Source organism: Longimicrobium sp., assembly GCF_036399255.1.
GTDB lineage: Bacteria > Gemmatimonadota > Gemmatimonadetes > Longimicrobiales > Longimicrobiaceae > Longimicrobium.
This window is the reverse complement of the sequence record NZ_DASWNM010000103.1, coordinates 1-57,671: the sequence shown is the minus strand read 5'-3', so window position 1 is coordinate 57,671 and position 57,671 is coordinate 1. Positions and strand designations below refer to the sequence as shown.

46 protein-coding genes (1 of these 46 running past the window's edge) are annotated in these 57,671 nt (G+C 71.3%); 34 read left to right on the top strand and 12 right to left on the bottom strand.

Annotated elements, in window-relative coordinates:
• The 4 genes from VGC13_RS19175 to VGC13_RS19160 form a co-directional block, all read left to right on the top strand.
• Window positions 1-181, top strand: partial view of a bifunctional 3,4-dihydroxy-2-butanone-4-phosphate synthase/GTP cyclohydrolase II gene (locus VGC13_RS19175; RefSeq protein ID WP_331126893.1) — the 3' end only. 1,025 nt of this gene lie to the left of the window's left edge; only the last 181 of its 1,206 coding nucleotides appear in the window; its start codon lies beyond the left edge, outside the window; its stop codon occupies window positions 179-181.
• 116 nt (window positions 182-297) lie between these two features.
• A complete protein-coding gene (ribH, locus tag VGC13_RS19170; RefSeq protein ID WP_331126892.1) occupies window positions 298-777 on the top strand; it encodes a 6,7-dimethyl-8-ribityllumazine synthase in 480 nt (159 codons plus the stop codon).
• Window positions 774-1,208: a transcription antitermination factor NusB gene (gene nusB / locus VGC13_RS19165; protein WP_331126891.1), complete on the top strand. Its 435-nt coding sequence runs from the start codon at window positions 774-776 to the stop codon at window positions 1,206-1,208. Before ribH ends, nusB begins: the two co-directional genes overlap by 4 nt.
• Window positions 1,205-2,317 carry a glycosyltransferase family 4 protein gene (locus tag VGC13_RS19160; RefSeq protein WP_331126890.1) on the top strand — a complete coding sequence of 371 codons (1,113 nt, stop codon included), beginning with the start codon at window positions 1,205-1,207 and terminating at the stop codon, window positions 2,315-2,317. Before nusB ends, VGC13_RS19160 begins: the two co-directional genes overlap by 4 nt.
• Before the next feature lie 23 nt (window positions 2,318-2,340).
• On the opposite strand, the gene VGC13_RS19155 is transcribed toward VGC13_RS19160, so the two are convergent.
• Complete coding sequence (locus VGC13_RS19155) at window positions 2,341-2,982, bottom strand: hypothetical protein (RefSeq protein ID WP_331126889.1); 642 nt, start codon at window positions 2,980-2,982, stop codon at window positions 2,341-2,343.
• A 100-nt stretch (window positions 2,983-3,082) separates the two neighbouring features.
• Entirely contained in the window at window positions 3,083-3,712 is a 630-nt protein-coding gene (locus tag VGC13_RS19150; protein ID WP_331126888.1) for a hypothetical protein, read from the bottom strand.
• Between the two features lie 704 nt (window positions 3,713-4,416).
• Between VGC13_RS19150 and hprK the strand changes: the two genes are divergently transcribed.
• The 12 genes from hprK to VGC13_RS19090 all read left to right on the top strand — a co-directional run bounded on the left by hprK (window position 4,417) and on the right by VGC13_RS19090 (window position 14,766).
• Entirely contained in the window at window positions 4,417-5,367 is a 951-nt protein-coding gene (gene hprK, locus VGC13_RS19145) for an HPr(Ser) kinase/phosphatase (protein WP_331126887.1), read from the top strand.
• The gene (locus VGC13_RS19140) at window positions 5,360-5,779 is read left to right on the top strand and encodes a hypothetical protein (RefSeq protein ID WP_331126886.1); all 420 of its coding nucleotides are present in this window, start codon (window positions 5,360-5,362) and stop codon (window positions 5,777-5,779) included. Before hprK ends, VGC13_RS19140 begins: the two co-directional genes overlap by 8 nt.
• Window positions 5,754-6,242 (top strand): PTS sugar transporter subunit IIB, encoded by a 489-nt coding sequence (locus VGC13_RS19135; RefSeq protein ID WP_331126885.1) that lies wholly within the window; start codon window positions 5,754-5,756, stop codon window positions 6,240-6,242. Before VGC13_RS19140 ends, VGC13_RS19135 begins: the two co-directional genes overlap by 26 nt.
• Window positions 6,239-6,907: a PTS sugar transporter subunit IIC gene (locus VGC13_RS19130; RefSeq protein WP_331126884.1), complete on the top strand. Its 669-nt coding sequence runs from the start codon at window positions 6,239-6,241 to the stop codon at window positions 6,905-6,907. Before VGC13_RS19135 ends, VGC13_RS19130 begins: the two co-directional genes overlap by 4 nt.
• Window positions 6,904-7,644: a PTS system mannose/fructose/sorbose family transporter subunit IID gene (locus VGC13_RS19125; RefSeq protein WP_331126883.1), complete on the top strand. Its 741-nt coding sequence runs from the start codon at window positions 6,904-6,906 to the stop codon at window positions 7,642-7,644. The genes VGC13_RS19130 and VGC13_RS19125 overlap by 4 nt, the downstream gene beginning before the upstream one ends.
• Before the next feature lie 10 nt (window positions 7,645-7,654).
• Window positions 7,655-7,924, top strand: coding sequence for an HPr family phosphocarrier protein (locus VGC13_RS19120; RefSeq protein ID WP_331126882.1), 270 nt, complete (start codon window positions 7,655-7,657; stop codon window positions 7,922-7,924).
• A gap of 5 nt (window positions 7,925-7,929) precedes the next feature.
• Window positions 7,930-9,714 (top strand): phosphoenolpyruvate--protein phosphotransferase, encoded by a 1,785-nt coding sequence (gene ptsP, locus VGC13_RS19115; RefSeq protein WP_331126881.1) that lies wholly within the window; start codon window positions 7,930-7,932, stop codon window positions 9,712-9,714.
• A 74-nt stretch (window positions 9,715-9,788) separates the two neighbouring features.
• Window positions 9,789-10,964, top strand: coding sequence for a methionine adenosyltransferase (gene metK, locus VGC13_RS19110; RefSeq protein WP_331126880.1), 1,176 nt, complete (start codon window positions 9,789-9,791; stop codon window positions 10,962-10,964).
• Window positions 10,965-11,750: 786 nt separating this feature from the next.
• On the top strand, window positions 11,751-12,299 hold the full coding sequence (locus VGC13_RS19105) for a bifunctional nuclease family protein (RefSeq protein ID WP_331126879.1): 549 nt from the start codon (window positions 11,751-11,753) through the stop codon (window positions 12,297-12,299).
• Window positions 12,296-13,327 carry a carboxypeptidase-like regulatory domain-containing protein gene (locus VGC13_RS19100; RefSeq protein WP_331126878.1) on the top strand — a complete coding sequence of 344 codons (1,032 nt, stop codon included), beginning with the start codon at window positions 12,296-12,298 and terminating at the stop codon, window positions 13,325-13,327. Before VGC13_RS19105 ends, VGC13_RS19100 begins: the two co-directional genes overlap by 4 nt.
• A gap of 9 nt (window positions 13,328-13,336) precedes the next feature.
• Window positions 13,337-14,164 (top strand): DNA repair protein RecO, encoded by an 828-nt coding sequence (gene recO / locus VGC13_RS19095; protein WP_331126877.1) that lies wholly within the window; start codon window positions 13,337-13,339, stop codon window positions 14,162-14,164.
• Window positions 14,165-14,274: 110 nt separating this feature from the next.
• Window positions 14,275-14,766, top strand: coding sequence for a hypothetical protein (locus VGC13_RS19090; RefSeq protein WP_331126876.1), 492 nt, complete (start codon window positions 14,275-14,277; stop codon window positions 14,764-14,766).
• Between the two features lie 330 nt (window positions 14,767-15,096).
• On the opposite strand, the gene VGC13_RS19085 is transcribed toward VGC13_RS19090, so the two are convergent.
• Window positions 15,097-15,456 carry a C4-type zinc ribbon domain-containing protein gene (locus tag VGC13_RS19085; protein ID WP_331126875.1) on the bottom strand — a complete coding sequence of 120 codons (360 nt, stop codon included), beginning with the start codon at window positions 15,454-15,456 and terminating at the stop codon, window positions 15,097-15,099.
• A gap of 19 nt (window positions 15,457-15,475) precedes the next feature.
• Window positions 15,476-15,928 (bottom strand): PTS sugar transporter subunit IIA, encoded by a 453-nt coding sequence (locus VGC13_RS19080; protein WP_331126874.1) that lies wholly within the window; start codon window positions 15,926-15,928, stop codon window positions 15,476-15,478.
• Window positions 15,929-16,372: 444 nt separating this feature from the next.
• On the opposite strand from VGC13_RS19080, the gene VGC13_RS19075 reads away from it, so the two are divergent.
• From VGC13_RS19075 to VGC13_RS19065, 3 genes are all read left to right on the top strand, one after another.
• Window positions 16,373-19,852, top strand: coding sequence for a LodA/GoxA family CTQ-dependent oxidase (locus VGC13_RS19075; protein ID WP_331126873.1), 3,480 nt, complete (start codon window positions 16,373-16,375; stop codon window positions 19,850-19,852).
• Window positions 19,853-19,931: 79 nt separating this feature from the next.
• Window positions 19,932-21,071 (top strand): tryptophan 7-halogenase, encoded by a 1,140-nt coding sequence (locus VGC13_RS19070; RefSeq protein WP_331126872.1) that lies wholly within the window; start codon window positions 19,932-19,934, stop codon window positions 21,069-21,071.
• Between the two features lie 837 nt (window positions 21,072-21,908).
• Entirely contained in the window at window positions 21,909-24,431 is a 2,523-nt protein-coding gene (locus VGC13_RS19065) for a BTAD domain-containing putative transcriptional regulator (protein ID WP_331126871.1), read from the top strand.
• On the opposite strand, the gene VGC13_RS19060 is transcribed toward VGC13_RS19065, so the two are convergent.
• On the bottom strand, window positions 24,403-25,656 hold the full coding sequence (locus VGC13_RS19060; RefSeq protein ID WP_331126870.1) for a hypothetical protein: 1,254 nt from the start codon (window positions 25,654-25,656) through the stop codon (window positions 24,403-24,405). The two genes, VGC13_RS19065 and VGC13_RS19060, sit on opposite strands and share 29 nt — an antisense overlap.
• Before the next feature lie 732 nt (window positions 25,657-26,388).
• Here VGC13_RS19060 and mutS point away from each other — a divergent pair.
• Both mutS and VGC13_RS19050 read left to right on the top strand, forming a co-directional pair.
• Complete coding sequence (gene mutS, locus VGC13_RS19055; RefSeq protein ID WP_331126869.1) at window positions 26,389-28,965, top strand: DNA mismatch repair protein MutS; 2,577 nt, start codon at window positions 26,389-26,391, stop codon at window positions 28,963-28,965.
• A 549-nt stretch (window positions 28,966-29,514) separates the two neighbouring features.
• The gene (locus VGC13_RS19050) at window positions 29,515-29,823 is read left to right on the top strand and encodes a hypothetical protein (protein ID WP_331126868.1); all 309 of its coding nucleotides are present in this window, start codon (window positions 29,515-29,517) and stop codon (window positions 29,821-29,823) included.
• Between the two features lie 119 nt (window positions 29,824-29,942).
• Here the strand turns inward: VGC13_RS19050 and VGC13_RS19045 are convergent, their stop codons facing one another.
• Entirely contained in the window at window positions 29,943-30,353 is a 411-nt protein-coding gene (locus VGC13_RS19045) for a hypothetical protein (RefSeq protein WP_331126867.1), read from the bottom strand.
• 419 nt (window positions 30,354-30,772) lie between these two features.
• On the opposite strand from VGC13_RS19045, the gene VGC13_RS19040 reads away from it, so the two are divergent.
• The 5 genes from VGC13_RS19040 (at window position 30,773) to mug (ending at window position 39,193) form a co-directional block, all read left to right on the top strand.
• Window positions 30,773-31,165 (top strand): energy transducer TonB, encoded by a 393-nt coding sequence (locus VGC13_RS19040; protein WP_331126866.1) that lies wholly within the window; start codon window positions 30,773-30,775, stop codon window positions 31,163-31,165.
• Entirely contained in the window at window positions 31,162-32,583 is a 1,422-nt protein-coding gene (locus VGC13_RS19035; protein ID WP_331126865.1) for a pyridoxal-phosphate dependent enzyme, read from the top strand. Before VGC13_RS19040 ends, VGC13_RS19035 begins: the two co-directional genes overlap by 4 nt.
• A gap of 877 nt (window positions 32,584-33,460) precedes the next feature.
• On the top strand, window positions 33,461-36,721 hold the full coding sequence (locus VGC13_RS19030; RefSeq protein WP_331126864.1) for a TonB-dependent receptor: 3,261 nt from the start codon (window positions 33,461-33,463) through the stop codon (window positions 36,719-36,721).
• 841 nt (window positions 36,722-37,562) lie between these two features.
• Window positions 37,563-38,627, top strand: a complete 1,065-nt coding sequence (locus VGC13_RS19025) for an ArsO family NAD(P)H-dependent flavin-containing monooxygenase (RefSeq protein WP_331126863.1) — start codon at window positions 37,563-37,565, stop codon at window positions 38,625-38,627.
• Between the two features lie 5 nt (window positions 38,628-38,632).
• Window positions 38,633-39,193 carry a G/U mismatch-specific DNA glycosylase gene (mug, locus tag VGC13_RS19020; RefSeq protein WP_331126862.1) on the top strand — a complete coding sequence of 187 codons (561 nt, stop codon included), beginning with the start codon at window positions 38,633-38,635 and terminating at the stop codon, window positions 39,191-39,193.
• Window positions 39,194-40,879: 1,686 nt separating this feature from the next.
• Here the strand turns inward: mug and VGC13_RS19015 are convergent.
• The 4 genes from VGC13_RS19015 to VGC13_RS19000 form a co-directional block, all read right to left on the bottom strand.
• On the bottom strand, window positions 40,880-41,338 hold the full coding sequence (locus tag VGC13_RS19015) for an SRPBCC domain-containing protein (protein WP_331126861.1): 459 nt from the start codon (window positions 41,336-41,338) through the stop codon (window positions 40,880-40,882).
• Entirely contained in the window at window positions 41,335-41,709 is a 375-nt protein-coding gene (locus VGC13_RS19010; protein WP_331126860.1) for a metalloregulator ArsR/SmtB family transcription factor, read from the bottom strand. The genes VGC13_RS19015 and VGC13_RS19010 overlap by 4 nt, the downstream gene beginning before the upstream one ends.
• Window positions 41,710-41,808: 99 nt before the next feature.
• A complete protein-coding gene (locus tag VGC13_RS19005) occupies window positions 41,809-42,747 on the bottom strand; it encodes an ADP-ribosylglycohydrolase family protein (RefSeq protein WP_331126859.1) in 939 nt (312 codons plus the stop codon).
• Between the two features lie 73 nt (window positions 42,748-42,820).
• Window positions 42,821-43,408: a helix-turn-helix domain-containing protein gene (locus tag VGC13_RS19000; protein ID WP_331126858.1), complete on the bottom strand. Its 588-nt coding sequence runs from the start codon at window positions 43,406-43,408 to the stop codon at window positions 42,821-42,823.
• A 116-nt stretch (window positions 43,409-43,524) separates the two neighbouring features.
• On the opposite strand from VGC13_RS19000, the gene VGC13_RS18995 reads away from it, so the two are divergent.
• The 8 genes from VGC13_RS18995 to VGC13_RS18960 all read left to right on the top strand — a co-directional run bounded on the left by VGC13_RS18995 (window position 43,525) and on the right by VGC13_RS18960 (window position 52,884).
• Window positions 43,525-44,538: an SDR family NAD(P)-dependent oxidoreductase gene (locus VGC13_RS18995; RefSeq protein WP_331126857.1), complete on the top strand. Its 1,014-nt coding sequence runs from the start codon at window positions 43,525-43,527 to the stop codon at window positions 44,536-44,538.
• Between the two features lie 599 nt (window positions 44,539-45,137).
• Window positions 45,138-45,794 (top strand): DsbA family protein, encoded by a 657-nt coding sequence (locus VGC13_RS18990; protein WP_331126856.1) that lies wholly within the window; start codon window positions 45,138-45,140, stop codon window positions 45,792-45,794.
• A 103-nt stretch (window positions 45,795-45,897) separates the two neighbouring features.
• Window positions 45,898-46,680, top strand: coding sequence for a helix-turn-helix domain-containing protein (locus VGC13_RS18985; protein WP_331126855.1), 783 nt, complete (start codon window positions 45,898-45,900; stop codon window positions 46,678-46,680).
• Between the two features lie 312 nt (window positions 46,681-46,992).
• Window positions 46,993-47,193: a hypothetical protein gene (locus VGC13_RS18980; protein WP_331126854.1), complete on the top strand. Its 201-nt coding sequence runs from the start codon at window positions 46,993-46,995 to the stop codon at window positions 47,191-47,193.
• Between the two features lie 177 nt (window positions 47,194-47,370).
• Window positions 47,371-48,504, top strand: a complete 1,134-nt coding sequence (locus VGC13_RS18975) for a BF3164 family lipoprotein (protein WP_331126853.1) — start codon at window positions 47,371-47,373, stop codon at window positions 48,502-48,504.
• A 17-nt stretch (window positions 48,505-48,521) separates the two neighbouring features.
• The gene (locus tag VGC13_RS18970; RefSeq protein ID WP_331126852.1) at window positions 48,522-50,282 is read left to right on the top strand and encodes an N-acetylmuramoyl-L-alanine amidase; all 1,761 of its coding nucleotides are present in this window, start codon (window positions 48,522-48,524) and stop codon (window positions 50,280-50,282) included.
• Window positions 50,283-50,326: 44 nt separating this feature from the next.
• Window positions 50,327-51,208, top strand: a complete 882-nt coding sequence (locus VGC13_RS18965; protein ID WP_331126851.1) for a biosynthetic peptidoglycan transglycosylase — start codon at window positions 50,327-50,329, stop codon at window positions 51,206-51,208.
• Complete coding sequence (locus VGC13_RS18960; protein ID WP_331126850.1) at window positions 51,205-52,884, top strand: O-antigen ligase family protein; 1,680 nt, start codon at window positions 51,205-51,207, stop codon at window positions 52,882-52,884. Before VGC13_RS18965 ends, VGC13_RS18960 begins: the two co-directional genes overlap by 4 nt.
• 175 nt (window positions 52,885-53,059) lie before the next feature.
• Here the strand turns inward: VGC13_RS18960 and VGC13_RS18955 are convergent, their stop codons facing one another.
• Together VGC13_RS18955 and VGC13_RS18950 are read right to left on the bottom strand one after the other, a co-directional pair.
• Window positions 53,060-54,361, bottom strand: coding sequence for a radical SAM protein (locus tag VGC13_RS18955; RefSeq protein WP_331126849.1), 1,302 nt, complete (start codon window positions 54,359-54,361; stop codon window positions 53,060-53,062).
• Window positions 54,362-54,618: 257 nt separating this feature from the next.
• Window positions 54,619-57,234, bottom strand: coding sequence for a TonB-dependent receptor domain-containing protein (locus VGC13_RS18950; protein ID WP_331126848.1), 2,616 nt, complete (start codon window positions 57,232-57,234; stop codon window positions 54,619-54,621).
• Between the last annotated feature and the right edge of the window lie 437 nt (window positions 57,235-57,671).

Here is a 57,671-nt window from a genome sequence, read left to right as displayed (position 1 = left end):
GCTCGACCTGGGGCTCTCGTCCGTGCGCATCCTCACCAACAATCCCAAGAAGATCGTGGGGATGGATGGATACGGCCTCTCCGTGGCGGAGCAGATCCCCATCACGGTGGAGCCCAACCCGCACAACGCCGAATACCTGCGCACCAAGCGCGAGCGGATGGGCCACCTGCTGCCGACGTGAAGTGCGGGAGTGCGGGAGTGCGGGAGTGCGGGAGTGCGGGAGTATGAAGATGGAGATCGGGCGTGCCGCGGGAACCTGGGCACTGGACACTTGGAACTGGGCACTGGGTACTTCTTTTGACTGAACATCACGGGCAGATCCGCGGCGAAGGCAAGCGCTTCGGCATCGTCGTAAGCCGGTTCAACGACCTCATCACCCGCCAGCTGCTGGCCGGCGCGCGCGACTGCCTGCTGCAGCACGGCGTGGCCGACGACGCCATCGAGGCCGTGTGGGTGCCCGGCGCGTGGGAGATCGCCGGGCCGCTGCGCATGCTGGCGCAGAGCGGGCGCTTCGACGCGGTGATCGCGCTGGGGTGCGTCATCCGCGGCGCCACGCCGCACTTCGAGTACGTGGCCGGCGCGGCGGCCAACGGCGTCGCGGCCGTGGGCGCGGCGGTGGACGTGCCCGTCGTCTTTGGCGTGCTGACGACGGAGACCATCGAGCAGGCCATCGAGCGGGCGGGGACCAAGGCCGGCAACAAGGGGTGGGATTCGGCGATGGTGGCCATGGAGATGTCGGACCTGTACGCGCGCCTGGGCGGCCGGGAGGCGCGGTGAAGAGCCGGAGCCGCGCCCGGGGCTGGGCGCTGCAGGCGCTGTACGCGTGGGAGCAGCGCGGCGGCGGGGCCGAGATGGGAATGCCGGTGCTGCAGGAGCTGTTCGCCAACCTGCGCGTCTCCCCGACGAACCGTCCGTACGCGGAGATCCTGGTGCGCCTCGTCGCCACCAACCTGGCGAAGATCGACGAGACCATCCTGGCGTCGCTCACCAACTGGCGGCTGGAGCGGCTGTCCGTCATCGACCGCGCCATCCTGCGCCTGGGGACGGCCGAGATGATGTTCGTGGACGACGTGCCGCCGCGCATGTGCATCCGCGAGATGGTTCAGCTGGCGGAGAAGTACGGGACGGCCGACAGTCCGCGCTTCGTGAACGGCGTGCTGGACGCGGTGATGCGGCGCGTGGCCCCGGGGGAGGCCGCCGGGGCTTGAACATCCTGGTCCTCAACTGGCAGGACCTGGCCAACCCGCAGTCCGGCGGCGCCGAGATCCACCTGCACGAGATCTTCGGGCGCCTGGCGCGGCGGGGGCACACGGTCACCCTTCTCTGCTCCGGCTGGCCGGGCGCCGCCGCCCGGGCCGAGGCGGACGGCATGCGCATTCACCGCACCGGCGGCCGCAACACCTTTTCGCTCGCGGCGCCGGCGTACTACCGGAAGCACCTGGCCGCCGCGCCGTGGGACGTGGTGGTCGAGGACCTGAACAAGGTCCCGCTCTTTACCCCGTACTGGGTCCGGCGCCCGCTGGTCCTGCTGGTGCACCACCTGTTCGGCGCCACGGCGTTCCGCGAGGCCAGCGTTCCCTTCGCCGCGGCCACCTGGCTGCTGGAGCGCCCCATCCCCCGCGTCTACCGCGGCCTTCCCGCCCAGGCCGTCTCCGAGAGCACCGCCGACGACCTCGCGGCGCGCGGCCTGCGCCGGAGCGACCTCCGCGTCATCCACAACGGCGTGGACCTGGAGTTCTTCTCGCCCAACCCCTTCGTGGCGCGCTTTCCCGAGCCCACCTTTCTGTACGTGGGCCGGCTGAAGCGGTATAAGCGCATCGACCTGGCGGTCGAGGCGGTGGCCCTCCTGCGCGCGCGCGGCACGCACGTCCGCCTGCGCATCGCCGGCCGCGGCGACGAGGAGCCGCGGCTGCGCGCGCAGGTGGAGCGGCTGGGGGTGGGCGACCGGGTGGAGTTCGACGGGTTCGTGACGGAAGAGCGCAAGCGCGAGCTGCTGCGTTCCTGCTGGGGCACGGTGCTTCCCTCGCCCAAGGAAGGGTGGGGGATCGCCAACGTCGAAGCCGGTGCCTGCGGCACCCCCGCCGTCGCCGCCGATTCGCCCGGCCTGCGCGAGTCCGTCGTCCACGGCCAGACCGGCCTGCTCGTCCCCTACGGCGACGCGGGGAAGCTGGCCGACGCCCTCGCCTCGCTGGCGGCGGATCCCGCGCTGGTCGCGCGCCTGGGCGCCGGAGGCCGCCGGTTTGCGGAAGGCCTCTCCTGGGACCGCGCCGCGGACCTCACCCAGGCGCACCTGGCGGAGGTAGCCGGGCGGGGGTGAGCGATGCCGTGGGCTGGCCGAGGCTATGACGCGGTGACGGCGTTGCTCAGCAATGCGCCCAGGCCCAGCACGGTCACGATCAGGCCGGGAACGGTGCCCACGCGCACGCCCAGTTCCATCGAGGAGAGGCTGCCGCCATCCTCCGCGCCGTCCGGGAACAGGTAGCCGCGGGCGCTCACCGCCACCCAGTCCGTCAGCCCGACGGTGGCGTCGGCCGTCAGGCCGGCGATGGTCTGGTGAGGATACGTCCTGGGCGGATGCTGGGCCACCATCGGCCCCGCGCCCGCGTCTAGCGCGAGCCCGGAGCCCAGCCAGCGGCGGTAGCGGCCCTTGAGGGCCAGGTGGAACCCGGTGGGGCTGGTTCCCACGGCGATGGCAGCGCCCACGGCCTGACCGGGGCGGTGGTTCACCATCGCGCCCACCTCCCACTCCGCCATCCGCCACGGCTCCGCGGGGTCGCGGGCGTCCGCGTCCCACTCCGGGTAGTAGTTCAGGTGCGCGACCAGAAAGGCCGCGCACCCAGGCGCGGGGGCCCCGCGCCGGCAGAACGAGCGCGGTTCTTCCGCTTCCTGCGCGGACGCACCCGCCGGAAGCGCGAGCGCGGCGGCCAGCCCCGCCACGCACAGCAGCGGGCGGATGGACGAGGAGCCGGGAAGCGACTGCATTGGATGGGTCACCGGTGAAAGGATGTCGACGGGCGAGCGCCCGGCGACGTGTGCTGGCTGCGGATCGAGGGCCTGGCGCCGGCCGGGAGGGGTGTGCGGGTCAGCCCGACACGCCCACGGCGACAACGGCAAGCACGGCTCCCAGGACGCTGGCGACCAGGCCGGGAACGGTTCCAAAGCGCACGGTGCCGTAGGTGGCGCCGACGGGCTCGCGATTCAGGTCGCTCCAGAGGAGGTCGCCGCGCACGCCGACCGAAACCCAGTCGGTAAGCCCCACCGCCACGTCGCCCGTAACGCCCACCGCAGTGCGCGTGGTGACGGTGGGAGCCCAGTCGCGCCTGGCCAGGGCCACGCCGCCCGACGCGTCCAGCGCCGCATGGCGGCCCATCCAGCGGCGGTAGCGCGCCTTGACCGCGGTGCGCCCCCCGTTGCCGTCCCGCCCCACCACCAGCGTCCCGCCGACGGCGTGCCCGGGCCCGCGGTTCACCAGGACGCCGAGTTCCCACTCGTAGGGTGCCTCCAGGTCGCTGAAGCGCTGGATGCGCGGGTAGTAGGAGAACTGGGCCGCCAGCATCATCTCGCAGGAGGGCAGCGGCCGCCCCACGTAGCAGAACCGGCGCGGCTCTTCGGCGTCCTCCTGCGCCGCGGCGGAGGCAGGGAGCGCCACCGACAGCGCAAAGGTGGCTGCGCATGCAAGCAGCAGGACGGCGGTGCGGCGCGGAGGGGTCATGCGTCGGGCCGATGCGGGGGAGTACGGGACGTGCAATGAAGTCGTGCGCTCCGTAGCATACCGCGTCTGCGCCACGGCTCTGCGAGGGGAGCCGCACCAGAATCGTCACGGAAGGCCCGGAATGCGGCCTGGATCGCGAGAACCGCGCCCCAGGGGAGCGCGCGCGATCGGACGTGCGAGCGGGCCCGCAATGGCGAATGAATTCGCTGCAACCACCACACGAAGGCCGCCTTCGCGGACTGACGTCTTCGTGGTTCGGGCCAGTGCCTGCCACGTGGCGGGTTGGGTGAATGCGGCCGAGAAACAGCCTGCCGGAGCGGGACCGAATTCTCCCCTCTCCGTGAGGAACGAACGGGGAGGGGCCGGGGGAGGGGCACCCGGGCGGGCGCCAGTTCGATGCAATTCGCCGAGCCACGACCCATCGGCACCCCAACCTCCCCCAGCAGTTTTGGGGGAGGTGCGAGCCTGAGCGAGCGGAGGGGGCGCCGGCGGACGCAGTCCGGATCGTCCGCAACGGGACCGAATTCTCCCCTCTCCGTGAGGAACGAACGGGGAGGGGCCGGGGGAGGGGCACCCCGGCGGACGCAGCCTGAATCGTCCGAAGCGCGACGTATCCCCCTCCCGCCGTGGCCCCGCCGCGGGCGAGGCGTTATCCTATCCGCCCGCGCCACTGACGCACGGACCGTGAACCCGGGAATGGCGACGTGACGGTCGACGAGCTGCTGCGCTCCAAGAAGGACTCGCTCGTGCTGGAGCTGCTCACCGACGAGCGGGGGCTCTCGCGCGCCATCGCCAACCCCGACATCAGCTCGCCCGGGCTGGTGCTTACCGGCTACACCGAGCGCTTTCCCAGCGAGCGCATGCAGGTGCTGGGCGAAACCGAGGTCGCCTTCCTGGAGTCGCTGGACGACGACCGCCGCCGCGCCGCGCTCATCACCTTTTTGGACTTCGACATCCCCGTCGTCTTCATCACCAAGGGGCAGGAGGCGCCCGAGCCGCTGGTGGAGCTGTGCAACCAGTGCGGCACCCCCGTCATCCGCAGCGCCCTGAAGACCGCCGAGTTCTACACCCGCATCAAGCCCTTCCTGGAAGAGCGCTTCGCCCCCCGCACCACCCTGCACGGCTCGCTGGCCGACGTGTACGGGGTCGGACTCCTCTTCGTGGGCAAGAGCGGCATCGGCAAGAGCGAGACGGTGCTGGACCTGGTGGAACGGGGCCACCGCCTGGTCGCCGACGACCTGGTGATGATCACGCGGCGGGGCAACGAGGTGCTCATCGGCAAGGGGCACGACCTGCAGCGGCATCACATGGAGATCCGCGGGGTAGGAATCATCGACATCCGCACCATGTTCGGCGTACGGGCCATTCGCCAGCAGAAGCGCATCGAGGTGGTGGTGCAGCTGGAGATCTGGGACGAGGAAGCCGTGTACGACCGGACGGGGCTCGACAACAAGACCATGGACATCCTGGGCGTGCCCGTCCCCATGGTGACGGTGCCGCTGGTGCCGGGGAAGAACATCACCGTGGTGTGCGAGGTGGTGGCCATGAACCACCTGCTCAAGTATTCGGGGGTCGACACCGCGCGGCTGTTCAACCAGCGGCTGCAGAACCGGATGGCCGGCACGTCGGAGTACCTGGAGGAGGATTATGAGTGAGCCCGTGGTCGGGCTGGTGGTGAGCCATGCCACGCTGGCCGAGGGGCTGGTGCAGTCCGTTCGCCAGATCGCCGGCGCCGAGGCCGACGCCCTGCGCGCCCTGAGCAACGAGGGGTGCGGCCCCGAGGCCCTGCAGAAGAGCGTGCGCGACGCGCTGGGCGACGGGCCGGGCATCGTGTTCACCGACATGCCCAGCGGCAGCTGCGCCTTCGCGGCGCGGCGCCTTACCCTGGACCGCGACGACACCGCCGTGGTCTGCGGCGTGAACCTGCCCATGCTGCTGGACTTCGTCTTTCACCGCGACCTTCCCCTGCCGGAGCTGGTGGACCGGCTCGTCAGCAAGGGAAAGTCGGCGATCACCGGCTCGTGCCGGGAGGTGGCGGGCCATGGCGATCGTGCTGCTGCGGGTTGACGAGCGGCTGATCCACGGCCAGGTGGTGGTGGGGTGGTGCGGCCCGCTGCACGTGGACCGCGTCGTCGTCGTCGACGACGACATCGCCGCCAGCCCCTGGGAGCAGGAGCTGTACATCCTGGGCGTGCCGCCCGAGATGGAGGCGCGCTTCGCCTCGGTGGACGAGGCGCGCACCCAGGTGGCCGAGTGGCGCGACGGCCCCCGGCGGGTCATCGCGCTGGTCCGCGACATTCCCACCGCGCTGCGCTTGGCCGAGGGGGGCGTGCTGGACGGGGTGGAGGTGAACCTGGGCGGAATCCACCACAAGGAGGGGCGCGTGCGCGTCCTTCCCTACCTGCACCTGGACGACCGCGACCGCGACGCGCTGCGGCGGCTGGCCGCCACCGGCGCCACCGTGAGCGCCCGCGACCTGCCGTCCACCCGCCCCGTGCCCCTGGACGAGCTGCTGGAGCTGGCGGGATGATCCCCGACGCGCCCACCCTGCTGCTGCTGGGCCTGCTGGGCGGCGTGCTGGCGCTGGACGCCACCTCCGTCGGCCAGTTCATGCTGTCGCGCCCGCTGATCGCGGCGGGGCTGGCGGGGATGATCGCGGGGAACCCCGAGGGCGGCATCGTCGTCGGGGTGCTGATGGAGGCCATTCACCTGGCCGTGCTCCCCGTGGGCGCCGCCCGCTACCCCGAGGCGGGCCCCGCCTCGGTCGCGGCCGCGGGCGCCTTCGCGGGCGCGCCCGCGACGTCGCAGGTGGCGCTGCTGGCCTCCGTGGTCTTCATGCTGGCGTGGGGATGGCTGGGCGGGCGCAGCGTGGAGTGGATGCGGCGATTGAACGCGCGCATCGCCGTTCCCGCGGCGGGGCCGGTGGAGGCGGAGACGGTGGAATGGCTGCACTGGCGCGCCATCGGGCTGGACTTTGCGCGGGGCGTGGTGGTGACGCTGGCGGGGCTGCTGGTGCTGGGGACGCTGCTGGAGACGCTGGGGTGGATTCCCTTTCGCGAGCCGTGGACCCGGCCGGCGCTGGCGCTCTCGGCCGCGGCGGCGCTGGCCAGCTCGCTGCGGCTCTTTGGACGCCGCCGGCTGCCGCTGTTCGCGGCGGGGGCCGCGGCGGGGGCGGTGCTGCTGTGGCTGCGGTGAGCGAGCTGCCGCGCGCCGTGCGCCGGGCCATGCTGCTGCGCAGCCTGGCGGTGCAGGGATCGTGGAACTACCAGACGCTCATCGGCACGGGTCTGGCGTTTGTCCTGGTGCCCGCGCTGCGCCACGTGCACGGGGACGATCCGGCCAGGATGCGGGCGGCGCTGGCGCGGCACGCGGAACTGTTCAACGCCCACCCGTACCTGGCCGCGCTGGCCGCCGGGGCCCTGGCGCGGCTCGAGGCCGACGGGGTGCCGGCGGAGACGGTGGCCCGCTTCAAGAACGCCATCCGCGGCTCGCTGGGCTCGCTGGGCGACCGGCTGGTGTGGCTGATGTGGCGCCCCGCCTGCGCCCTGCTGATGGTGGCGCTGCTGCTGGCGGGCGCCGGGTGGTGGATCGCCGTCCTGGCGTTCCTCGTGTCGTACAACGCACTGCACCTGTGGCTGCGGACCTGGGGGCTGCGCGCCGGCTGGCGCGACGGCCTGCAGGTGGCGCGCGCGCTGCGCGAGGCCCCGTTCGAGCGGCTGGGCGAGCGCGCGGGCGACGCGGGGGCCGTGCTGGCCGGCTTTTCGGCCGTGCTGGCCCTGGGGTGGGGGGGCGAGCGCGGCTGGGTGTACGCCGCATTCGGAATCGCCGCGCTGGCGGCGGGGATCGCGCTGGGGCCCCGCATTCGCTGGGTGGCCGCCCTGGCGCTCACCGCCCTGCTGGTGGCGGGCGTGGTGCTGCACAACAACCCTTGACCATTGCAGGATGGAACACGCGAGCGAAGTGACCATCGTCAACAAGTACGGCCTGCACGCGCGTCCCGCGGCCGAGTTCGTGAAGCTGGCCAACCGCTTCACCAGCGAGGTGTTCATCCGCAAGGACGACGTGGAGGTGAGCGGCAAGAGCATCATGGGGGTGATGATGCTGGCCGCCGAGTGCGGCTCGGTCGTGCACGTGCGCGCCGCCGGCGACGACGCCCGCGAGGCCGTGGACGCGCTGACCGAGCTGGTCCGCAACCGTTTCGGCGAGGAGTAGCGCCCGTGAGCGTGATCCGCGACGGCATTCCGGCGGCGCCGGGAATCGTGATCGCCCCCGCGCGCGTGCTGCGCTGGGAGGTGCCGCGCGTGCCGCACGGGGTCACGGTCCCCGAGGCGCAGGTCGAGGCCGAGGTGCAGCGCTTCCTGGACGCCTGCGCCTACGCCCAGGAGCGCATCCGCGCGGTGCAGGCCCGCGCCGAGGTCACCGTGGGCGAGGTGGAGGCCCGCATCTTCGACCCCCAGGTGCTCATGCTCGAGGACGCCGACCTGGTGCAGGGCACCATCGGCTACATCCGCGACAACCACCTGACGGCGGAGCGGGCGTTCGAGTGGCGGGTGCTGGAGTGGGAGTCGGCGCTGTCGCACTCCTCGCACCCCATGATCATCGACCGCCTGGCCGACCTCGCCGACGTGCAGGCCCGCGTCCTTCGCCGGCTGATGGGGATGCCCGACCCCGACCTGGCCGCGCGGGTGGAGGGCGACAAGGTGATCCTCATCGCCCACGAGCTCACGCCGTCGGTGACGGTGCAGCTGGACCCGAAGCACGTGATCGGGATCGCCACCGACCTGGGGACGCGCACCTCGCACAGCGCCATCCTGGCCCGCTCGCTCGACATCCCCTGCGTGGTCTCGCTGGGCAACCTGTCCGAGACGGTGCGCGACGGCGACGAGCTGATCCTGGACGGGCGGCAGGGGCGCGTGGTCATCGCCCCCAGCGACGAGGAAAAGGAGACGTACCGGCAGCGCGACTACCTGGTGCGCGAGTGGGAGCAGGAGCTGGTGCTGCTGGCCCACCTCCCCTCCGTGACGCGCGACGGCACGCGCATCGAGCTGCGCTCCAACATCGACCTTCCCGGCGAGGCCGAGAGCGCGCGGACGCATGGGGCGGACGGCGTGGGGCTGTACCGGACGGAGTTCCTGGTGGTGGGGCGCGCCACGGCGCCGGGCGAGGAAGAGCAGTACGCGGCCTACCGCAAGGTGGCGGACGCGTTCCTCGGGCAGCCGGTGATCATCCGCACCTACGACCTGGGGGGCGACAAGTTCCCGGCGTTCCTGCACATCGGCCGCGAGGAGAACCCGTTCCTGGGGTGGCGCGCCATCCGGGTGTGCCTGGACGAGCCCGACATGTTCCGCACCCAGCTGCGGGCGCTGGGGCGCGCCATGGTGCACGGCGACATCCGCATCATGCTGCCGCTGGTCAACGAGATCAGCGAGGTGGAGCGCAGCCGCGTGCTGCTGGAGGAGTGCCTGGCGCAGCTGCGCGCCGAGGGCGAGCCGGTGCCGGCCACCTACAAGCTGGGGGCGATGATCGAGACCCCCGCCGCGGCCATGCTGGCCCCGGAGCTGGCGAAGCACGTGGACTTCTTTTCCATCGGCACCAACGACCTGGTGCAGTACACGCTGGCGGTGGACCGCGGCAACTCGCGGCTGGCGCGGCTATACAACCCCTTCCATCCCGCCGTGGTGCGGCTGCTGGACCTGATCACCCGCGCGGGAAACGAGGCGGGGATCGAGGTGGGGGTGTGCGGCGAGCTGGCGGCCAACCCGGTGGGGGCGTTCATGCTCATCGGCATGCGGGCCCATTCGCTTTCCGTGGCGCCCTCGTCGCTGGCCGAGATCAAGAAGGTGATCCGCTCCGTCACCTGGGAGGCGGCGGCCGAGGCGGCGGCCGAGGCGCTGACGGCCGCCACCCCCGACGCGGTGGCCACCGGCCTGACCCAGCGGCTCAGCCGCATGCTGGACCTGGGCAAGTTCAACGGCGGGTACAACTTGTCCGGCGGGGAGTGAGCGTGTAGCTTGCCGCCCTCCTTTGCCGGACCCGATCCGCACCTCCATCATCCCCTTACCGACAGGCACTGACCGTGGCCGAACGCCGCCAGCTCTTTACCTCGGAGTCCGTCACCGAGGGCCATCCCGACAAGATCGCGGACCAGATCTCGGACGCGGTGCTCGACGCCATCCTGGAGGCCGACCCGGCCGGCCGCGTGGCGTGCGAGACGCTGGTCACCACCGGCGTGGCCGTGGTGGCGGGCGAGATCACCACCAGCACCTACGTCGACATCCCCGCCATCGTGCGCGGCACGCTCAAGGGGATCGGCTACACCGACGCGCAGTACGGCATCGACGGCAGCACCTGCGCGGTGATGACGACCATCGACCAGCAGTCGCCCGACATCGCCATGGGGGTGAACACGGGCGGCGCGGGCGACCAGGGGATGATGTTCGGCTACGCCACGCGCGAGAACGACGAGCTGATGCCCATGCCCATCCTGCTGGCGCACCGCGTGAGCCGGCGGCTGGCCGAGGCGCGCAAGTCGGGGAAGCTGGCCTGGCTGCGGCCGGACGGAAAGAGCCAGGTGACGGTGGAGTACGAGGGCGGGCAGCCGGTGCGCGTGGACACGGTGGTCGTGTCGACGCAGCACGACCCCGAGGCCACGCTCGAGCAGATCCGCGCCGAGGTCATCGAGCACGTGATCACGCCCTCGATGCCCGAGGGGCTGTACGATCCCGAGAACTGCACCATCCACGTGAACCCCACCGGGCGCTTCGTCATCGGCGGGCCGCACGGCGACGCGGGGCTCACGGGCCGCAAGATCATCGTCGACACGTACGGCGGGATGGGCCGCCACGGCGGCGGCGCGTTCAGCGGCAAGGACCCCACCAAGGTGGACCGCTCGGCGGCGTACGCGGCGCGGTGGGCGGCCAAGAACGTGGTGGCGGCGGGGCTGGCGGACCGCTGCGAGATCCAGCTGGCGTACGCCATCGGCGTGGCCGAGCCGGTGTCGGTGCGGGTGGACACCTTCGGCACCGGGCAGGCGGACGAGGAGGCCATCGAGCGCGCCGTGGCGCAGGTGTTCGACTTCCGCCCGCTGGCCATCATCGAGGCGCTCAACCTGCGCACGGCCATCTACAAGCCGTCTGCGGCGTACGGGCACTTCGGGCGGCAGCCGGAGGTACTGGAGAACGGCCTGCAGCTGTTCCCGTGGGAGCTGGCGAACCGGGTGGACGAGCTGCGCAAGGCGGCGAAGGCGGGGTGAAGGGGTGAAGGGGTGAAGGGGTGAACGGGTGAACGGGTGAACGGGTGAAGGGCCCCCGGGCGAATGAATTCGCTGCAACAACCACACGAAGGCCGCCTTCGCGGACTGGCGGTTTCGTGGCTCGGGCAGGTGCCTGCCACGTAGCGGGGTGGGAGATGGCGGCCGACGTGGCCGCTTGAGGAATCGCGATCGAATTCTCCCCTCTCCGTGAGGAACGAACGGGGAGGGGCCGGGGGTGGGGCACCCCGCGGGCGCCAGCGTGATGCCTTTCGCCGAGCCTCCCACTTTCGCGGCTCCGGCACGGGCGAATGAATTCGCTGCAACAACCACACGAAGGCCGCCTTCGCGGACTGGCGGTTTCGTGGCCGGGGCGGGTGCCTGCCACGTAGGGGGCGGGCGGATTGCGGCCAACGTGGCCGCTTGAGGAAACGCGATCGAATTCTCCCCTCTCCGTGAGGAACGAACGGGGAGGGGCCGGGGGAGGGGCACCCCGCGGGCGCCAGCGTGATGCCTGTCGCCGAGCCCCGATCTCTCCGGAACCAACCTCCCCCAGGGGTTTTGGGGGAGGTGCGAGCCTAAGCGAGCGGAGGGGGCGCCCGCGGACGCAGTTCGGTCATTGTCGAAGCGGGCTCGAATTCTCCCCTCTCCGTGAGGAACGAACGGGGAGGGGCCGGGGGAGGGGCACCCCGCCGGGCCCCGGCCGCTGTGCCAGTGTGACCATCGTACGGCCCGCAACCTGCTGCCCGGGGAGGGGAAACGCATGAACCCGGGGAGCCACCAGAGGCCATGATCAAGATACGCGTCCAGAGCCTGGGGCTCGACCAGAGCACCAAGTCGCCGGTGGTGATCCTGCAGGAGGAAGGGGGCCCGCGCGTCCTTCCCATCTGGATCGGCCCGGCCGAGGCCAGCGCCATCGCCATGGAGCTGGCGGGGATGAAGTTTCCCCGGCCCCTTACGCACGACCTGTTTCCGCTGCTCATCCGCGGGCTGGGGGGCACGCTCACGCGCGTGCTCATCACCCGCGTGCACGACAACACCTACTACGCCGAGCTGGTCATCCAGCGCGGCGACGAGATGTTCACGGTGGACGCGCGCCCCTCGGACAGCATCGCCATCGCGCTGCGCACCGAGGCGCAGCTGTTCACCACCGAGGACCTGCTGACCAACGCGTCCATCGAAATGCCCTCGTCGGGCGAGGCGGCGGACTTTTCGCAGGCGCCGGTGGACGAGGGCGGCGAGACGCCGCAGGGGCCGCAGCCGGGGCTGAGCCCGGAGCAGCTCAAGGAATACCTTCGCAAGATGGACCCCGAAGACCTGGGACGCTTCAACCCGTGACCGATCCATTCCTGCGCAAGCGGGCGGCGCGCTGCACGGCGCGCCGCCCGCTCTCGCTGATGCTTCTGCTCGCCGCCGCGCTCGCGGCGGTGCTTTCGTTTTCGTCCGCCGCCCCCGCGCAGACGTCGCTCACCGGCCGCGTGGTCAAGGCGGGGGAGGGGGTGCCCGGCGCACCGGTGGAGCTGCACCGCGTGGCCCGCGACACCAGCGGCCTGCTGGCCCGCGCCGTCACCGGCGCGGACGGGGCCTTCACCTTTCGCGTGCCCCCCGCCGACACCGGCGGCTTCAACGTGGTGTTCGCCACGGCGATGGTGGAGGGGGTGCGCTACTTTGGCCCCGCGCTGCACCCCGGCGACCCCGGCGCGGGGTACCAGGTGGTGGCGTTCGACACCACCTCGTCCGCGGGCGCGGTGGACTCGCTGCGCGTCTCGCGGCGCGACGTGATCCTGGTGGCCGGGCAGCGGGGCGGATGGGAGGTGGCCGAGGTGGTGCGCGTCGACAACCCGCTGGACCGCACCGTGGTGGGCGTGGACGGCAAGCCGGTGTTCGGCCTTCCCATCCCCCCCGGCGCCACGGACTTCCAGACGGACGACCCCGCGCTCTCGGAGTCCACGGGCGAGAAGCCGCGCGACCTGGTGCTGATGGGCGGGCGCGTGCTGGCGACGGTGCCGCTGACGCCGGGCGGGCGCGACTTTTTTTTCCGCTACCGCCTGCCGCCCAGGACGGGGACGCTGTCGCTGCCGCTTTCCGGCCGCACGGACACGCTGGCGCTCTACGTCCGCCAGCCGGCGCCGGGGGTGAGCGTGCAGGGGCTTCCCGCGGGCGAGCCGTTCGAGGCGGAGGGCGAGAAGTTCGTCCGCTACACGGGAACGTCGCTCCCCGCGGACGCGCGCATCCGGGTGCGCTGGCGCGGGCACGGCGGCGCGCCGGTGGACCCGCGGCTGGCGGCGGGCATCGCGACGGCGCTGGTGCTGGCGATGGGCGCCTGGTTCGCGCTGCGCCGCCGCCCGTCGTCCACCCCCGCCTGACGCGCGACGATGGCGCTGGCCACCACCCGGGCGCTGGTGCTGCAGTCGTTTCCGTACAGCGAAACCAGCAAGGTGCTGCGGCTGTACACGCAGGACCACGGGCTGCGCTCGGTGATGGCCAAGGGCGCGCTGCGCCCCAAGAGCCGCTACGGGGGCGTGCTGGAGCCGTTCACGGAGGGCACGGCCACCTTCTACATCAAGGAGGGGCGCGACCTGCACACGCTCAGCGGCTTCGACCTGGTCCGCAGCCGGCAGGGGCTGGGCCGCTCGCTCGTCGGCTTCGCGGGAGCGTCGCTGCTGGCGGAGGTGGTGATCCGCACGGGGACGGAGGATCCGCACCCCGCGCTGTACGAGACGCTGGCGCAGGCGTGGGACGCGGTGGCGGGCGCGGGGGGGCCGGCGCGGGCGCTGGCGGCGTCGCTGGCCGGCGCGTGGAGCGTGGTGGTGCTGCTGGGGTTCGAGCCGCAGGCGGGCGCGTGCGTGCACTGCGGGCGCGAGCTGGCGGACGACGAGCCGGTGCGCTTCGACGCCTCGGCGGGCGGGGTGGCGTGCACGCACTGCCGGCCGGCGGGGCGGGTGCTGGACCCGGAAAGCCGGGCGGAGCTGCGGCGGATGCTGAACGGCGAGATCCCCGAGGGCGGGGTGGCGCGCCCGCGGACGCAGGGAGCGCTGCTGAAGGCGTTCCTGGAGGCCCAGCTGGCGCAGGACCGCCCGTTTCGCGCCCTCGAATTGTTCCTGGAGAGCACGGCGATGGTGCCGGCGCGCCCCGGGGAGGGGGGCGAAGGGGCGGGGGACGAGGCGGAGGGCGGGCCGGAGGGGCGGGGGGCGCTTGCTTGACCCCGCGCCCGGACTGCGGGTATGTTGACGCGCGATCCACGTACGAACGGTCCAAAGGAACTGACGGAGGAGCAACCACGCGCGAAACCTGGTGAACAGATGAGGTGCTGATGCTGCGTGCACCGCCTGTTCTGCTCCTTCTGTGGCTGGTCTGCGGCTGCCTTTCTCCACCCGGCGCGGGCGCGCAGGGCGCCCCGGGAACCCAGTCCAGGGGCTTTCGCCTGGAGCAGAACTACCCCAACCCGGCAAACCCGGACACTTACATCCCCTTCATCCTGGAGGAAAGCCTGTTCGCGGGCGCGTCACCCCCCGTGGTGAGCATCCGCGTGGTGAACATGCTGAACCAGCAGGTCGCCATTCCCAAGGCCGTGGGCCACCCCCGCGGCGGCAACGTGCCGGTGCTCAACCTTCGCTATACCGAGCCGGGGCGTAAGGTGGCGTACTGGGACGGGCGGGACCTTCGCGGAAGGCGGGTGCCCACCGCCGTGTACTTCATCATCCTGCAGGTGGGCGACCACGTGGAGTACACCCGCATCTCCGTCACGGCGCCCCGGCGCCGATCGCGGCTGCTTCCCTTTTTCCGCCGCCGCGGCGACGAGTAAAGGCCGGTCCAGAGCACTGGGCCGGCCTTCGCTTTTCCGTCACGCAGAGAAGCGATTCCAGCTTCTTCTCCTGGCCAAACCTGTCTCGCCGCAGAATGACAGGTGTTTCCCCGGACCGGTATGATGCCGAATCCGGGAAAACAACACCTTCATGGGTACAGAGGAACAGAGTCAAACAGAGGAACAACGCTTTCTCTGTCTGACTCTGTTCCTCTGTACGATGATTCTTTTTCGGGATCTGGGACGACACACGTCTCTGGGATGATGCGAAGAACCCTCCCCCGCACGGCGCGGAGGAGGGTTCTTCGCCATCGAAATCAACGTGGTGCTTCAGTCGATCAGGTACAGGAAGCGGCCGCAGCTCTGGCAGGTGCGGACTTCCTCGTTGCGGTCCACGTCGGACGCAAGCGCGGTGGGCACCTGCACGAAGCAGCCGTAGCAGGTGCCGCGGATGACCGGCACCACCACCCGCGGATGCTTGGCCTGCATCCGCTGCAGACGGCCGCGCACCTGCGGAGGAAGCGAAGCCTCCATCTCCGTGACCTTTTCGTCGATCTGCGCCAGCGCGTTCTCGACGCCCAGCCCGAACACCGACTCCTGGAACTCCCGGTCGCCGCCCGCCGCGGCCAGCTCGCGCCGCTGCGTCTTGAGGTCCTGGATCTCCAGCAGCGTCTCTAGGTGAGGATGCATCAGTCCTTTATCCGTGGTTTCAGGCGCCCTTTTCCTCCAGCAGCGCCAGGAACTCCCTGGGTGACTGCACGCTCGCCAGCCGTCCGGGAACGTCGGCCTCCTTGACGAACCCCGCGATCTTGCCCAGCACCGGCAGGTACTGGTTCGACACCTCCAGCGGGGGCGCCACGATCAGAAAGAAGTACTGTACCGGCTGGTCGTCGATGGCCCGGTACTCGATGGGGTCGGCCCGGCGGCCAAAGGCCACCCGCAGCCGGTTCACCACCAGCGAGCGGCAGTGCGGAATGGCGATTCCCTTGCCGATTCCCGTGCTGCCCAGGTTTTCGCGCCGCTTGAGCATCTTGAACAGGATGCCCTGCGACTTGTCGTCCAGCCCCAGAAGACCGATCAGCTCCTTGAGGATCTCGTCCTTGCTCGAGCCCTGAAGGTCCAGCTTGATCGCGTCCTCGGTGAAGAACTCACGCAGTTCCATATATGCAGATCCCGTTGGACAAATCGTCTGTTCCGTCACCCCGGCACCGGAGGACGGGAGAATGTAAGGGACGTGCTGATGCCTGTCAAAAGCAACGACTTAGCGGGATGGGGCGGGGAAGGTGCCCGGACGCGGGGCGCAAAGCGCGCGTGCGCGCCGGCCCGATGCGTCCTCGGCGTAGCGTGGCCCGAATGGAACGAAAGCGCCGGGGCGGCGGGACAGGCGCGTCCCAGCGGGGGCGGGACAGGCGTGTCCCGGCAGGGCGGACGGGCACGTGCGGCGGCGGCGTGAATGCGTTGCGCGGAAACGACCTGCGGAAATCGTCGCAATCCGGCACGGCGCCTGCCCGGCGTGGGGGCGCGGGCGCCGGCGTCCGCTGCGTTCCCACCCTTCCCAGGCGCTTCCCGCGCGCTTCATCTCACTCCCTTTCCGCCGCATGCATCCATGATCACCAGCGTCAGCATCCACCCCGCCATCGGCATCTGCCGGGTGGGGAACAGCCCCGACGAGTTCTTCATCGGGCCCGAGCGCCCGTGGGAGCCGCCCTCGCCGCCCGGCGGCTTCAAGGACGCGCAGTGCCGGGTAAAGCGGCAGGCGGCCCGCTTTCGCGTCTTTGGCCGGGACGAGAACGACAACGCGGTCGAGATCACCGCGGCGGACGCGGAGATCACCTGGACGGTGCACCTGCGCAACCGCAAGGCGGTGGTCAACAACCCCGACGCGCCGCCGGCGGACATGACGATCGACCCGGGGCCGCGCACGCTGGACGCGCCGGGGCAGTCGCAGCTGTTCGACACCGGCACCATCACCTTTCCCGGCCATGCCCCCGTGGTGGTGCCCCTGGGCGAGGCGCGCACGGACGCGGACGGACGCCTCGTCGTGCTGGGCGGCTTCGGCACGTCCGCCAGCCCGGCGGGGGCCCCGCCCTCGGGCCTGTTCAACCCCGAGTGGTTCGACGACGTGGCGGACGGGCCCGTGACCGCCACGGTGAAGCTGAACGGCACCGACGAGACCTTTGCCGCCTTGGGCGCGTGGGTGGTGGTAGGGCCGCCCAAGTTCGCCCCGGAGCTGGACAGCGTGGTGACCCTGTACGACCGGATGTACGACCTGGCGGCCGCGCAGGGGTGGGTCACGCCGGCCGCCGTTCCCTCGTACACGCAGCACATCTACCCCATCCTGCTGCACGCGGCGCAGAGCCGGTGGGTGGAAACCATCCCCGGCTGGGCGCACGCGTGGACGCACCCCGTCGTCGACCCGGCGAAGCGGCAGAAGATCTTCGACCGCCTCAAGCCGGGCGGAAACATGCCCGCGCTGGCCGGCGGTGCGCAGCTCACCGACGTCCAGCTGGCCTGGATGCAGGCCTGGAAGGACGGCAACTTCACGGACGACTGGGCCGGACCCCCGGCGCCCCCGGCGCAGATCACCCCGGACGGGCTGGACCGGGCCGCACTGGGCTCCGCGCTGGGCGCCTCGTACGCGCCGGGGATCGAGGTGGGGGTCTTCACCCTGGAGCCCGCCCACTATTCCGCCCCGTTCCGCTTCGATCCCGACGTGGTCACGGCGGGCGACGTGACGGCGGGGATGTCGCTTCCCTGGCAGGCCGACTTCAAGGCCTGCGGCACCTCGTGGTGGCCGGTGCCGCGCCCCAACCGGGTGCTTCCGCAGGGCGGGGCGATGCAGGAGAACTGGGACCGCGACGTCGGCGACAACGGCGCGATGGTGGCGTACTGGCATTCGCTGGGGTTCGTGGTACAGGACGGCCCGCAGTACGTGGAGGTGAACCGCTGCGAGATCCCTTCCATCCAGCTGATGACGCCGTCGCTGGAGTTCCTCGACGTTCCGCAGGGGCCCATGAACACCCCGGGGCAGGCGTCGCTCCCCGTGGTGTTCGAGGTGACCTTCACCGGCGGGCAGGTGACGCTGCAGGTGCAGCAGCCGCCCACCAGCCCTCGGCTGGTCCCCGCCGCGCTGTCCGTCGTCGTGGGGCCCACCCTTCCCGGACAGCCGGTGGCGGCGGAGCTGTGGATCACCTACGAAACGGGCGCCGCCGGCGAGGTGCTGCAGGACTACGTCGCGGTGGAGCACCCGCCCACCGGGCACGTGTGGTGGATCCCCATCACCGCCAGCACGGCCGCGCGCAAGGCGGCGGCGGTGGCGCTGGTGCTGGACCGCTCCGGGAGCATGGCGCAGGACCGCGGCGACGGGGAGACCAAGATCGAGAGCCTGCGCCAGGCCGCCGGCATCTTCGTGGACGCCATGCTGGAGGGCGACGGCGTGGCCGTGGTGCGGTACGACCACGACGCGCAGCTCCTGCAGCCGGTGACGGTGCTGGGCCCCGCCGAAGACCTGGCCGACCCGGGGCGCACCGCGACCAAGGCGCTCATCGACGGCGACGAGCTGGACCCGGCCGGCGCCACCTCCATCGGCGACGGCGTGGCCACGGGGCGCGCGGCGCTGGCCGCGGCGGCGGACTTCGAGGCGCACTCGCTGGTGGTGCTTACCGACGGGGTGGAGAACTCGCCCCTGTGGATCGACGACGTGGCGGCCGACATCGACGCGCGCACCTACGCCGTGGGGCTGGGCACGCCGCAGAACACCAGCGCCGCCGCGCTGCAGAAGCTGGCCGCGGGGACCGGCGGATACCTGCTGGTCACCGGCGAGATCGGCGACGAGCAGCACTTCATCCTGCAGAAGTACTTTCTGCAGATCCTGGCGGGGGTCAGCAACGCCCAGGTGGTGCTGGACCCGTCCGGCACCCTGCTTCCCGGCGACGTGCACCGGATCCCCTTCCACCTGAGCGACGCGGACGGCGGCGTGGACGTGTTCCTGCTGACCCCCTCGCCCGAGGCGGTGGACTTCCGGCTGCAGACGCCCAACGGCTTTCTGCTGGAGCCCTGGCGGGCCGGCGTGGACCCGCGCATCCGCTACGTGCAGTCGCGCGGCATGGCCTACTACCGCCTTGCCCTTCCGGCCGAGCTGCGCGAAGAGCGCCCGGAGCGCGAGGGGACCTGGCACGTGGTGCTGACGCCGGGCGCGCCCCGGCACGACGTGCCCGCCGGGTGGGCCGGGGTGCCCGCGGCGGCGCCCGCGGGGGACGCCCGTACGGTGGAGGCGCGGCTGGCCGACCCCGCGTACGACCGCGCCCAGTCGCACCCGTACCCCGCGGTGCAGCGGCGGAACGCCTTCCGGGCGGCGCCTCCCGCGGCGGGCGCCGGGTTCACGGAACTGCCGTCGTCCCCGCGGACGGCGGCCATCCCGTACAGCGTGATCGTCCACGCGTACTCCAGCGTGGCGCTGCGCTGCTCGATGCGGCAGGACAGCCGCGAGCCGGGGGCGGCGGTGTGGGTGGACGCCGTCCTTACCGAGTCGGGGATCCCGGTGGCCGACGCGCAGGTGCGGGTGGAGGTGGTCCGGCCGGACGGCGTGCAGGGGCGCATGGTGCTGGACACGCGGGACGGCGCCGCGCTCTCCGGGACGTATGCCACCTCGGTTCCCGGCATCTACCAGCTCCGCGTCCGCGCCAGCGGCACCACGCGGCGCGGGCACGTCATCCAGCGCGAGCGGACGCTCACCGTTCCCGTGTGGGCGGGCGGCGACAAGGACCCGCCGCGCGACCGGGCGGAAGGCGGCGGCCGCACCCCGGTCGGCGGAACCGGCGATCCGGGCGGGACGGATCCCGGCACCGGAACTGGAACGGGCACCGGGACGGGTACTGGCACCGGAACTGGAACGGGCACCGGGACGGGTACTGGCACCGGCACCGGAACTGGAACGGGGACCGGCACAGGCACAGGCACTGGCATCGGCACTGGAACTGGAACGGGGACCGGCACAGGCACAGGCACGGGTTCAGGGACCGGGACAGGCCGGGGCCGCCCCGGCTGCCTGGGATGGCTGATGGGGCTCCTTGGCGGCGGGCGCTGAGGGCCGTGGCGGGGAGGGGGAGGCGCGGCTGCCTCTTCCTTCCGCCCCCGCGCGGAGTGGATCGACGAGCGAGCGGCCCGTGTGGGACGCCGTGGACGTGGCGGTCGTGGGCGGCGGGCCCGCGGGCGCCGCCGCGGCCTGCACCCTGGCCGGGCGCGGGCGGCGCGTGCTTCTGCTGGAGGGGACGCGCTACGACGCCCCGCGGGTGGGCGAGTCGCTGGCGCCCCGCCTGCACCCCCTGCTGGACCGGCTGGGGGTGGCCGGCGACCTGCGCGCGCTGGGTCCCGTTCCCTCGCACGGAACGGCCAGCGCGTGGGGCGACGGCGAGGTCCGCGCGCAGTCGTTCATGTTCAGTCCCTACGGCCCGGGGTGGCACGTGGACCGCCGGCGGGTGGACCAGGCGCTGGCCGGCGCCGCGGCGCGTGCCGGGGCGCGCGTGGCGACGGGGGTGCGCGTGCGGGGGGTGCGGCCGGACGGCGCGGGCGGATGGGTGCTCGACACCGCGGGCGCGGGCTCCGTGCACGCCCGGGCCCTGGTGGACGCCGGCGGAAGGTGCCCGGCGCTGGCCGGCCGGCTGGGCGGGCGGCGGATGCTGGCGGACCACCTGGTGGGGGCGGCGGCGCACCTGTCCGGCCCCGCGCACGCGGAGGGCGGGTTTGCGCTGGTGGAGGCGGTGGAGGATGGATGGTGGTACTCCGCGCCCCTTCCGGAGGGCGGGTTCGTGGCCATCTTCATGACGGACGCGGACCTGCTGGCGCGGCGCGGCGCGGGGGAGGCCAGCGGATGGAGCCGGGCGCTGGCGGGCGCGCCGCACACCGCGGCGCGCCTGGCGGGGCTGCGCCCGGCGTGGGGGCCGCGGGTGTTCTCCGCCGTCAGCCACGTGCTGCGGCGCGGCGGGATGGACGGCGTCTGGCTGGCGGCGGGCGACGCGCGCGCCGCCGTGGACCCGCTCTCCGCCAGCGGCGTCTTTCGCGCGCTGCAGGGCGGGGAAGAGGCCGCGGCGGCCGTGGACCGCTGGCTGGACGGCGACTCCGCGCCCGCGCGGGCGTACGAGGCCGCGCAGGACCGGGCCTTTGTTCACTACCTGCACCAGCGCCGCGACTACTACGCGCAGGAGACCCGCTGGCCCGATGCCCCCTTCTGGCGCCGCCGCGCCGCCCTCCCCTCCTTCCTCCCCGACCGTCCGCGCTCCACCGCGCCCCCCGCGCCCGTCCCCTGACCCTAACCTGTCCCCGCGGTACTGAATCCGGTAAAACACCAGCGTCCGGAACGCGCACCGTCCATCTCTACCGTGGAGTGGGCGGATGGTTCTCAGAGTGTGTTCAAGAATCCCTGCGCTCGCGCCCGTATGTCATTTCGAAGGAGGCGCCACACCGCACCATCGGCTCGCACGAAATCCTGCACGCCGACTGAGAAATCTACTGTCTGCTGCTGGTGGCCCGCTGCACCGCTCCGGCACTGGCCCTGTCCGCCCGTGTCGTAGCCGCAGGTAGGCACGGGCTACCGCGTCTGCCCTCCAGCAATCCGACAGTAGATTCCTCGGCCCTGCAACCTCTGGTGTGAAAGCAGGCTATGGCGTGGCCGGGCCTCGGAATGACAGCGCTGGTAGATCTGCCTGGATGCGCAGCCGCGGAGATGCCCGGGCGATCCGCATCCCTCCCCCCCAAAACGCGGATGGCCCCCTGCCGCGATTCCCTCCCTCTCCCGTTCCCGCCATCCCACGCCGGCTCGTGCCTCGCCGACCGGCGCGCCATGTCATCCGCTTACATGAAAGAGGCTTCGGACCCGACAGAGCAGAGGAAGCGGCACGAGAAAACTCCGTTGACTCCGTTGACTCCGTGTGAGGTCCATTCTTTTGCGGCTTCGGCAAACCCTGTCCGCTCTCCCTGTAACCTGTCCCCTGTCCCCTCTCCCGCCCGTAGATCCCTTGCTTCCTGCATCGACCTGTTACAACTTCCCGTAACAGCCAGCTTGCGTACGCCGGGAACGTACGACTAAGCTGCCGTACGCAGTAACATCCCGCAGGCCGTTTCTCTCAGTCCCCGCAGTTCTCGCCGTGATCTTCATCCACGTCCTGGGGGCGCCCGTGGTCCGGCGCCCCGACGGGCCCATTTCGGGCCGCGCGGCGCACCGGCGGCGCCTGGCCCTGCTCGCCATCCTGGCGGCCGCGCGGGGGCGGCCGGTGGGCCGCGAGCGCATCATCGGCCTGCTGTGGGCCGAGCACCCCGCCTCCGACGCCCGCCACACCCTTTCCGAGAGCCTGTACGTCCTGCGCAAGGACCTGGGCGACGAAAGCTTCGTGGTGGTGGGCGACGAGGTGGGGCTGGACCCCGCCCACGTGTGGTGCGACCTGGACGACTTTCAGCGGGCGGTGGACGAAGGGCGGTGGGAAGACGCGGTGCGGGCGTACGGCGGCCCCTTCCTGGACGGCTTCTACGTCAACGACGCCCCCGAGTTCGAGCAGTGGGTGGACGGCGAGCGCGACCGGCTGGCCCGCGCCTGGGCCCGCGCGCTGGAAGAGCTGGCCACCGCGGCGGAGGCCGCCGGCGAGCCCCTGCGCGCCGCGGAGTGGTGGCGCCGGCTGCTGGCGCACGACGCCTTCAGCTCGCGCGTGGCGGTGCGCCTGGTGCGCGCGCTGGCGAGCGGGGGCGAGCGCGCCGCCGCCCTGCGCGCGGCGGACGCCCACGTGCTTCTGCTGCGCGACGAGCTGGGCGTGGGCCCGGACCCGGAGCTCTGCGCGCTGATGGCCGGCCTGCGGCGCGCGCCCCCCGCGCCTCCGCCCCGTCCCGCGCCGCCTCCCTTCGCCGCGCTTCCGACAGAAGAGCCGGTGGATGAGGATCGTCCCGCCGCGGACGCCGTCGCGGAGATGGCGCCGCTGGACGCACCGCCCGCCGATGCGGATCCATCCCCCTCGATCGTCGAGAGCGCTCCCGCACCGACGCCGGACGCGGTGAGTCCGCCGCGCCGGCGGACGCGTGTGCGGCGGATGGGGGTGATCGCGGCGGCGGGGATGGGGGCGCTGGCGGCCTCGCTGCTGCTGGTGGTGCTGGCGGCGCGCAAGCCGGCGCCGCCCGTGGAGCCGCAGTACGATCCGCGCCGCATCGCCGTGCTGTACCTGGACGACGACAGCCGCGACGGGGAGCTGCAGTACCTGGCCAACGGGCTCACCGAGATGCTGATCCACGAGCTGAGCCAGGTGCAGGCGCTGGACGTGGTGTCGCGCAACGGTGTAAAGCCCTACCGCGAGGGGACGGTGCACTTCGACAGCATGGTGGCGGACCTGCGGGTGGGCACCGTGGTGGAGGGGAGCGTGGCCCGCTGGGCCGACAGCGTGCGGGTGGTGGTGCAGCTGATCGACGCCAACACGCACTCGCACCTGGAAAGCAAGGTGGTGGTGCGCCCCATGGACGACCTGTTCGCCGTGCAGCGCGCCGTGTCGGAGGAGGTGAGCGGCTTTGTGCGGCGGCGGGTGGGCGCGCAGGCGCGGCTGCGGCAGGCCGAGGCCGAAACGCGCAGCGCGGCGGCGCTGGAGCTGGTGCTGCGCGGCGAGCAGGCGTACGGCGACGCGCTAACCCTGCGGCGCAGCACCGACCCGGCCGCCGTCGCCTCGGCCATGCGCATGCTGCACGAGGCCGACGCCCTGCTGGCCCGCGCCGAGGCGGCGGATCCGCGCTGGGCGCGCCCGCCGCTGGACCGGGCGTGGGTGGCCGTGCGGCAGGCGTCGTGGGGCGAGCCCGGCTGGGCGCACGAGGCGGCGGTGGACAGCGCCCTGGCGCGCGCCGGCCGCGTGCTGGCCCGCCAGCCGGCGCACGCGCGGGCGCTGGAGGCCCGCGGCGCGGCGCTGTGGACGGCCGCGCTGGTGCCCGGGGCCTCTCCGGAGCTGATGGAGCGGGCCGAGCGCGACCTGCGCGCCGCCGTGGCCGCCGAGCCGCGGCTGGCCAGCGCCTGGGGCAAGCTCAGCGCGGTGCTCATGACGCGGGGCAGGATGGCGGAGAGCGAGATGGCCATCGACCACGCGCTGCGGTACGACGCCTGGCTCGAGGACGCCGGCGAGCTGCTCAACACCCGCTTCTACGCGCTGATCGAGATGCGCGACTACACCGCCGCCGCCGAAACCTGCGCGCGGGGACGCCTCGGCTTTCCGCGCGACTGGCGCTTCCTGGAGTGCCGGCTCACCCTGATGCGCCTGGGGGTGTCGGGGCCGCCGGACCCCGCGCTGGCGTGGCGGCTGGTGGCGGAGCTGGAGGCCATGAACCCCCCGGCCGCGGCCGCCGCCGGGGGGTACGCCTACGCCCCCGTCTACCGGCGGATGGCGGCGGCGGCCGTCTCGGCGCGGGCGGGCGACGCCGCCCGCGCCCGGGCCGAGCTGGCCCGGGCGCGGGTGGACGCGGCCCTCGAGCCCGAGTCGCGGGTGTCGCTGGCCTACGACGAGGCGTACCTGCTCCTGCTGCTGGGCGACCGCGCGGGGGCCCGCGAGCGGCTGGATGCGTACCTGGCCCAGCGCCCCGCGCTGCGCGGGCTGCTGGCGCGCGATCCCATGGTGCGGGAGCTCATGGCCGCGCGGGGTGCCGCACCATGAACCTGGCGATGGGGTGCACCTGCATCGTGGAGGGGACCTGGGCGCGGGCGCGGGTCTGGGCCACCACCCCCAGCTGCTGCGTGGGATCCACCCGCGTCACCAGCGTGTTGTTGGTGACCTCCGTCCACATGGAGCTGGGCAGGTGGATCAGGGCGTTCACCCCGTCCTCGCCGCCCATCGTCCAGGCGTTGTGGATATCCACCAGGTCCGGCAGCGCCCGCAGGCCCCCCTTGGACGCATAGTACGGAAACAGGAACTGCTCCACGGCGGCCGTGCTCCAGAACAGCGCGTCACCCCGGCCGGCCAGGTTGATCGAGTCCGACTCGTCCTGGTTCAGCCACACGCCGTGCAGCACGGGCCGGCCGGCCGGCACCGCGGGCGTGAACGCGGGCACCACGATGTCTCCCGGCCCCACCGCGGGAGGCGTGGTCGTCGGGGCGCTGAACCCGTCCTCCCCCGTCCGGAAAACGAAGTACGCGGGCACGTCCCGCAGCGAGGCCGCCCACTCGGCCATGGCGCGCAGCTTCTGGTAGTTGGGCAGCTGCGGGGTGCCCTCGCCGCCGCGCGAGTAGGCAACCGGCTTTACGGGATCGTCGTGGCGGGGCTCGGAGCCTCCGTACAGGTGCGCGAACTTGTCCAGCGGAAGTGCCTGCAGCACGGAAAACGGGTCTACGGGATTCTGCGCGAACACCACCTGGACGGACTCCCGCAGATTCGCCGGAGCGCCGCTCTCGGTGCTGGTCACGTGGACCAGCGCGTACACGGTCACCAGATCGGTCCGGTACAGGTTCCACGCGCTGCGCAGGAGCGCCAGCAGGCTGGCGGCATTGTCGCCGCCGCACGAAGCGATGAACGGAACCAGGAACTTGTGCACGGCCGCGTCGCTCCAGAACATCGCGTCGGTCGTCGGGGGCGCCACGTACCAGGTGGCGGGGTCCGCGAACTCCTGGATCTGGAGGACGGCCTGGTTGCGTGGAAAACGTCCGGCGTCGTAGGCGGGGACCATGACGTCCTCCTCCGCCACCGGCGTGTCGAACCCCGTGCGGAGCAGCGTTCCCTCCTTGTCGAAGAAGAACTTGGTCAGCTGGTTGTCCACGCTGGCCGCCGACTCCGCCAGCAGGCGCAGCTGCAGGTAGTCCAGGGGAGCGGTCTGCGGAAGCGAGTCGAATTCATCCGCCGGGTCGGCGCGGTCCAGCACGGCGGTGGAGGACGTGCGGTCTTCCATGGTCGTATCTCCAGGATCTGGGTACGGCGGGATCCCTTTCCCGCATCGGCGGCCACCCCGGCCGCTCGGTCGCCGCAACTCTGGCGCGCACCCGTCAAGCCGGTTTCCCGGTTCGCTTCAACCCCGCCTCTCAACCTCCGCTCCTCAGGCGCCCGCGGGTGCATCAACCTCCATCCAACCGCATGCACCGCAACCGTTTGCAAATGCCTGCGCGGCCGATGGATCTTTCCCCGCGTAATCCCGATTCGACGAAAGGGTCATTCCCGGGGAGGCGCCGCGGAGTGCTCGCCTTTCGCCCGGTCGCATGGCACCGACGAAGAATGTGCCATGCCGGGCGGCAGGATCCCGCCGTCGGGCGGGGTTCGCGGGCTGTGCCCGGGAAGGGCTCCGCGCGAGGGGAGGGAGATTCTTCGGTCGCGCCAACAGGCCCCACGGTTTTTCCGGAACCCGGGGCGGGCGCTCGCTCAGAATGACAGGTGTTTCCCCCGGGTCCGGTACAACACACACATCGCGCCCGCCTGCATCGTCTCACTATTCCCTATTCCCTATTCCCTATTCCCTATTCCCTATTCCCTGTTCCCTCTCCCCTCCGTCTACTCTGTTCCCAAGCTGGCGCAATCTGCCCCGTTGCCGCGCCCCGTGCACGCCGGTACATTTCCGCCCTCACCGGCACGTACCCATGGCGCCGCCGCACGCGCGCGCCGCTCCCGCAAGGCCCTCCATCCCCCTACGATGGCGTCCGACGACACTCCGCTGATGCAGCAGTGGCGCGAGGTGAAGGCGCGCCACCCGGACGCGCTCATCTTCATCCGCGTCGGCGACTTCTTCGAGCTCTTCAACGAGGACGCGGTCGAGGGGAGCAAGCTCCTGGACCTTACCCTCACCTCGCGCAACAACGGCAGCAGCAAGGCGCCGCTGGCCGGCATTCCCGCGCACGCGCTGGAAAACTACCTGCGCCGGCTGGTGGCGCTGGGGAAGCGCGTGGCCATCTGCGACCAGGTGGAGGATCCCGCGCTGGCCAAGGGGCTGGTGCGCCGCGAGGTGACGGAGATGGTGACGCCGGGCGCCGTGTTCAGCGACGCCCTGCTGGACGCCCGCCGCAACAACTACCTGGCCGCCGTGGCCGGCGACGCGGCGGGGGAGGGGACGGTGGGGCTGGCGCTGGCCGACCTGACCACGGGCGAGCTGACCGTGCGGGCGGTGGCGTGGGACGATCTGCCCAACCTGCTGGGGATCTGGCAGCCGGCGGAGCTGCTGCTGCCGCGCACCTGGGAGCTGTTCCCCATCCCCGGCGCCGCCGAGCTCACGCGCACCTACCGCGGCGACTGGCTGTTCGACCCGCGCGGCGCGCACGAGGAGCTGTGCCGCCACTTTCGCGTGGCCAACCTGTCGGGCTACGGCTTCGAGGCGCAGGACGGCTGGCTGGCCGCGGCGTGCGGCGCGCTGGTGGCCTACCTGGGCGAGGTGCAGCCCGCCGGCTTTGCGGGCTTGCGTCCGCCGCACGTGGAGCGCCCCGGCGGCTTCATGGCGCTGGACGAGATGACGCGCCGCAACCTGGAGCTGGTCGAGACGCTGCGCGGCACGGGTCCGGAAGGGACGCTCCTCGGTGTGCTGGACGAGGCGTGCACGCCCATGGGCGGCCGGCTGCTGCGCCGCTGGCTCCTGGCCCCGCTGGTCCGCGTGGACTTCATCCACAAGCGGCTGGAGGCGGTGGGGGAGCTGGTGGATGAGGACGGGATGCGCCGCGCCGTCCGCGACGCGCTGGGCGGGGTGCGCGACCTGGAGCGGCTGGCGATCAAGGTGGGCGCCGGCCGCGCCACCCCGCGCGAGATGCTGGCGCTGACCGCCTCGCTCTCGCGCCTTCCCCCGCTGCTGGAGGCGCTGGAGGGCGCGCGCGCCGGCATGCTGTGCGTGCACCGCGAGGCGGTCGATCCGCTGCAGGACATCCGCGACGCCATCGAGACGGCGGTCGATCCCGAGGCGCCGGTGACCATCGCGGACGGCGGGGTGATCCGGGCGGGGTTCCACGCGGGGCTCGACGAGCTGCGCGGCATTCGCGACGGCGCGGTCGACTTCATCGCCCGCCTGCAGGCCACGGAGCGCGAGCAGACGGGGATCAGCACGCTCAAGGTGGGCTTCAACCGCGTCTTCGGGTACTACCTGGAGGTCACGCGGCTGCAGTCGGATCGCGTTCCATCTCACTACCACCGCAAGCAGACGCTGGCCAACGCCGAGCGGTACTACACCACCGAGCTCAAGGAGTGGGAGGAAAAGGTCCTGGGCGCCGAGGAGCGCATCGGGGCGCTGGAGCAGCGGCTGTTCGCGGAGCTGCGCGAGGCCACGGCGCGCGAGGTGGCCCGCATTCAGCGGGTGGCGGACCACGTGGCGTCGCTGGACGTCCTCGCCGCGCTGGCCGAGGTGGCCGTGCGCCGCGACTTCGTCCGTCCGCAGGTGGACGACGGGCCGGCGCTGGAGATCCGCGGCGGGCGGCACCCGGTGGTGGAGACGATGATGCCGCGCGAGGACTTCATCCCCAACGACGTGCGGCTGGACGCGGACGCGCGGGTGATGATCCTGACCGGCCCCAACATGGCCGGCAAGTCCACCGTCCTGCGCCAGGTGGGACTCATCCAGCTGCTGGCGCAGGTGGGCTCGTTCGTCCCCGCGCGGGCGGCGCGGGTGGGGATCGCGGACCGCATCTTTACCCGCGTGGGCGCGTCCGACAACCTGGTGCGCGGCCAGTCCACGTTCATGGTCGAGATGAACGAGACCGCCGCCATCCTGCACTCCGCCACGGCGAAGTCGCTGGTGCTGCTGGACGAGATCGGCCGCGGCACGTCCACCTGGGACGGGCTGAGCGTGGCGACGGCGACGACCGAGCACCTGCACGACGTCGTCGGCGCCAAGACCATCTTCGCCACGCACTACCACGAGCTTACGCGGCTTTCGGAGCGGCTTTCCGGCGTGGTGAACTTCAGCGTGGCGGTGCGCGAGGTGGGCGAGGACATCGTCTTCCTGCGCCGGCTGGTGGAGGGCGGCGCGGACCGCTCGTACGGCGTGGAGGTGGCGCGGCTGGCGGGGCTGCCCGAGACGGTGGTGGAGCGCGCGCGGAAGATCCTGCAGGAGCTGGAGGAGCAGTCCGCCGCGCAGAGCCGCATCGGGCCGCCGCCGGACGTGCAGCTGGGCCTCTTCGAGTTCGGCCTGCCGCACCCGGTCGTCGAGCGCCTGCGCGTGCTGGACGTGGACGGGCTCACCCCGCTGCAGGCGCTGAACCTCCTTTCCGAGCTGGCCAAGTCGTCACGCAGCTGAAGATTCGCTGCCGCGTCCGCGAAAAAGATCATTGGCACCCAGAGGCCACAGAGGCCGCAGAGGAAACCACTCTGCGGCCTCTGCTTCTCTCGCGTAATCCGACAAAGCTGCCAAACCTCCCAGCGTGATTGACTTCCTGAGGGAGGCGCCGCCCCGCAACTCACTTATACACTGCACTTTCGCGCCGACCGAAGGACCTCGCCAGCAGAACGACGGGGCGGGTCCGTGCCCTGATCTGGCCCCTGCGCCACCGAGACGAGGTCCTTCGGTCGCGCGCAATCTGTAGTGTGACTTCTGGCTGGACGTGATGCGCTCCCTCAGGAAGTCATCGCTTCGTTATGCATTTGAGGTTTAGCAACACCCTCTCAGGCTCAGGGTGACAGGCGTTTCCTCTGGTTCAGCAGGAGACAGGGACACATCCTGATCATGTCCATCTGATTAAGCCGCAGCGGTTTCGGCGCGGATGGGTTGAGCGGGGCGGGGGATGGGGTTACCCTCCGGACGGGCGGTGGCGACACCCGCCCACCATCACAATGGAAGGGTGACTGGATGAAGGAGATCCCCACACAGCCGGCCGCCGGCGCGCGCCTCAAGCGTTCGCGCGACGGCTCGTTCGTCTGCGGGCCGCTGCGGGTGCAGCCCCGCTCCCGGATGCTGTCCACCCGCACCCCGGTTCCGCACCTTCCGCCGGACGAAAGGGAGCGCCGCGAGCACGTGCGGCGCTGGGCGCGGATGATGATCGTGCACCTGGAGCGCGCGGACTTCGACACGCGGCAGGAAGGCTACCCCGCCACCCTCGCCCGCCTGCGCGACCTGCTGGACCGCGAGATAGAACGCGTGTCGGTCGCCGGCGGATGACGCGCCGCATTGGCCGGGCGCGCCGCTGACGGACCAACGGAAAGGGGCCGGAGCAATCGCTCCGGCCCCTTTGCCGCATCCCGGCCGCAGGCACCGGGCCGCGCCGGGACTGGCCTGCGTCAGACCTGGAACTCCTGCTGGAATGAGAACGTGCAGGAGGTGCCGTCCGGAGAATCCAGGATCCCCAGGACCGCCCCCATGACGGTGGTGCCCGACCCGCCGGGGAACAGGGCGGTCCAGGTGAGCGCGCTCACCGGACCCGCGATCGCCGGTCCGTTGGGCACGGACGCGAGCTGGGCCGTGTAAAGCTGCGACTGGTCCTGCGACATCACCCCGGTAATCAGCAGCGAGATGCTGTAGCCGGAGTTCGGCACCACCTCCAGCGCACTCACGAGATCGCCGCTGTTGAGCTGTACGCTCCAGTTCTGGAGCGTGACCTGGTCATTGCACGTCCCCGCCTGGCTGGCCAGCTGCCTGAAGTCGAGCCTGCCCTGCCGGAAATCGGAAAGGATCTGTGTCGCGGTCTGCATGTCGGTGTCTCTCTCAAGAAGGGGTACATGGAAGGTTGTGTCGCGCGGGCCGTAACACGCGGGTGATTCGCCGCCGCCGGTGCCGCGCCGGCAAACGCCGGAGCCCGCCGCCCCGCAAAGGACGGCTTCGGTGCGAACCTAATCCGCCGGATTTGACCGGACCGCACGCCGAATATGCTCCGACGTGCGCCGGGTGGCAAGGATCGTGATTCCGTGGTCCGCGCCGATGGGCGCGGATTCCCGCTCCCCCTGCCGACCCGGGCTGGCCGGGCCCCCGGTTCTCGCATCCCCCGCTCTCCGCCTCGTTCCGTGCCCCCTTTCGAGCCGTCCTCCACCCGCGCACGGTTGCGAATCGCGGCGCGAGCAACGATCTTCGGCAGGCAGAACGTACGGCCGGCGATCCCCGCCCTGACCCATCGATGAACCCGACGCGCACCTTCGCCGCGCTGGCCCTGGCCGCCGCGGCCGCCTGCGAGCGCAAGCCCGTGGTCGAAACCGAGCCCGTGGCGCTCACCCCCCCGTCGTTCCAGTATCCCGAGGAGCTGTGGGACGCGGGGGTGGAGGGCAAGACCGTGCTGCGCATTCTGATCACCGAGCAGGGCAGCGTGGACAGCGCCCGCGTGGAAACCCCCAGCGGCTACGCCGCCTTCGACAGCGCCGCGCTGGCGGGGACGGGGGCGCTGCGCTTCGACCCCGCCAAACGGGACGGCACTCCCGTGCGCAAGTGGGTGCTGCTCCCCGTTGAATTCGACATCACACCCCCGGCCGACTCGGCGAAGCCCGCGGCCGCGCAGGAGACCCGCACCCAATGACGCAGTCCGCCCTGGACGTCGCCTTTTCGCGCCCCCGCCACCAGCGCCCGTACGACAACGTGCTGGGCGCCGTGGGCTGGACCCCGCTCATCCGCCTGAACCGCGTCACGGAGGGCATTCGCACCCCCGTGTACGGCAAGGCCGAGTTCTTCAACCCCGGCGGAAGCGTCAAGGACCGCATCGGGCCCGCCATCATCGAGGCGGCCGAGGCCGAGGGGGCGCTGCGCCCCGGCGGCACCGTGGTCGAGGGCACCTCGGGCAACACGGGGCTGGGGCTGGCCCTGGCCGCGGCCATCAAGGGGTACCGCTGCATCTTCACCATCCCCGACAAGATGAGCCAGGAGAAGGTGCGCCTGCTCAAGGCGTTCGGGGCCGAGGTCATCGTTACCCCGTCGGCGGTGGCGCCGGACCACCCGGACAACTACGTGATGCGGGCCAAGCAGATCGCCCACGACACGCCCAACGCCATCCTGGCCAACCAGTTCTACAACCAGGCCAACCCGCAGGCGCACTACCGCACCACGGGGCCCGAGATCTGGGAGCAGACGGAGGGGCGGGTGACGCACTTCGTCTCCGCGGCCGGCACCGGCGGCACCATCACCGGCGTGGGCCGCTACCTCAAGGAGCGCAAGCCGGGGGTGCGCATCATCGGCGGCGACCCGCAGGGCTCCATCCTGGCCGAGTACGCCCGCACGGGGGTCAAGCCCGAGAGCGCCCCGTACAAGGTGGAGGGGATCGGGCAGGACAAGGTGCCGGGAACGCTGGACATGTCCGTGGTCGACGATTGGCACACGGTGGACGACCGCACCTCGATGGGGATGGCGCGCCGGATGACCCGCGAGGAGGGATTGTTCGTGGGCGGATCCACCGGCCTCATCGTCCACGTGGCGCTCCAGGTCGCCCGGCAGGTGGACGATCCCGATGCCTGCGTGGTCTGCCTCCTCTGCGACACGGGCGAGCGCTACCTGAGCAAGACGTACAGCGACGAGTGGATGCGCGAGAACCAGCTGCTGGAGCCGGCGCGCGTCTCCGCCGGCGACGCGCTGTCGGGGAAGGAGCAGGGCGCGCCCCGCGAGCTGGTGTCCGTGGCGCCCGAGACGCCCGTCCGCCAAGCGCTGGGCCTCATCACCACCCACAACGTGTCGCAGCTGCCGGTGATCGCCGAGGGCGACTGCGTGGGGCACCTGTCCGAGAGCGCGCTGATGGCGCGGGTCATCGAGGACACCTCGGTGCTGGACAAGTCGGTGCAGCACCTGATGGACGCGCCGCTGCCGGTGGTGGACGCGCACGTCGACATGCCGGCGCTCACCCGCCTGCTGTCGCGGCAGAACCCGGCGGTGCTGGTGCGCCGCGGCGGGCGGCTGGCGGGGATCCTGACCCGCTACGACGTGCTGCGCTACATCACCGACGGCCGCTGAGCGGACGCGGCGCCGGGGAGAAGAATCCGGGCTCCCGCGATCCCCGTCCATCACGCGTCGGGCACAGCGGTCTGCCTCGTGAGAAGCAGCGGGAACGGCGAACGGGCCGGGGCGCGGCAGGGTGCCATGAGAATTTTTTTGGGGGAGGGCAGGCTGCCTCCCCGGTGCCCGCCGGAGTGCCGCCGCGGACCGCCGCCCGCACCACCTGCCGCGATCCTGAAGGCCGTCCGGCACGCCCCGTCGCGTGCCGGCGCCGCGTCCCCGCTCGCCGCGCAACGCCGGCGCTCACGGCGCGGGCAGGCCGCGGAAAAGACGCGCATCAGGTACGGGCGTCGGCGGGTCCTGGGGTGACACGGCGGGGGGAGGCGTGAACGTCCAGGTAATCCGTGGGATGCGGATGGAAGGCGCCGCCTGCAGGGGATTCTCCGGGGGGAGGGAGGCATGCCCTCTCAAAAAAATTCTCATGGCCCCCTGCCGCGCCTCACCGGTGTGCCGACCCCGGGCTTCACCTGACGTGAAGACCGGCCCCGTCCGATTCGGTCGCGCGGGAGAGTGATGACAATCGAGGGACGCGGAGGACCTGTTCTCCGCGTCCGTTTTCGTATCTGCCCTGCCGCTCGGATGAAGAAATGGCTCCTCGATCCCGCCGGGGATGCACCGGGTAGCACTTGCGGGAGGGGGGATGACGGCTGAAACCGTTTCAGCGCATCTGTTTGCGACATCCTGCTTTCGAGCGCTCGTTCGAAACTACGCCTCCGTTGACGCTCGTTCCGAAGTCGTTACATTGATGCCTGTCTCGTGCTACCCGGGCGTGCCATCATTCACGCGCCGGACGGGGCAGTCCGGCGGCAAACCTCCACCTCCCGAGGAAAACTTGATGATTCGACGTTCGCACGCGGCGGCTGCGCTGCTGTGGGCGCTCCTTGCGTTGCTGGGCTGTACGGCCCCGGCATTCGCGCAGGGCGTGACCACGTCCGCAGTCACCGGCCGGGTCACCAACGAGCAGGGCGAGCCCATCGAAGGCGCGGCCGTGGTGGCCACCAACACCCGCACCGGCGCCGAGTACCGCGCCGTGACGCGCGGCGACGGGCGCTTCCTGCTGCAGGGCCTGCAGCCCGGCGGCCCCTACCGCGTGCAGGCCTCGCGCGTGGGGCTGGCGACGCAGGCGCGGCCCGGCGTGCAGCTGGCGCTCAGCCAGACGGAGACGGTGGACTTCACGCTCACCCCGCAGGCGGTGGTGCTCGAGTCCATCGCCGTGACCGCCGAGGACGAGGGCGCGGTCATCTCGCCGGGGCGCACGGGCACGGCCATGGTCATCAGCGACTCGGCCATCACCCGCCTCCCCACCATCACCCGCGACTTCACCGACTTCACGCGCCTGGTGCCGCAGATCAGCACCAGCGGCAGCGGAACCAGCGGCGGCGGGCGCAACTTCCGCTTCAACAGCATCCAGATCGACGGCGCGGCCAACAACGACCTGTTCGGCCTTGCGTCCAGCGGCACCCCCGGCGGCCAGGCGGGCACCAAGCCCATCACGCTCGAGGCCATCCAGGAGTTCCAGGTGGTGCTGGCCCCGTTCGACGTGCGCCAGGGCGGCTTCACCGGCGCCGGCATCAACGCGGTCACCAAGTCGGGCACCAACGACTTCGAGGGCTCGTTCGCCTACTTCGCCCGCAACGAGAGCCTGGTGGGCGGCTACCGCTACCAGCGCGCCGGCAGCACCATCAACTCCACCGACTACGGCCAGTTCGCGCAGAACGAGCTGGCCTTCTCGCTGGGCGGCCCCATCGTCCGCGACCGCATGTTCTTCTTCGTGGCGGGCGAGATGGCCCGGCGCGAGGTGCCGGGCGGCGTGTTCATCGGCAGCAACGGGCAGGCCACCGGCGGCGCCACCATCAACGGCGCGCGGGTCGACTCGGTGCGCGCCATCCTGGCCAGCGCGTACAACTACGACGCCGGCGGCATCGGCGAGGTGCCCCTCAAGCGCCAGAGCGACAACCTGTTCGCGCGCCTGGACTTCAACCTGAGCGCCAACAACCGCCTTACGCTGCGCCACAACTACGTGGACGCGTGGGACGACAACTTCTCGCGCAGCGACGCGGCGTTCCCGCTGGAGTTCGGCGGCTACCAGTTCAACAGCACCACCAACAGCACGGTGGCGCAGCTCAACAGCACCCTGGGCAACCAGGTGTTCAACGAGCTTCGCCTGGGCTACACCACGGTGCGCGACAGCCGCGACATCCCGGCCACGCTGTTCCCCCGCATCGAGGTGGACCTGCCCTCGGGCTCGTGCGCCGGCAGCGGCACCTGCCGCGTGCTGGCGGGCTCGGAAAACTCGTCGGTGGCCAACGCGCTGGACCAGAACAGCTTCGAGATCACCAACGACCTGAGCCTGTCGCGCGGCATCCACAGCATCACCGTGGGCACGCACAACGAGTTCTTCGACTTCAGCAACCTGTTCGTGCAGAACCTGTACGGCCTGTACCGGTTCCCCAGCATCCAGGCGCTGCAGGCGGGCACGCCCAGCCAGTACTCGGGCGCGTTCTTCAACGAGGACGTCGAGGGCGCGGCCGAGCGGGCCGAGTTCTCGGTGCAGGCGCTTTCGTTCTACGCGCAGGACCGCATCTCGCTCAGCTCGCGCTTCACCCTTACGCCGGGCTTCCGCTTCGACCTGACGCGCTTTCCGGACAACCCGGGGCGCAACCAGCGCTTCGAGGCGGCGTTCGACTCGGCGTACGAAGTGGCCAAGCTGGGTGACTTCACCCGCCGCACGGACCAGATCCCCGAGAGCACGCTCACGTTCAACCCGCGCATCGGGTTCAACTGGGACGTGACCGGCAACCAGACCACGCAGGTGCGCGGCGGCCTGGGCCTGTTCGCGGGCCGCACCCCGTACGTGTGGATCAGCAACGCCTACGGCAACACGGGCCTGGACTACACGCGCTTCCAGTGCTTCGGGACCGCGGCCAACTCCACCGCGCGTCCGCCGGCGTTCGTGGCCGACCCCAACAACCAGCCGCGGGCGTGCGTGAACGGCGCGGGCGTGCCGCAGCCGGTGAGCGCGCTCTCCAACGAGATCAACACGGTCGATCCGGACTTCAAGATGCCGCAGGTGCTGCGGTACTCGCTGGCCATCGACCACCAGCTGCCGTTTGGCCTGGTGGGCACGCTGGAGGGCCTGTACACCGACGCGCGCAACGATCCCTCGTACCGCGACCTTACCCTGATGCCCTCGGGCACCACCCAGATCGAGGGGCGCCAGGCGTGGACCCGCGTGACGGCCAACGGGTTCGGCAACGTGTACGACGTGATCAACACCGAGGAGAACTTCAGCTACAGCGTCACGGCGCAGCTGCAGCGCCCGTTCATCAACGGGTGGGAGGGGATGGTGGCCTACACGTACTCGCGGTCCGAGGACGTGAACAGCCTTACGTCGAGCACGGCGCGGAGCAACTTCCGCTTCAACCCGATCGCCGGCAACCCGAACGATCCGGAGCGCACGCTGTCGAACAACGACGTGCCGCACCGCATCGTGGGCAGCTTTACCCGCCAGTTCAAGTTCGACGTGCTGGGCGGGGCCGCCACCGACGTCTCGCTGATCTACGTGGGCGAGAGCGGCCGTCCGTACAGCTACACGTACAACGGCGACGTCAACGGCGACTCGCAGGACGCCAACGACCTGATCTTCGTGCCGGCCACGCAGGACCAGGCCCGGTTCGAGGCGCAGAGCGCCAGCAACCCGTTCACGCCGGAAGCGTCCTGGGCCAACCTGAACGCCTTCATCGAGAGCGTGGAGTGCCTGCGTGAGTCGCGCGGCGAGGTGCTGGAGCGCAACTCCTGCCGCCAGCCGTGGAACAACCGGTTCGACGTGCGCCTGGCGCAGGTGCTACCCACCTTCCGCGGGCAGGGCGCGCAGTTCACCCTCGACGTGCTGAACTTCGGCAACCTGCTCAACCGCGAGTGGGGCCGCAACGAGTTCGTGGCCAACCAGGCCGACCAGGCGCTGCGCCGCTCGGGCAACACGGTCGTCGGCGAGCGCGTGCTGCTGAGCGGCTTCGGCCCGCGCACCAGCCCGTTCACGGTGAGCGACCTGGGCTCGCGCTACCAGATCGCCGCCGGCATCCGCTACACGTTCTAAGGCGGATCGTCGGGCCGGTCGTTACGAAAAGAAGGCGCCCCCGCTTCGGCGGGGGCGCCTTTTTCGTGCGGGGAGATGAGGGGAGAATTTCGGTCGCGCTTCGAACGGGATCGCACTGCGCCGGCGGGGTGCCCCTCCCCCGGCCCCTCCCCGTTCGTTCCTCACGGAGAGGGGAGAATTCGATGGCGCGGCGGATGGATCACGCTGCGTCCGCGCGCGCCCCCTCCGGCTCGCTTAGGCTCGCCACCTCCCCAAAACTGCTGGGGGAGGTTGGTGGATCGGAGAGATTGGCGCGCGGCGAACGGGATCGAACTGCGCCCGACAGGGCCCCTCCCCGGCCCCTCCCCCGCTCGTTCCTCGCGGAGAGGGGAGAATTCGATGGCGCGGCGGATGGATCACGCTGCGTCCGCGAGCGCCCCCTCCGGCTCGCTCAGGCTCGCCACCTCCCCCAAGACTGCTGGGGAGGTTGGTGGATCGGAGAGATTGGGGCGCGGCGAACGAAATCGAGCTGCGCCCGACAGGGCCCCTCCCCCGGCCCCTCCCCGTTCGTTCCTCACGGAGAGGGGAGAATTCGATGGCGCTTCGACGGGTGTTCAGGCGCATCAGACGGGACACCTCAACTCCGCCACGTGGCAGGCACCTGCTGTACCCCGGGGCCGCCAGTCCGCGAAGGCGGCCTTCGTGTGGTCGTTGCAGCGAATTCATTCGCCCTTGCCTGCCGGTGGCCATCTCGACCGCTTTGGCTTCTTTCTTCCAGTAACCTCCACGCCAAGCCCCTCGCTCCGCATCGATCCCCATCCACCCCTGGCCTCATCCCGCCGCGCTGGATAATCTTTGCCGCATGCAGAGCCGCGACGTGGTGGTGATCGGGGGAGGGCAGGCGGGGCTGGCCGTGGGGTTCTACCTGCGGCGCGTGCCGCTGTCGTGGGCGGTCCTGGACGCGCAGGACGGGCCCGGCGGCGCCTGGCCGCGCACGTGGGACAGCCTGCGCCTGTTCTCGCCCGCGCGGTTCAGCTCGCTGCCCGGGTGGATCATGCCGGGCGGCATGGACGAGTATCCCACCCGCGAAGCGGCGGTGGAGTACCTGGCGCAGTACGAGGAGCGCTACGCCCTCCCCGTGGAGCGCCCGGTGCACGTCCGCGCCGTCCGCCGCGAGGACGGCGGCTTCGTGCTGGACACGGACGGCGGCGCGTGGCGGGCAAGGGCGGTGGTGAGCGCCACGGGAAGCTGGGCGCGGCCATACGTCCCCGACGTTCCCGGACGCGAGTGGTTCGGGGGGATGCAGGTGCATTCCGCGTGGTACCGCGCGCCGGAGGCGCTCGCGGGAAAGCGGGTGCTGGTGGTGGGCGGCGGCAACTCGGGGGCGCAGGTCCTGGCGGAGCTGTCCCTGGTGGCGGATGCGACGTGGGTCACGCTCGCGGAGCCCACGTTTCTGCCGGACCACGTGGACGGCCGCTACCTCTTCGACCAGGCGACGGCGCTGTACCGCGCGCAAAAGCAGGGGCGCCCGCCGCCGCCGCCCGCGGACCTGGGCGACATCGTGATGGTGCCGCCCGTGCGCCAGGCGCGCGACCGCGGCGTGCTGCGCGCGGTGCGCCCCTTCGTGCGGATGACGGAGCGGGGCGTGGTGTGGCCGGACGGGCGCGAGGAGGCGGTGGACGCCATCGTGTGGTGCACCGGCTTTCGCCCCGCGCTGGAGCACCTGCGGCCGCTGGGCGTGGTAGAGGCGGATGGGCGCGTGCGGGTGCAGGGAACGCGCTCCGTGCGCGAGCCGCTGCTGTGGCTGGTGGGGTACGGCAACTGGACGGGGTTCGCCTCGGCGACGCTCATCGGCGTGGGGCGCAGCGCGCGGGGGACGGTGGACGAGGTCGCGGCGGCGCTGGCACCGGCGGAAGGGAAGGGATAGGGCGGATGGCGACGCGCAGGCCGACGAAGGAAGAGCTGCTGGCGGCGGGCGGGCGCACGCTGCCGGACGTGATCGCGCCGGGGCTCAAGGTGCTGTTCTGCGGCATCAACCCCGGGCTGTACACGGCCGCCGTGGGGCACCACTTCGCGCGGCCGGGCAACCGCTTCTGGAAGGCGCTGCACGCCGGCGGCTTCACGCCGCGCCTGCTGGATCCGTCGGAGGAACAGCTGCTGCTGGAATACGGCTGCGGCATCACCAACGTGGCCAACCGCCCCAGCGCCGCGGCGGACGAGCTTTCGCGCGACGAGCTGATCGAGGGCGGGCGGCAGCTGGCGGAGAAGGTGCGGTACTACCATCCGCGGTGGCTGGCGGTGCTGGGCCTGGGCGCCTACCGCACCGCCTTCGCCAAGCCGAAGGCCATCGTCGGTCCGCAGGAGGAGACGATCGGCGGGGCACGCGTGTGGGTGCTCCCGAACCCCAGCGGCCTGAACGCCAACTACCGCCCGGACGACTTCGGCCGCCTGTTCGGCGAGCTGCGCCGTGCCGCGGAAGAGACGCCGGGCTGAATCCACCGGGTCCCGCAACAGGTTGGCCTACGCAAAGACGCAGAGGAGAGAACGCCGTCATCTGTCATTCCGAGGCCCGGCCACGCCGCAATCAGACGATTACACCGAGGGTCGCAGGGCCGAGGAATCTACCGTCGGCTCGGGCGAGGCCGGACGCGGCAGCCCGCGCCATCACTGCGGCGGCGAAACCGCCAGACAGGGCCACCAGCGGCACTCCGCGCACCCTGCTGGATCAAACAGAGTTGTCATTCCGAGGCCCGGCCACGCCGCAATCAGACGATTACACCGAGGGTCGCAGGGCCGAGGAATCTACTGTCGGATCGGGAGAGGCCGGACGCGGCAGCCCGCGCCATCGTTGCGGCGACGAAACGGCCAGACGGGGCCAGTGGGGGGCGTCGCAGCAGGGCACGAGGAGGCGGAAAGTAGATTCCTCGGTCGCGTATCGGGTTCTGTGGTCGGGCAAGGTGCCGGGCGTGCGCTCCCTCGGAATGACAGATCGGGGTGTGCGGCCAGTGCCTTCCTGAGTCCAGCGGCACTCCGCGCACCCTGCTGGATCAAACAGAGTTGTCATTCCGAGGCCCGGCCACGCCGCAATCAGACGATTAGACCGAGGGTCGCAGGGCTGAGGAATCTACCGTCGGCTCGGGCGAGGCCGGACGCGGCAGCCCGCGCCATCACTGCGGCGGCGAAACCGCCAGACAGGGCCACAGTCCGGGGCTTCGCGGCAGGCCACGAGGAGACGGAAAGTAGATTCCTCGGTCGCGCACCGGGTTCTGTGGTCGGGCAAGGTGCCGGGTGTGCGCTCCCTCGGAATGACAGATCGGGGTGGGCGGCCAGTGCCTTCCCGAGTCCAGCGGCACTCCGCGCACCCTGCTGGATCAAACAGAGTTGTCATTCCGAGGCCCGGCCACACCGTAATCAGACGATTACACCGAGGGTCGCAGGGCCGAGGAATCTACTGTCGGATCGGGAGAGGCCGGACGCGGTAGCCCGCGCCATCGTTGCGGCGGCGAAACAGCCAGACGGGGCCAGTGCGGGGCGTCGCGGCAGGCCACGAGGAGGCGGAAAGTAGATTCCTCGGTCGCGCACCGGGTTCTGTGGTCGGGCAAGGTGCCGGGTGTGCGCTCCCTCGGAATGACAGATGGGGGTGTGCGGCCAGTGCCTTTCTGAATCCAGCGGTACTCCGCGCACCTTGGTTGATGAAAACAGAGTTGTCATTCCGAGGCCCGGCCACGCTGCCACCAGACGAATGCGCCGCAGGTTGCAGGGCCGAGGAATCTACTGTCGGATCGGGCGAGGCCGGACGCGGCAGCCCGCGCCATCACTGCGGCGGCGAAACCGCCAGACAGGGCCAGTCCGGGGCGTCGCGGCAGGCCACGAGGAGACGGAAAGTAGATTCCTCAGTCGCGCACCGGGTTCTGTGGTCGGGCAAGGTGCCGGGTGTGCGCTCCCTCGGAATGACAGATTGGGGGCCGGGTTTTCCATTCGGGGAGGCGCCGCACTGGATCCTGCCGGGCGACGAGGCCCGGCGCCGACCGAAGGATCTCGCTGGCGGCCGGCTCCGCGTCGTGAAGCCGGCCCCTCAGTGCGGCGGAGCAGGTCCTTCGGTCGCGCGCAATCGGTTTTGTGACTTCCGGTTCCGCGTGGTGCGCTCCCTCAGGAAGTCATCTTCTCCGTGTGGATTACTCACCCCCCTGAGGCGGACTGTGTCTCGCCGAGCACGGCGGCGAGCCCTTCCACGATCCCCATCCAGCCCTGGCGCGTGCGGTCGGCCCACGCGGCCCAGTCCGGGGACAGCTCGTGCGTCAGCGTCAGCTCGCAGCCGGTTTCCAGCGGCACGATGTCGATGCTGATGCGGTCGCCGGTTGCGCCCTTCTCCACGGCGAAGCTGAAGACCAGGCGGCGCGGGCGGTCCATCTCCAGGTACTCGCCGTAGTGCTCCGCGTTTTGCCCGTCGCGCCGCTCCACGATGCGGAACGAGCCGCCCACGCGCGCGTCGATCTCCACCGTCACCATCTCCCCCGTGGGCGTGGCGAACAGAAAGCGGCCCGCCTTTTCGGGATCCAGGAACGCATCGAACACGCGCTCCGCGGACGCGGCGAAGCGGCGGGTGACGCGCAGCACGACGGGGGACGGGGCGGTCATCGATCGGCTCCTTTCATCTCGGTAGACGTGCCCGCGGCGCGGTCTTCGGCCTGCAGTAGCGCGTCGAGCGCATCCAGCCGGGCGGTCCACAGCGCGCGCTGGGCGTTGATCCACTCGGCGGCGGCGTCCAGCGGCTGAGGGTCGATGGAAAGCAGGTGCTCGCGCCCCACGCGCCGGCGCCGCACCAGCCGGGCGCGTTCCAGCATGCGGATGTGCTTGGAGACGGCGTTCAGCGACATGGCGAACGGCTGCGCCAGCTCCGTCACGCGCGCCTCGCCGCGCGACAGGCGCTGCAGGATGGCGCGCCGCGTGGGATCGGCCAGCGCCAGCAGGGTGTGATCCAGGTCGGACTGCGGGGCAGCGCTCGTCATTGTCATTCAACCTTTTGGTTGAATGGTGCGGCGGATCGGTGTGCGTGTCAAGGATGCGGGGCAGGGGGGCCGGAGGTCCGTTTCTCCGGCCGGGGCGGTTCACTCCGGCGGGCGCTGCGCCGCCGCGTGCAGTGCATTGGCCAGGTCCAGGATCAGGCCGCGCATGGCGATGATCTCGTGCCACGCGGCCGGGATCGCGTCCATCCCGTAGTACGCGCCCGCCAGCTGGCCGTAGATGGCGGCGGTGGTGTCGGCGTCGTTGCCCAGGTTGGCGGCGGCCAGGCACCCGTCCGAGAAGCTGTCCGTGGTGTGGAACGCCCACAGCGCCGCCTCAAGGCTCCGCACCACGTATCCGGTGCCCTGGATTTCCGGCGGATGCCGCCGGCGAAAGGAGCCGCGCGCCACCGCGTCGATGCCCGGCGCTAGCGGGTGCGCCTCCCAGTATCCCGCCACGGGCGAATATCCATCCCCCAGCAGTTCGTCCTTTGCGGTCCCGTTCAGCGCGCCGACGATCAGCCCGGCGAAGTAGCGGCACGCATCCACCGCCTCGGCCGCGCCGTGCGTGGTGCGCGAGCTTTCTCCGGCCTGTTCGATGGCGGCCAACGGGTCGCGGGCGTAGTACAGCGGCACGGGCGCCAGGCGCATCAGCGACCCGTTTCCCGCCTCACGGGGATCGGTGGATCCACAGTGCGCGCACCCCTCGGCCGCGAACCGCTCCAGCGCCTTTCGCACCGTGTTGCCGACGTCGAAGCACCGGCCCGTGCTGCTGCGATACCCTTCGCGGTACCAGCGCAGGTAGCGCCCCAGCTGGTCGGCCGGGTCGAGCCCGTTCCGCTCCACAAGGCTCTCCGCCAGGCACAGGGCCATGGACGTGTCGTCCGTCCACTCGCCCGGATTCAGGCCGAACGGCCCGCCGCCCACCATGTCCGTGAGCGGCGCAAAGGTCCCGGGCGGCATGAACTCGACGGCGGCGCCCACCGCGTCGCCCACGGCCAAACCCATCATGCTGCCACGGTAGCGGTCCAGAAGCGGAATCATCGAAGGTCGGGAGAGAGGATAGATCCACGGGATGCCGGTCGGGGCGAAGCCGTCGCGACGGGCCGAATCCGCGCTACGGCAGGTACGGCGCCAGCACCGCGTCCAGGTCGCCGCGCACCCACTCCGCGGCCGTGCCCTCGCGCAGCGTGGCCCACACGAACAACGATCCGGAAAGCACCGACTGCACGGCCCGCGTCAGCACGTCTACGTCCGTGGCGGCGGACAGCTCGCCCGCATCCACCGCGTCCGCCAGCAGCCGGCGCAGCTCATCGCGCGAGTCGCGCGCCTGGGCGCTGAGGTGTGCGTGAAAGTCGGGGTCGGTCAGGTCCACCTGCAGGTACGACAGGTGGTGGGCCAGCGTCTGCGGCGTGTCGGCCATCCCCGCCTGGCACTCCGCGTACGCACGCAGCGCGGCGAGGGGCGAGGGATGGGCCGCCCGCAGCTGCGCGAAAAAGCCCGGCGCGCTGCCGGAGAACTCCGCCATCAGCGCCAGCATCAGCCCCCGCCGGCTGCCGAAGCGCTGCACCAGCGCCCCCGCCGTGACCCCCGCCTCCGCGGCGATGCGGCCCAACGTGAGCTGCGCGGGACCCACCTGCTGCATCACGCGGTGCGCCGCCGCGAACACCACCTCGTCGCTCGCCTTCCGGGGCCGGGGGCTCATCCCTCTTGACAGTTTCTAAAGATGATTTAGAATCGGTTTCTGTAGTCTCGTTTAGTTTAGCGCGCCGCCGGCCGCGGCGCCATTGAATCCTGTCGATGAACAGCGGGAGGCGAGATATGAAGCCACTGGAGGGCAAGGTCGCGGTGGTGGCGGGGGCCACGCGCGGGGCGGGGCGGGGAATCGCGCGGATGCTGGGCGAGGCGGGCGCCACCGTCTACTGCACCGGCCGCGGCGCCGCGGGCTCGCCCTCCCCAGGCCGGCACGCGGCGCGTCCGGAGACGGTGGAGGAGACGGCGGAGCTGGTGACGGCGTCCGGCGGCACCGGCATCGCCGTGCGCGTGGACCACGCGGTGGAGGCCCAGGTGGAGGCGCTGTTCGCGCGGATCAAGGCGGAGCAGGGGCGGCTGGATGTACAGGTGAACGTGCTGGGCAGCCCGCACATGGAGAGCTTCAAGCCGTTCTGGGAGCTGGAGCTGGCGGATGACCTGCCCGGCTTTCAGTCGTACGTCTGGCCGCACGTCATCACCTGCCGCCACGCGGTCCCGCTGATGATGGAGGCCAAGCGCGGCCTGATCGTCACCGTGCAGGAGAGCCATACCCTGGGCTACGGCGGCTCCCTTTTCTACGACCTGGGCCCGCTGGTGCTCAAGCGGCTGATGTACGACCTGGCGGAGGAGCTGGCGCCGCACGGCGTCGCGGCGATGGCGGTCGCGCCCGGCTTCATGCGCACGGAAGAGGTGCTGGCCACGCTGGGCGCCACGGAGGAGAACTGGCGCGAGGTGGCGCAGACGAGCGAGCAGGCGAAAGGGTTCGGCTTCATTGGGTCCGAGACGCCGTGCTTCGTGGGCCGGGCCATCGCCGCGCTGGCCGCGGACCCGGCGGTGATGCGCAAGTCGGGTGGGATCTACGGCTCGTGGGCACTTGCGGAGGAGTACGGCTTCGAGGACGTGGACGGCGGTCGGCCGCACTGGGGCCGCTACTTCGCCGAGAACTTTCCGCAATTCGCCGACGCGCCGCCGAAGACGGGGCGGCGGTGGGAGCTGGTGGAGGTGGATGCTGCGCGTGGCGGAGAACGGGAGCCGACGGAGGTGGAGATGGCTGAGGCGCAGGGGCCCTCACCCGCTTCCTGACTCGTACCTCTCCCGAGGCTGGCGCAGTGAGGCGATGGGAGACGCGTACGGACCCTCGTTGCGTTCGCGAGCGGTGGAAACCCCGTCCGACGAGCGCAAGCGAGTAAGGACACGGCCTATCGCTGTCCCGGACTCGGCAAACCCGCTCATCGGACCCGCTCGCCCACCCTCCGCGGTTGCGGACCGAACCCCTTCAACGATTTTCGTGGTGGTTTTGCATCTCATTTAGCTTGGGCCCAGCCCGGGCCCTCGCCGTCCCTCCACGAGAAGCTGTGAAATGAGCGCGCAGTCCAAACACATGTATTTAGTGCTACTTACGTATTTCGCGCCTTAAACGGCACTATTTGTGCTTCTCCTCTCCGCCCCGTAAACCGGCCCTGAACAACGCTGTCTATCAACGCATAGGCTTTTCTAAATTTCGGCATGCCAAGGATCTGGAGAGAAACAAGAGATTCCATATACGCCAAACGTTCGGGCTCTTGATCCACTCTCCCACCGAGGGGACGCGATCTGCGCACCATCGACATATATCTGCGGGGAAGACTCGGCCGGCACTCCGCACCGGCGCAACATTCATCCGTTTCTCAAGGCAGGGTCGAATGAAGGACAAGCTGCTGAACGCGCTGACGCTTATGGTCGCGGCCGGGCTGGTGGTCCTCATCGGGGTGTCAGTGGCCAACTTCGCGGGGGCCGCCCCGCGGACCGAGGGGAAGGTAGCGGCCGCGTGGCAGCCGATCGCGGCCGGCGGCACCCTGCTGGGTGTCGACGCGCCGGTGCGGGTGGTGGTCTTTTCTGACTTCCAGTGCCGCTACTGCGCCCGGGCCGCCACCGAGATGCGCGAGATGCGCGACGGCTCCGGCGGACGCATTGCGCTCACCTTCCGCCACCTGCCGCTGGAAGCCATTCATCCCCACGCCGTAGCGGCCGCGCTGGCCTCGGAGTGCGCGGCGGAGCAGGGAGGGTTTGAGGCATTCCACGACTACCTGTTCGCCCACCAGCAGGACATCGGCGTAATACCGTGGGCGGAGATGGCGCGCGCGACGGGGCTTTCCGACGTGGCCGGCTTCGGCCGGTGCTTGGCGGAGCAGCGGCACCTTGGCAGGGTGGCGGCCGACATGAAGCTGGCCGAGGAACTGGGAGTGGTGGGCACACCCACGTTCATGGTGAATGGCAAGCTGGTTGCCGGGTCAGGAAAAGGCGTGCAGATCGCGGAGTGGGCGGCGGAGCCCGCGGCCGCCCCGGCGCGGGTCCGGTGACGCCGTGACCGCCACACTGGCCCCGGTTCCCCGCCAAGCGCGTGCCGAGGTGAGGCCGGCGGCGCCCCTGCGCGATGCGGCTGGGCCGCGCTCGACGGAGGCGGTGTCTGCCCTGCTGCGCGAACTCCCGTACCAGCTTTCCGTCCTGCTCCCGCCCTACGGCCACGGCGTGCCCCTGCCTTCGGGAACGGCGGCGCTGCGGCCCGTGGGGGGCTCCATCTTCATCATCTCCATTCCCCGACCGGGGCGCGACGCCGACGTCATGCGGGAGATGCTGCCGCGGCTGCGCGGCGCCTTTCCCTCCGTACCCGTGGTGGCGCTGGTGTGTCCGGCCACAGATCGCGAGGTGGTACACTTCGCCTGCCGCGCCGGAAGGCTCAACCTGCGCGCCGTGGTGCTGGAAGGAGAGTCGATGGTGGACACGCTCACACCCATTCTGACCGACTGGGGCGGGACGTGCGACTGCGTGGTGGAGTGGCTGGGCACGCGCGGGCTGGTGCTGTCGCCCGCGCTGGGATGGCTGGTGCAGAACATCTTTCGCCTGGCGCCGCAGCACCGGACGGTGGCGCCCGTCCTGCGGCTGCTGGGTCAGCCGGAGACCAGCGCACGCTTCCGCTTTCGCAAGAAGCGCCTGCCGCCGCCGCAACGGTGGCACCACGCGGCGCGCGCGCTGCACACGGCGCTGCAGATCCAGGCGCACCCGGACCGCTGCCTGCTTCGTCTGGCGCTGGAGCACGGCTACGGGAGCCACGCTGCCATGACCCGCCAGTTCGTCCGCGTGTTCGGAGTGCGGCCGGGGGCGGTGCGCGGCACGCTGGGATGGGAGTGGCTGCTGGACGGCTGGGCACAGCGCCATGTAGCAGTCCGCCCCGCCGCACGCGGGTAGCTCGCACCTCTTTTCCGCCATCTCGCTATGCGCCGCCCCGCTCTGTTTGGGGACGGCGCATCGTTGCATCGATCCCCTCTCGCGCCCACGATCGGCTCCGCGCTCGGCAACCACCGCCTGTTCTCCCGATCGTGCGCGCAGCAGGTGGGATGAAACAACCGAATCGGCAATTGCTGTCCGTTTCGGGAAAGTGGCGCACGAGTGGATGCCCTAGATTGGGAGCAGAGACGAGAGCCTGGTGCAGAACGGGGAGCGCTTCCTCACCCAGAAGGACACGTCTCGAATCTCTCATCCACGAAACTGGAGGAACATATGACTAAGAACCCGACCTGGCGCCGCCGCCTGCTGGTGCCCCTGCTCGCCGCCGCGGCCGTCGCCCTGCCGCTCGGCCTGCGCGCGGACGGCTCCCTTGGCGTGAGCGAGGCCTGCGCCCAGACCGGAACCTGCTGGAGGGACGACAACACCTGCATCGTGAACGGCAAGGATTACGCGGGACACTGGGAGGGTGCCTAATCCCGGCGAGGACCACACGGTGAAGTAACGCTGCACACATGGGGAAGCGCTCCCCCGCTGTTTCCGGTTCGGGCCCGACCGCGCGCCACGGACGGTGTACGGTCGGCCCATTCAGATGCCGGGAGGCACGCATGGACCTCCCGTTTCGAATGAACTCCCACGCTGGCAAGGTTCGCGATGCGTAAGCTGCTCTGGACGGCGGCGGCTCTGCTGGTGGCGGGCGGTGCGGTGGCCGCGCTGGGCCTTTCTGCCCGGCCGGGCGGCGACGTGCTGCTCGCTTCTTCGTTCCGCACTTACGACGACGACGACGACACCCCCCGCGTCCAGCGCCTTCCCGAAGGACGCAATCCGGTGCCCCTGTCCGCCACGCGCGTGCTGGGCGACTCGGTGTCGTTTGGGTTCATCGACGACATCGCGTTGATGGGCCCGGAACTGCTGCTGCTCGACCGTTACGGGCCCAAGGCGCTGCTGTTCATGAATCTGCGTAGCGGGCAGATCACCCGGGCTGCGGGCCGGCGGGGCAGGGGCCCTGGCGAGTACCTGTGGGCGCGCTCAATCGACAAGGTGCCCGACGGGCCCAACGCGGGAACCTGGATCTACGACATGCAGCAGGGGCGGTTCACCGTGTATGACGCGGCGGCGCGGGACGACCGCCCCCGCAGAATCGTGCGTGCGCCCACGGGCCTGTACAGCCCGGTGTGGCTGGGCGACACGCTGACCGGAAACGGGATGTTCCCGCAGGAGATGCTGCGGAAATACGTGCTGGAGAATGACGTGATGAAGGAGGTGGCGAAGGCAGGGACCACGCCTTTCACCCGCGAACTGCGGGATATTGCCATGATCCTGAACCGAACCACTGTGGCCGTGCCCCCATCCCGGCGCGGGATGGTGGCCGCGTACCGCTACACGTCGCGGCTGGACTTCTACGACCGTGCCGGACGCAGGCTGCACTCCGCCACAGGGCTGCGGTCGGTGGTCCCCACCTACCGCGTGGTGCCGGACCCCAGGTCCAGGTTGAACCGGTGGGTGCCGCTTCGGGAAACCTCGTACGCCTATCTGGACGTGGACGCCACCGACCGTTTTGTCTACGCGCTGTTCGCCGGGCGCTCGCACAAGGACTATCGCGACTCGTATGACGCGGGCAACCGGGTAGAGGTGTTCACCTGGGACGGGCGGCTGCAGCACGTGTGGGAGTTGGGCGAAGACGTGTCGCGCATTGAGGTGGACCCCGTTACAGGCAATATGTACGGCGCGCGCGAGGTGCCGTTTCCCGCCGTGGTGGAGTTCCGCCTGCCCGGCGGCGGCTGGTAGCCGCCGGGGCCGGATCCATGCAGCCGAGACTCGTCCCCCGCGCTGCCGTGCTGGCGGCGGTGCTGGCTGCCTGCGACGGCGGGGCGCCGCCGGCGGTGCCGCCGGTGGATGGGCCGCTGGCCCTCGCCGTGCGCCACCCCGGTCCCACCGCGGCGCTGGTTCCCGGGGGCTTTGCCTACTTGGCGGGCTCGGCGGGGAGCGGCCGCGCGCGGGTGACCGTGGACGGCGTTCCCGTCACGCTGCACCCCAACGGCAGCTTTGCCGCGTATCTGCCGGTGCCGGGGCGGCGGTTCTACGAAGTGATGGCGGTGCGCGGCGGCGACACCGTGCGCCTCCGCCACCCCGTGGCGGCGGTCGGGGACCTGTCTGCGGTGGACGGGACGCTGCGGGTAGACCCGTCTTCCGTCCACCCGCGGGGTGAGATCGCCGCCGCGCCGGAGGAGCGGGTTGCGGTAAGCGTCCGCGCCACGGCCAATGCGAGCGTTTGGGTGCAATGGCCCGGAGGCCGGCAGCCGCTCGCTCCGCCCCACCCGTCGCTGTTCACCGCGCCCAAGGGCGCGGCGGACCGCTGGTCTGGCCACGTCTTGGCCGGGAACTTGACCGCGGGGGCCACGCTGGTGGTGGCGCGCGGCGGCGACACAGTGCGGCTGCCGCTCCCCCGCGCCGCGGCAATCCCGCCGGGGACGCAGGTGGAACTGCGCGCCGGGCCGGAAGGGGTCACCCCCGCCAGTGACACGCCGGACGGGCACTTCGCCTGGCTTCTCCTTCCCGGCACCCGCCTGCCCGTCACAGGGTGGGGGGAGGGACACACCCGCGTGCGCTTGGACGCCCGCCACGAGGCGTGGGTGCGCGACGCGCTGGCCGCGCCGCTTTCGCCCGCCGCCGTGACGGAGCGGGTCGTTCGTGAGGCACGGTTGGTGGCGCGGCCCGACCGCGTGGAGCTGCGCGTGGAGATGGGCGTGGCGGAGCCGCCGCCGTTCCGGGTCGAGGAGGGCGCACAAGAGATCGCTCTGGTGCTCTACGGCGCCCGCATGGCGGGTTCCCCGCCCGCGGCCGGCGCAGACCCGATGGTGCGGAGCGTGGAGGCGCGGGCGGAGCCGGGGGGCGGGACGCGCTTGGTCGTCCGTCTTGCCGGTCAGCCGTACGGCTACGCGGCCGCATGGCGGGACGGGAGGTTCATCCTGGCGCTCCGGCGTCCCCCCCCGGTGGCGCGCCGGCGGCCGCTGCGTGGGCTGACGGTGGCGGTGGACGCGGGCCACCCCCCGCACGGGGCGGTGGGGCCCACGGGGCTGGGCGAGGCGGAGGTCACACTGGCGGTAGCGCGGCGGCTGGCACGGGAACTGGAGCGGCGCGGAGCGCGGGTCGTGATGACGCGCGAGGGGACCGGCCCGGTGGCGCTGGAGGCGCGGGTGGCCATCGCCCGCCGGGCGGGGGCGCACGCGCTGGTTTCGCTGCACGCCGACGCCGTGCCGTCCTCCGTGAACGCGGCCGAGGTCGCCGGGACGGCCACTTACTACTACCACCGGCACTCCGCACCGCTGGCCGAGCAGGTACAGCGCGGGATGGCGCGGCGGATGGGTCTGGCGGACCTGGGAACCGGGTATCGGAGCGTGGTGGTGACGCGGCCCACCTGGTTTCCCGCAGTGCTGGCGGAGGGCGCCACCCTGGTGTGGCCGCCGCACGAGGCCGCCTTGCGCGAGCCGCGTTTTCAGCGGGCCTACGCCCGCGGTGTAGCCGAAGGGCTGGAGGCGTACTTCCGCGCCCTAGAGGGCGGATGACGCGCCGAGCGGCGGTCCCGCCAACTCGGCGGAGCGCGCGGTGGATGACCGTGGCAGCGGCTGCGGCGCTGCTGGCGGGGAGCACCGGCGCGGTGCTCGGTTCGCTCCCCGACGTCCGTCCGCTGCGCCGCACCGCGCCGGGGACAACGGCGTTCATGCGCGCGGCGGGGGAGCAGGCGACCGAGCCGTGGGTTCCGCTGGCGACGGTCTCTCCTTACTTGGCCTGCGCGGTGGTCAAGGCCGAGGACCGGCGCTTCTTCGTGCACCGCGGCATCCACTGGCGGCAACTGGGCAAGGCGGTGGGGCGCACGGCGCGCGGCGCGCGGATGGGGGGAAGCACCATCACACAGCAGCTCGCCCGCAACCTGTACCTGGGGCCGGAACGCACGGTGCGCCGCAAGGCCCGCGAAGCGCTGGTGGCGCGGCGGCTGGAGCGGTCGCTGGGCAAGCCACGCATCTTGGAACTGTACCTGAACGTGATCGAGTGGGGCGACGGCGTCTGGGGAGCCGAGGGGGCGGCGCGCGGCTGGTTCGGCAAACCCGCGGCGGAGCTGGACGCCTTCGAGTCCGTGTTCCTGTCCGGCTTGGTGGCTGCCCCGCGCGCGCCACTGGCCGGGGCCAACGCCCAGCGGGCGGCGGGCGTCCAGCTGCGGGTGGCGGACCAGCTGTACCGCTCCGGCATCCTTACACCCGACGAGTGGCGGGGCTTGCGCGGGCGGCTGGCGGATATGCACGCCGCCCTGCGCGCGGGCACGCCCGCGCCCGTGGCTCTGCGAACGCCGCCGGGCCCGCCCCGCCCCCGAGTTCTTCCCCTGCCGCGACGCGACGCCGCGGCACACCTGCCTGCCGCGCGCGCCGTCGCCGACGGCTGCGGGCTGCGTAACGAGCTGCAGAGCGAACGACTGAGCCAGGAGAACGGCCGATGAGCACCCTTGCGATAGACATCCCCTTCAAAGCCGCCTCCCCCCAAGCGTCCGGCACCTCCGCGGCCCGGCAGTACGCGCAGGATTTTCTCTGCTTCGGCGCGGTGGCTGCCGTGCTGGCGTACATGCCGGGGGAGATGCTGTTCTCCGACAACCATGCGTTTCCCGCGGAGCTGGTGCTGCACGCCTTTGCGCTGGGCGCCCTGCTGGCGTGCGCCGTGTTCGTGCGTCGGCTGCGGGTGGACGCAGTCGACGCCGCGCTCATCGCGTTCGCGGCGCTCGGGGCGCTCTCGGCACTGGGGGCGGCTAACCCCTGGTTCGCGGTGCGCTCGCTGGGGCTCACCGTGTCAGGGGTGGGCGTGTTCCTGGCCGCGCGGGCGCTGGCGCGGGAGGCGATCGGCCCGCAGCTGACGGCGTTCGCGGCTGTTGCGGTGGTGGCGGCGGCGGCCGCGGCGCTGCTGGAAGCGTATGGGGTGCTGGGGCGGATGTCGGAGGTGAACCGCGCCCCCGGTGGCACGATGGGGAGCCGCAGCCAGATGGCGCACCTGCTGGCGATTGGCCTGCCGGTGCTGCTGGCGCAGGCGGTGCGCGCCCGGCGCCGGCTGGACTTTGCGCTGTACGCCGGGGCGGTAGCCGTGGTGGCGGCGGCGCTGGTGCTGTCGCGGTCGCGCTCGGCTTGGCTGGCGGCGCTGCTAGCGGTGGTGCTGGGCGTGGCGGCCTATACGCTGAGCGCGCGCCGGGCACCGGGCGGGCTGGGAGTGCCGCCACGCGCGGTGCTGCTGCCGGTGGCGTTCGCGGCGGGGGTGGCGGGGGCCGTGCTCCTTCCCAACCAGCTGGAGTGGCGCTCGCAGACGCCGTACGCTGACAGCGTACGGGGGCTGGCGAACTTTGAGGTGGGGAGCGGGCGCGGGCGCATCATCCAGTACGGCAACACCCTGCGGATGGTGGGCGACCACGCATTGCTGGGGGTGGGGCCGGGGAACTGGGCCGTCGCCTATCCGCGCTACGCTTCTGCGAAGGACCCCTCGTACGAGCCGCGCTACGTGCTCCCGACCACGCGCCTTCCCCAGAGCGAGTGGTTGGGGACGGCGGCGGAGCGCGGCCTTCCGGCGCTGCTCCTGCTGGTGCTGGCCGCCGCCGTGCTGGCCCGGCGCGGGTGGCGGCGGCTGCGCGATCCCGACGCGGAGCGGGCGCTGCAGGGCTTGGTACTGCTTTGCACTCTGACCTCGCTGCTGGTGGTGGGGACGTTGGACCCGGTGCTGATGACACCCACGGCCGCGTTTCTCGCATTCGTGCTGCTGGGCGCGCTAGCGTCCGACTCGGGGCGGACGTGGGAGGTGCCGCTCAACGGCAGGCGGCGCGCGCTACTGGCCGCGGGCGTAGTGTGCGTGGCCGCCGTGCCGGTGGCGTTCTCCGCGCGCCAGCTGGCGGCGGGATACCTGTACGCGAACGTTCCGGACGTGGAGACGTGGCAGCGGGCGCTACGGATGAATCCGGGAGACTACCGCGCGCACGCCCTGTTCTCCAACCAATTGATCCGCACCGGTCGCTGCGCTGACGCGTTGCCCTACATTGCCCGGGCCGGCGAGATGTTCCCCACCGCGCCTGCGGTGGCGGAGATGCGGCGGCACTGCCTGCGCATCCAGGCAGAGGCCGCTCGCACGGCCTCGATGCCCTGACTGACTCCGGGTGGTACCGGGCACAACGGGCTGCCCCGGCTGATACAGAGGCACGAAGAGAACGCGGGTTTGTTCCCTCTGTGCTCCGGGTGGGCGATTCGCCGCATTCGTCCACCCGTCCACCCGTCCACCCCTTCACCCGTTCACCCCTTCACCCGTTCACCCCTTCACCCGTTCACCGAAACGTCCCCGGGCTCACCCCATACGTCAGGTGATACTTCCCCGCGTCGTCCTCCGGGCCCCAGAAGCCCATCTGCTCCGACCACATCACGCTCTGCAGGCGCTTGCCGTTGAGGGTCAGGAAACCCGCCGCACGCGTGGTCACCACGCCCAGCTTGCGCAGGTCCGCCAGCCCGCGCAGCACCGCCGTCGCTCGCTCCGCCACGATGCGCTTCGCCGAGCCGGGGCCGATGCCGGGAACGCGCACCAGCTCCTCGTACGAAGCTGTCTTCACCTCGATGGGAAAGCGCTCGGGGTGCGAGAGGGCCCAGGTGGTCTTGGGGTCGTTGCCCAGCGGCAGGTTGCCCTTGTCGTCGTACACCACCTCGTCGGCGCCAAAGCCGTACTGGCGCAGCAGGTAGTCCGCCTGGTACAGCCGCTGCTCGCGCAGCACGGGTGTCTCGGGCACGTTCTCCATCGGTGTTTCGCGGATGGGGCGAAAGGCGCTGAAGTGGGCGTGGTGAATGCCGCCCGCCCCGTACAGCTCCGTCACCTTGCCGATGAGCGTGCGGTCCGTGTCGGGGGTGGCCCCCACCACGAACTGCATCGTCATCCCCGACGCGCCGCCCGGGCGCAGCGGATCGGCGGGCCGCCCGTCGCGCCGCTCCGCCTGCGTGATGCGCACCAGCCTGCGCGCCGTGTGCAGGCTGGTGAGCGCCGTATCCAGGCTCTTTTCCGGGGCGATCTGCGCCAGCGACTGGCCGCAGGGCGCCTCCAGGTTCAGCGACACGCGGCTGGCCAAGGCCGTCAGCCGCTCGATCTGCGCGGGCTGGCCGCCGGGCACCATCTTTACGTGCACGTAGCCGCGAAACCCTTCGCGGTTGCGCAGAAGCTCCAGCACGGCGATCAGGTCGTCCATCACCTTGACCGGCCGGCCAGGAATGCCGGTGGTGATGAACAGGCCGCTGCACCAGCCGCGGTGGTACGCCTCCATGAAGATGCGCACCAGTTCCGCGGGCTTCAGCAGGGTGCGCGGCATGTCGCGGTCGCGGCGCATGGGGCAGTAGTGGCAGTTGAAGCTGCACGCGTTGGTCATTAGAATGCGCAGCAGCGACACTTGCCCCTTTCCCGGCACCCGCAGGTCGCGGATGTTCAGCGGCCGCAGCGCGCCCACGTCCCTGGTATGGCGCAGCCGCGGCGGCAGCACACGGTCCCTGCCGCCCGCGCCGTCGTGGTCATCCCCCGCCAGCGAGATCAGCAGATCCAGCTTCTGGTCCAGCGTCATCGTGTCCACGGTGCCCTCCGGAAGCTTCGGCATTTCTTCGTATCCGAATAAAAGCCGAACTGCGCCCGGACGCAAGGGTCCTCATCCCGAATCCGGGAACAACACCTTTATAGGTACAGAGGAACAGAGTCAGACAGAGGAACCAAAATGATATCTCAGCTCGCTTTCTCTGTCTGACTCTGTTCCTCTGTACGATTATTCTTTTTCGGGATCTGGAGAAAAGAAAGGAGCAGGGAACCCGGGGGTTCTCTGCTCCTTTCGTCCCTGCGCCCCCGCGTGAGGCCAAGCCGTTAGCGGATGACCTGCTCCTCGGCCTGCTCTTCTTCGTCGCCGTTGCGGCGGTCGCGGGGCGGGCTGCCAAAGCTGTAGCTGAAGCTGAGCACCGCCGCCCGCGCGCTGAACCGGCTGCGGCCGATCTGGATGTGCGTGGGGTCGCGCGTCTCGAACGACGAGCGGTACAGGTTGAACGGGTCCGTCACCATCAGGTTCAGCGTGGCCCGGTCCTTCAGGAACGTCTGGCGAATGCCCACGTGCGTCATCAGCGAACTGCTGACACGGCCCTGCGGCACGTCGCGCGCCGGGGTGTAGTAGCCCATGGCCTGCAGCGCCAGCTTTTCGGTGATGCGCGCGCTGACGTTGCCGCGGGCGCTGTAGCGCATGTTGTCGCCCGAGTACTGCGGGGCCAGGTTGCTGGCGTTGCGGATCTCGCGCGACCCGCTGACGCTCACGTTGCCGCTCACCCCGCCGATGGGGCGGAACGAGGCCGTCAGCGAGGTGCCGTACGACTCGACCGACGCCAGGTTCTCCCACGTCACCGTGCTGACGCCCTGCGCGTCCACCGTCTTGATCTGCGCCCAGTCGTCCGTCGTCCGGCGGTAGTACGGGGAAAAGCGCAGGCTGCCGAACGTCCCCGTCCAGCTGGTCTCCAAGCTGAGCGAGCTGGTGTACTGGGGATCGATGCCGGGGTTGCCCACCGACCGGTTGAGCGGGTCGTTGCTGCGGTCCACCGGGTTCAGGATCCCCGGCTGCGGCCGCCGCACGCGGCGCGAGTACGACACGCGCACGTCGCGCCCGCCGCCCAGGTCCCACCGCACGTTGGCGCTGGGAAACAGGCTGAAGTAGCTGTTGTCGTACGTCTCGTCCGTCTCGGGCACGTCCAGGCTGGTGTTGGCCTGCTCCGCGCGCAGCCCCACCTGCGCGGAGACGGGCCCCATCGTCCGCGCCACCGTGCCGTACAGCGAGTGGAAGGTTTCGCGGTAGCCAAAGCCGGTCACCGTGCTGATCCCCGCCACCGCCTCGTCGCCGTCCGCGAAGATCTCCAGCACGCGGTCTTCGTTCGTGTCCTGCACGCGCGCCTGGTAGCCCAGCTCGAAGCGGCCGCCCTGGCCAAAGGGGCGCACGTAGTCCGCGCGCAGCTGCAGCTCGCGCTCGCCCTCGTCGTTGTCGTCCAGCGTCAGCTGCGACGGCAGCTCCGACGGGTCGCCGTCCAGCTCGAGCGTGCGGCGCAGCACGCGGCTGTAGTTGTCGCCGCTGCTGTTCTCGAACTCCAGGTCCGCCGACAGCTCGTGCTCGCCCCCGCCGCCGGGCGCGCTGCCGCCCCCGCCCGGCCCGCCGCCCCCGCCGCGGGGACCGCCGCCGCCGCCCCCGCTGAACCCGCCCGGTCCCCCCGGCCCGCCGGGGCGTCCGCCGCCGGCTCCGGGCGCTCCGGGGGCGCCCGGTGCGCCCTCACCGCCCTGCGTGCGCCGCGGCTGCTCGCCCGCGGAGAAGTTGTGGCGAAAGCCGACGGAAAGGTCGGTGGAAAGCCGGGTGTTGCGGTTGATGGAGGCGCGGTCGTACAGCTCCAGCGGCACGCGCGCCTCGTCCATCTCGGTATAGAGCGTCACCCCGTCCGCGTCGGACCCGTTGCGCCACAGGCTCCCTTCGGCGCGCAGGGTGGTCTTTTCGGTCCACTGGAACTCGGAGGTCAGGTCGAAGTTGCCCGACCATCCCTCGCGGTCGCTGAACGCGTCCTGCTGTAGCAGGCTGATGGGCTGCGTAAGCAGGTTCTGGCGCAGGTCGTAGTTGGTCGTCGTACGGTCCGAGCGGCGCAGAAAGCCGCCGCCGAACAGCGTCAGCCGCCCGCGCTGGTAGGTAAGCCGGCCGCCGCTGCCCACCTCGCCGCGGCTTCCCGCGTTGGCGAACACGCTGCCGCTGAGGCCCAAGTCCACGTTCTTCTTGAGGACGATGTTGACGATGCCGCCCGCCCCCTCGGCCTCGAAGCGCGCCGAGGGGTTGGGGATCACCTCCACCCGGTCGATGCGGTCGGCGGGAAACTGCGCAAGGAACAGCTCCAGCGACTCGCCCTGCATGGGCGCGGGGCGGCCGTTCAGGTAGATCTGCGCCGCCGTGCCCCGCAGCTGCACGCCGCCGTTCACGTCCACCTCGAGCTCCGGCACGCTGCGCAGCACGTCGGTGGCCATGCCGCCGGACGCGACGGGCATGTCGCGGGTGCTGTAGATGTTGCGATCGGCCGCCACGATTACCGTGGACGCCTCGGTCACCACCTGCACTTCTTCGAGCAGCAGCGTGGCGGCGGACATCGAAATGCTGCCCAGGTCCACCGGCGCGCCGGCGGCCACGGTCACCCCCGGGCGGCGGAAGCTGGTGTAGCCCAGCCGCGACGCGGTGAGGGTGTAGGTGCCCGGCGCCACGGCGATGCGAAAGCGTCCCGCCTGGTCGGTGGTGGCGCCCGCCACGGCCGAGGTGTCGCCGGCGGCCCGCAGCGCCACCTGCACGGCCGCCAGCGGCCGGCCCGCGGGCGCCTCGACCACCGTACCGGTCACGGTGCCCTGCTGCGCCGCCGCGTTCTGCGGCGCGGCGAACCCGGTCAGCAGCGCCGCGACGGCGCACATCCTGGAAAAGCGCATCCCATCATCCCCGCGAAAAAGGCCGGCGCAGCGCGGCGGCCCGGATTCAAAGTCGATTCTCGTCCCGCGGCGCACGCCTCCGCAGGATTGCTGCCCGTCCATCCGGCGGGCTGCACGTTAGACCCCCGAGTGATCCATTCCGTTGGGTGCGGGGATGTGATGATGAAGGTTTGTCGAACGGGAGGGGGCCCGGGCGGCACGGCTGCAGGGGCGAGCAATGGCTCGCAAGGGCTTGCAAGGGCGAATGAATTCGCTGCAACAACCACACGAAGGCCGCCTTCGCGGACTGGAGGCGCTTCGGGGTGGGCTGAGGGTCTGCCACGTGGCCGGTTGGGGTGCGCCCTCGGACGGGCCCGAACACCCGTCGCAGCGGATCGAATTCTCCCCTCTCCGTGAGGAACGAACGGGGAGGGGTCGGGGGAGGGGCACCCCGGCGG

What these genes read in the sequence shown, in the direction of transcription:
- VGC13_RS19140 (WP_331126886.1), top strand. Translation starts at nt 5,360, where the DNA reads ATGAGTGAGCCCGTGGTCGGGCTGGTGGTGAGCCATGCCACGCTGGCC.
- VGC13_RS18995 (WP_331126857.1), top strand. Translation starts at nt 43,525, where the DNA reads ATGAAGCCACTGGAGGGCAAGGTCGCGGTGGTGGCGGGGGCCACGCGC.
- VGC13_RS19090 (WP_331126876.1), top strand. Translation starts at nt 14,275, where the DNA reads ATGCTGCGTGCACCGCCTGTTCTGCTCCTTCTGTGGCTGGTCTGCGGC.
- VGC13_RS19000 (WP_331126858.1), bottom strand. Translation starts at nt 43,408, where the DNA reads ATGAGCCCCCGGCCCCGGAAGGCGAGCGACGAGGTGGTGTTCGCGGCG.
- VGC13_RS19025 (WP_331126863.1), top strand. Translation starts at nt 37,563, where the DNA reads ATGCAGAGCCGCGACGTGGTGGTGATCGGGGGAGGGCAGGCGGGGCTG.
- VGC13_RS19050 (WP_331126868.1), top strand. Translation starts at nt 29,515, where the DNA reads ATGAAGGAGATCCCCACACAGCCGGCCGCCGGCGCGCGCCTCAAGCGT.
- VGC13_RS19035 (WP_331126865.1), top strand. Translation starts at nt 31,162, where the DNA reads ATGACGCAGTCCGCCCTGGACGTCGCCTTTTCGCGCCCCCGCCACCAG.
- VGC13_RS19040 (WP_331126866.1), top strand. Translation starts at nt 30,773, where the DNA reads ATGAACCCGACGCGCACCTTCGCCGCGCTGGCCCTGGCCGCCGCGGCC.
- VGC13_RS18960 (WP_331126850.1), top strand. Translation starts at nt 51,205, where the DNA reads ATGAGCACCCTTGCGATAGACATCCCCTTCAAAGCCGCCTCCCCCCAA.
- VGC13_RS19060 (WP_331126870.1), bottom strand. Translation starts at nt 25,656, where the DNA reads ATGGAAGACCGCACGTCCTCCACCGCCGTGCTGGACCGCGCCGACCCG.
- VGC13_RS19045 (WP_331126867.1), bottom strand. Translation starts at nt 30,353, where the DNA reads ATGCAGACCGCGACACAGATCCTTTCCGATTTCCGGCAGGGCAGGCTC.
- VGC13_RS19085 (WP_331126875.1), bottom strand. Translation starts at nt 15,456, where the DNA reads ATGCATCCTCACCTAGAGACGCTGCTGGAGATCCAGGACCTCAAGACG.
- VGC13_RS18965 (WP_331126851.1), top strand. Translation starts at nt 50,327, where the DNA reads ATGACCGTGGCAGCGGCTGCGGCGCTGCTGGCGGGGAGCACCGGCGCG.
- VGC13_RS19105 (WP_331126879.1), top strand. Translation starts at nt 11,751, where the DNA reads ATGATCAAGATACGCGTCCAGAGCCTGGGGCTCGACCAGAGCACCAAG.
- VGC13_RS19135 (WP_331126885.1), top strand. Translation starts at nt 5,754, where the DNA reads ATGGCGATCGTGCTGCTGCGGGTTGACGAGCGGCTGATCCACGGCCAG.
- VGC13_RS18990 (WP_331126856.1), top strand. Translation starts at nt 45,138, where the DNA reads ATGAAGGACAAGCTGCTGAACGCGCTGACGCTTATGGTCGCGGCCGGG.
- VGC13_RS19010 (WP_331126860.1), bottom strand. Translation starts at nt 41,709, where the DNA reads ATGACGAGCGCTGCCCCGCAGTCCGACCTGGATCACACCCTGCTGGCG.
- VGC13_RS18955 (WP_331126849.1), bottom strand. Translation starts at nt 54,361, where the DNA reads ATGCCGAAGCTTCCGGAGGGCACCGTGGACACGATGACGCTGGACCAG.
- VGC13_RS19130 (WP_331126884.1), top strand. Translation starts at nt 6,239, where the DNA reads ATGATCCCCGACGCGCCCACCCTGCTGCTGCTGGGCCTGCTGGGCGGC.
- VGC13_RS19030 (WP_331126864.1), top strand. Translation starts at nt 33,461, where the DNA reads ATGATTCGACGTTCGCACGCGGCGGCTGCGCTGCTGTGGGCGCTCCTT.
- VGC13_RS19120 (WP_331126882.1), top strand. Translation starts at nt 7,655, where the DNA reads ATGGAACACGCGAGCGAAGTGACCATCGTCAACAAGTACGGCCTGCAC.
- VGC13_RS18970 (WP_331126852.1), top strand. Translation starts at nt 48,522, where the DNA reads ATGCAGCCGAGACTCGTCCCCCGCGCTGCCGTGCTGGCGGCGGTGCTG.
- VGC13_RS18975 (WP_331126853.1), top strand. Translation starts at nt 47,371, where the DNA reads ATGCGTAAGCTGCTCTGGACGGCGGCGGCTCTGCTGGTGGCGGGCGGT.
- VGC13_RS19155 (WP_331126889.1), bottom strand. Translation starts at nt 2,982, where the DNA reads ATGCAGTCGCTTCCCGGCTCCTCGTCCATCCGCCCGCTGCTGTGCGTG.
- VGC13_RS19005 (WP_331126859.1), bottom strand. Translation starts at nt 42,747, where the DNA reads ATGATTCCGCTTCTGGACCGCTACCGTGGCAGCATGATGGGTTTGGCC.
- recO (WP_331126877.1), top strand. Translation starts at nt 13,337, where the DNA reads ATGGCGCTGGCCACCACCCGGGCGCTGGTGCTGCAGTCGTTTCCGTAC.
- VGC13_RS19075 (WP_331126873.1), top strand. Translation starts at nt 16,373, where the DNA reads ATGATCACCAGCGTCAGCATCCACCCCGCCATCGGCATCTGCCGGGTG.
- VGC13_RS18950 (WP_331126848.1), bottom strand. Translation starts at nt 57,234, where the DNA reads ATGCGCTTTTCCAGGATGTGCGCCGTCGCGGCGCTGCTGACCGGGTTC.
- mutS (WP_331126869.1), top strand. Translation starts at nt 26,389, where the DNA reads ATGGCGTCCGACGACACTCCGCTGATGCAGCAGTGGCGCGAGGTGAAG.
- VGC13_RS19080 (WP_331126874.1), bottom strand. Translation starts at nt 15,928, where the DNA reads ATGGAACTGCGTGAGTTCTTCACCGAGGACGCGATCAAGCTGGACCTT.
- mug (WP_331126862.1), top strand. Translation starts at nt 38,633, where the DNA reads ATGGCGACGCGCAGGCCGACGAAGGAAGAGCTGCTGGCGGCGGGCGGG.
- VGC13_RS19150 (WP_331126888.1), bottom strand. Translation starts at nt 3,712, where the DNA reads ATGACCCCTCCGCGCCGCACCGCCGTCCTGCTGCTTGCATGCGCAGCC.
- VGC13_RS19015 (WP_331126861.1), bottom strand. Translation starts at nt 41,338, where the DNA reads ATGACCGCCCCGTCCCCCGTCGTGCTGCGCGTCACCCGCCGCTTCGCC.
- VGC13_RS18980 (WP_331126854.1), top strand. Translation starts at nt 46,993, where the DNA reads ATGACTAAGAACCCGACCTGGCGCCGCCGCCTGCTGGTGCCCCTGCTC.